This window comes from Caballeronia ptereochthonis (assembly GCF_001545075.1).
GTDB lineage: Bacteria > Pseudomonadota > Gammaproteobacteria > Burkholderiales > Burkholderiaceae > Caballeronia > Caballeronia ptereochthonis.
Genome location: NZ_FCOB02000009.1, coordinates 115343 through 171686, shown reverse-complemented (window position 1 = coordinate 171686; position 56344 = coordinate 115343). Strand labels below are relative to the sequence as shown.

General features: G+C 62.2%; 49 protein-coding genes and 5 pseudogenes. 31 read left to right on the top strand and 23 right to left on the bottom strand.

Translation table 11 applies throughout. The annotated features are described in order from the left end of the window. Nucleotides 1-588 precede the first annotated feature (588 nt). From AWB83_RS11905 to AWB83_RS11895, 3 genes are all read left to right on the top strand, one after another. Complete coding sequence (locus AWB83_RS11905; RefSeq protein ID WP_087045455.1) at nt 589-2097, top strand: ATPase domain-containing protein; 1509 nt, start codon at nt 589-591, stop codon at nt 2095-2097. Then, nucleotides 2094-2450 (top strand): response regulator, encoded by a 357-nt coding sequence (locus tag AWB83_RS11900; RefSeq protein ID WP_087045453.1) that lies wholly within the window; start codon nt 2094-2096, stop codon nt 2448-2450. The genes AWB83_RS11905 and AWB83_RS11900 overlap by 4 nt, the downstream gene beginning before the upstream one ends. A 98-nt stretch (nt 2451-2548) precedes the next feature. Next, nucleotides 2549-2803, top strand: a complete 255-nt coding sequence (locus tag AWB83_RS11895) for a CsbD family protein (protein ID WP_087045451.1) — start codon at nt 2549-2551, stop codon at nt 2801-2803. 70 nt (nt 2804-2873) lie between these two features. Here the strand turns inward: AWB83_RS11895 and AWB83_RS11890 are convergent, their stop codons facing one another. The 5 genes from AWB83_RS11890 to AWB83_RS11870 all read right to left on the bottom strand — a co-directional run bounded on the left by AWB83_RS11890 (nt 2874) and on the right by AWB83_RS11870 (nt 9845). Next, nucleotides 2874-3581 (bottom strand): hypothetical protein, encoded by a 708-nt coding sequence (locus AWB83_RS11890; protein WP_087045449.1) that lies wholly within the window; start codon nt 3579-3581, stop codon nt 2874-2876. A gap of 11 nt (nt 3582-3592) precedes the next feature. Further along, nucleotides 3593-4381, bottom strand: coding sequence for a fumarylacetoacetate hydrolase family protein (locus AWB83_RS11885; RefSeq protein ID WP_087045447.1), 789 nt, complete (start codon nt 4379-4381; stop codon nt 3593-3595). 77 nt (nt 4382-4458) lie between these two features. After that, on the bottom strand, nt 4459-6666 hold the full coding sequence (locus AWB83_RS11880; protein ID WP_244197681.1) for an acetate--CoA ligase family protein: 2208 nt from the start codon (nt 6664-6666) through the stop codon (nt 4459-4461). Nucleotides 6667-6769: 103 nt separating this feature from the next. Further along, nucleotides 6770-8038 carry a formyl-CoA transferase gene (gene frc / locus AWB83_RS11875; protein WP_087045445.1) on the bottom strand — a complete coding sequence of 423 codons (1269 nt, stop codon included), beginning with the start codon at nt 8036-8038 and terminating at the stop codon, nt 6770-6772. A gap of 40 nt (nt 8039-8078) precedes the next feature. After that, a complete protein-coding gene (locus AWB83_RS11870) occupies nt 8079-9845 on the bottom strand; it encodes a thiamine pyrophosphate-binding protein (RefSeq protein WP_087045443.1) in 1767 nt (588 codons plus the stop codon). 367 nt (nt 9846-10212) lie between these two features. Here AWB83_RS11870 and sucC point away from each other — a divergent pair, with 367 nt between their 5' ends. The 3 genes from sucC to AWB83_RS11855 all read left to right on the top strand — a co-directional run bounded on the left by sucC (nt 10213) and on the right by AWB83_RS11855 (nt 12806). Continuing rightward, nucleotides 10213-11412, top strand: coding sequence for an ADP-forming succinate--CoA ligase subunit beta (sucC, locus tag AWB83_RS11865; RefSeq protein ID WP_087045441.1), 1200 nt, complete (start codon nt 10213-10215; stop codon nt 11410-11412). Nucleotides 11413-11425: 13 nt separating this feature from the next. Beyond that, nucleotides 11426-12298, top strand: coding sequence for a succinate--CoA ligase subunit alpha (gene sucD, locus AWB83_RS11860; RefSeq protein ID WP_087045439.1), 873 nt, complete (start codon nt 11426-11428; stop codon nt 12296-12298). 115 nt (nt 12299-12413) lie between these two features. Then, on the top strand, nt 12414-12806 hold the full coding sequence (locus AWB83_RS11855; protein ID WP_087045437.1) for a hypothetical protein: 393 nt from the start codon (nt 12414-12416) through the stop codon (nt 12804-12806). 69 nt (nt 12807-12875) lie between these two features. On the opposite strand, the gene AWB83_RS11850 is transcribed toward AWB83_RS11855, so the two are convergent. From AWB83_RS11850 to oxlT (AWB83_RS11835), 5 genes are all read right to left on the bottom strand, one after another. Next, complete coding sequence (locus AWB83_RS11850; RefSeq protein WP_087045435.1) at nt 12876-13619, bottom strand: GntR family transcriptional regulator; 744 nt, start codon at nt 13617-13619, stop codon at nt 12876-12878. Continuing rightward, nucleotides 13609-13830, bottom strand: a complete 222-nt coding sequence (locus AWB83_RS36065; RefSeq protein WP_143750040.1) for a hypothetical protein — start codon at nt 13828-13830, stop codon at nt 13609-13611. The genes AWB83_RS11850 and AWB83_RS36065 overlap by 11 nt, the downstream gene beginning before the upstream one ends. 111 nt (nt 13831-13941) lie before the next feature. Then, on the bottom strand, nt 13942-14955 hold the full coding sequence (locus tag AWB83_RS11845; protein ID WP_087045433.1) for a 2-dehydropantoate 2-reductase: 1014 nt from the start codon (nt 14953-14955) through the stop codon (nt 13942-13944). Between the two features lie 159 nt (nt 14956-15114). Next, nucleotides 15115-16071: a LysR family transcriptional regulator gene (locus tag AWB83_RS11840; RefSeq protein WP_087045431.1), complete on the bottom strand. Its 957-nt coding sequence runs from the start codon at nt 16069-16071 to the stop codon at nt 15115-15117. An 11-nt stretch (nt 16072-16082) separates the two neighbouring features. Then, nucleotides 16083-17432, bottom strand: a complete 1350-nt coding sequence (gene oxlT, locus AWB83_RS11835) for an oxalate/formate MFS antiporter (protein WP_087045429.1) — start codon at nt 17430-17432, stop codon at nt 16083-16085. A 472-nt stretch (nt 17433-17904) separates the two neighbouring features. Between oxlT (AWB83_RS11835) and AWB83_RS11830 the strand changes: the two genes are divergently transcribed. Continuing rightward, entirely contained in the window at nt 17905-18849 is a 945-nt protein-coding gene (locus AWB83_RS11830) for a LysR family transcriptional regulator (protein ID WP_087045570.1), read from the top strand. Nucleotides 18850-18946: 97 nt separating this feature from the next. Continuing rightward, entirely contained in the window at nt 18947-19285 is a 339-nt protein-coding gene (locus AWB83_RS11825; protein ID WP_087045427.1) for a hypothetical protein, read from the top strand. 115 nt (nt 19286-19400) lie between these two features. On the opposite strand, the gene AWB83_RS11820 is transcribed toward AWB83_RS11825, so the two are convergent. Next, nucleotides 19401-20852 carry an aldehyde dehydrogenase family protein gene (locus tag AWB83_RS11820; protein WP_087045425.1) on the bottom strand — a complete coding sequence of 484 codons (1452 nt, stop codon included), beginning with the start codon at nt 20850-20852 and terminating at the stop codon, nt 19401-19403. 294 nt (nt 20853-21146) lie between these two features. Between AWB83_RS11820 and AWB83_RS11815 the strand changes: the two genes are divergently transcribed. From AWB83_RS11815 to AWB83_RS11805, 3 genes are all read left to right on the top strand, one after another. Beyond that, on the top strand, nt 21147-21920 hold the full coding sequence (locus AWB83_RS11815; RefSeq protein ID WP_087045423.1) for an SDR family oxidoreductase: 774 nt from the start codon (nt 21147-21149) through the stop codon (nt 21918-21920). 321 nt (nt 21921-22241) lie between these two features. Beyond that, on the top strand, nt 22242-23162 hold the full coding sequence (locus tag AWB83_RS11810) for a LysR family transcriptional regulator (protein ID WP_087045421.1): 921 nt from the start codon (nt 22242-22244) through the stop codon (nt 23160-23162). A gap of 335 nt (nt 23163-23497) precedes the next feature. Then, on the top strand, nt 23498-24445 hold the full coding sequence (locus AWB83_RS11805; RefSeq protein WP_244197686.1) for a Vgb family protein: 948 nt from the start codon (nt 23498-23500) through the stop codon (nt 24443-24445). A gap of 460 nt (nt 24446-24905) precedes the next feature. On the opposite strand, the pseudogene AWB83_RS11795 reads toward AWB83_RS11805, so the two are convergent. Further along, nucleotides 24906-25142 (bottom strand): annotated as a pseudogene (locus AWB83_RS11795) (transposase); the annotation flags it as partial. A gap of 311 nt (nt 25143-25453) precedes the next feature. On the opposite strand from AWB83_RS11795, the gene AWB83_RS36460 reads away from it, so the two are divergent. Then, complete coding sequence (locus AWB83_RS36460; RefSeq protein WP_159463037.1) at nt 25454-25591, top strand: hypothetical protein; 138 nt, start codon at nt 25454-25456, stop codon at nt 25589-25591. 277 nt (nt 25592-25868) lie between these two features. Here AWB83_RS36460 and AWB83_RS11790 read toward each other — a convergent pair whose 3' ends face one another. The 3 genes from AWB83_RS11790 to AWB83_RS11780 form a co-directional block, all read right to left on the bottom strand. Then, nucleotides 25869-27617, bottom strand: coding sequence for a hybrid sensor histidine kinase/response regulator (locus AWB83_RS11790; protein WP_087045417.1), 1749 nt, complete (start codon nt 27615-27617; stop codon nt 25869-25871). A 139-nt stretch (nt 27618-27756) separates the two neighbouring features. Beyond that, the gene (locus tag AWB83_RS11785; protein WP_087045415.1) at nt 27757-28164 is read right to left on the bottom strand and encodes an Hsp20/alpha crystallin family protein; all 408 of its coding nucleotides are present in this window, start codon (nt 28162-28164) and stop codon (nt 27757-27759) included. Nucleotides 28165-28175: 11 nt separating this feature from the next. Next, entirely contained in the window at nt 28176-28616 is a 441-nt protein-coding gene (locus tag AWB83_RS11780; RefSeq protein ID WP_087045413.1) for an Hsp20/alpha crystallin family protein, read from the bottom strand. A 257-nt stretch (nt 28617-28873) separates the two neighbouring features. Here AWB83_RS11780 and AWB83_RS11775 point away from each other — a divergent pair, with 257 nt between their 5' ends. The 7 genes and pseudogenes from AWB83_RS11775 (at nt 28874) to AWB83_RS11745 (ending at nt 37827) form a co-directional block, all read left to right on the top strand. Next, on the top strand, nt 28874-29272 hold the full coding sequence (locus tag AWB83_RS11775) for a response regulator (protein ID WP_159463036.1): 399 nt from the start codon (nt 28874-28876) through the stop codon (nt 29270-29272). 216 nt (nt 29273-29488) lie between these two features. Next, nucleotides 29489-29947, top strand: coding sequence for a PRC-barrel domain-containing protein (locus AWB83_RS11770; RefSeq protein ID WP_087045566.1), 459 nt, complete (start codon nt 29489-29491; stop codon nt 29945-29947). 453 nt (nt 29948-30400) lie between these two features. Next, entirely contained in the window at nt 30401-30889 is a 489-nt protein-coding gene (locus AWB83_RS11765) for a hypothetical protein (RefSeq protein WP_087045409.1), read from the top strand. A gap of 197 nt (nt 30890-31086) precedes the next feature. Next, nucleotides 31087-31517 (top strand): annotated as a pseudogene (locus AWB83_RS11760) (YetF domain-containing protein); the annotation flags it as partial. Between the two features lie 729 nt (nt 31518-32246). Then, nucleotides 32247-34194 (top strand): annotated as a pseudogene (locus tag AWB83_RS11755) (hybrid sensor histidine kinase/response regulator); the annotation flags it as partial. Nucleotides 34195-34619: 425 nt separating this feature from the next. Beyond that, nucleotides 34620-36137 (top strand): ATPase domain-containing protein, encoded by a 1518-nt coding sequence (locus tag AWB83_RS11750; protein ID WP_087045407.1) that lies wholly within the window; start codon nt 34620-34622, stop codon nt 36135-36137. After that, nucleotides 36127-37827 (top strand): ATP-binding protein, encoded by a 1701-nt coding sequence (locus AWB83_RS11745; protein WP_087045405.1) that lies wholly within the window; start codon nt 36127-36129, stop codon nt 37825-37827. Before AWB83_RS11750 ends, AWB83_RS11745 begins: the two co-directional genes overlap by 11 nt. 206 nt (nt 37828-38033) lie before the next feature. Here the strand turns inward: AWB83_RS11745 and AWB83_RS37185 are convergent, their stop codons facing one another. The 4 genes and pseudogenes from AWB83_RS37185 to AWB83_RS11725 form a co-directional block, all read right to left on the bottom strand. Next, nucleotides 38034-38339 carry a GNAT family N-acetyltransferase gene (locus tag AWB83_RS37185; protein ID WP_244197680.1) on the bottom strand — a complete coding sequence of 102 codons (306 nt, stop codon included), beginning with the start codon at nt 38337-38339 and terminating at the stop codon, nt 38034-38036. A gap of 311 nt (nt 38340-38650) precedes the next feature. Continuing rightward, a pseudogene (locus AWB83_RS37180) lies at nt 38651-38888 on the bottom strand ((2Fe-2S)-binding protein); the annotation flags it as partial. 75 nt (nt 38889-38963) lie between these two features. Then, nucleotides 38964-39245 (bottom strand): annotated as a pseudogene (locus tag AWB83_RS11730) (high-potential iron-sulfur protein). 26 nt (nt 39246-39271) lie between these two features. Further along, complete coding sequence (locus AWB83_RS11725) at nt 39272-40270, bottom strand: aldo/keto reductase (RefSeq protein WP_279629085.1); 999 nt, start codon at nt 40268-40270, stop codon at nt 39272-39274. Between the two features lie 198 nt (nt 40271-40468). On the opposite strand from AWB83_RS11725, the gene AWB83_RS11720 reads away from it, so the two are divergent. Beyond that, complete coding sequence (locus AWB83_RS11720) at nt 40469-41686, top strand: MFS transporter (protein ID WP_087045403.1); 1218 nt, start codon at nt 40469-40471, stop codon at nt 41684-41686. Between the two features lie 36 nt (nt 41687-41722). On the opposite strand, the gene AWB83_RS11715 is transcribed toward AWB83_RS11720, so the two are convergent. Further along, nucleotides 41723-42433, bottom strand: coding sequence for a TetR/AcrR family transcriptional regulator (locus AWB83_RS11715; RefSeq protein WP_087045401.1), 711 nt, complete (start codon nt 42431-42433; stop codon nt 41723-41725). A gap of 253 nt (nt 42434-42686) precedes the next feature. On the opposite strand from AWB83_RS11715, the gene AWB83_RS11710 reads away from it, so the two are divergent. Both AWB83_RS11710 and AWB83_RS11705 read left to right on the top strand, forming a co-directional pair. Continuing rightward, on the top strand, nt 42687-44021 hold the full coding sequence (locus tag AWB83_RS11710) for an MFS transporter (protein ID WP_087045399.1): 1335 nt from the start codon (nt 42687-42689) through the stop codon (nt 44019-44021). An 81-nt stretch (nt 44022-44102) separates the two neighbouring features. Then, nucleotides 44103-45053 (top strand): LysR substrate-binding domain-containing protein, encoded by a 951-nt coding sequence (locus AWB83_RS11705; protein WP_087045397.1) that lies wholly within the window; start codon nt 44103-44105, stop codon nt 45051-45053. A gap of 26 nt (nt 45054-45079) precedes the next feature. Here AWB83_RS11705 and AWB83_RS11700 read toward each other — a convergent pair whose 3' ends face one another. Then, nucleotides 45080-45883 carry a class II aldolase/adducin family protein gene (locus tag AWB83_RS11700; protein WP_087045564.1) on the bottom strand — a complete coding sequence of 268 codons (804 nt, stop codon included), beginning with the start codon at nt 45881-45883 and terminating at the stop codon, nt 45080-45082. An 86-nt stretch (nt 45884-45969) separates the two neighbouring features. On the opposite strand from AWB83_RS11700, the gene AWB83_RS11695 reads away from it, so the two are divergent. Both AWB83_RS11695 and AWB83_RS11690 read left to right on the top strand, forming a co-directional pair. Beyond that, a complete protein-coding gene (locus AWB83_RS11695; RefSeq protein ID WP_244197679.1) occupies nt 45970-46524 on the top strand; it encodes a winged helix-turn-helix transcriptional regulator in 555 nt (184 codons plus the stop codon). Nucleotides 46525-46618: 94 nt separating this feature from the next. Continuing rightward, nucleotides 46619-47392 (top strand): MBL fold metallo-hydrolase, encoded by a 774-nt coding sequence (locus AWB83_RS11690; protein WP_244197678.1) that lies wholly within the window; start codon nt 46619-46621, stop codon nt 47390-47392. Between the two features lie 57 nt (nt 47393-47449). Here the strand turns inward: AWB83_RS11690 and AWB83_RS11685 are convergent, their stop codons facing one another. Beyond that, nucleotides 47450-47935 (bottom strand): MarR family winged helix-turn-helix transcriptional regulator, encoded by a 486-nt coding sequence (locus tag AWB83_RS11685; RefSeq protein ID WP_087045391.1) that lies wholly within the window; start codon nt 47933-47935, stop codon nt 47450-47452. A 405-nt stretch (nt 47936-48340) separates the two neighbouring features. Between AWB83_RS11685 and AWB83_RS11680 the strand changes: the two genes are divergently transcribed. The 5 genes from AWB83_RS11680 to AWB83_RS11665 all read left to right on the top strand — a co-directional run bounded on the left by AWB83_RS11680 (nt 48341) and on the right by AWB83_RS11665 (nt 53117). Beyond that, on the top strand, nt 48341-49960 hold the full coding sequence (locus AWB83_RS11680) for a gamma-glutamyltransferase family protein (RefSeq protein WP_087045389.1): 1620 nt from the start codon (nt 48341-48343) through the stop codon (nt 49958-49960). A 133-nt stretch (nt 49961-50093) separates the two neighbouring features. Beyond that, the gene (oxlT, locus tag AWB83_RS11675; protein WP_244197677.1) at nt 50094-51407 is read left to right on the top strand and encodes an oxalate/formate MFS antiporter; all 1314 of its coding nucleotides are present in this window, start codon (nt 50094-50096) and stop codon (nt 51405-51407) included. After that, entirely contained in the window at nt 51404-51598 is a 195-nt protein-coding gene (locus AWB83_RS36060; RefSeq protein ID WP_143750039.1) for a hypothetical protein, read from the top strand. The genes oxlT (AWB83_RS11675) and AWB83_RS36060 overlap by 4 nt, the downstream gene beginning before the upstream one ends. Continuing rightward, nucleotides 51595-52278, top strand: coding sequence for an MFS transporter (locus AWB83_RS11670; RefSeq protein ID WP_087045385.1), 684 nt, complete (start codon nt 51595-51597; stop codon nt 52276-52278). The genes AWB83_RS36060 and AWB83_RS11670 overlap by 4 nt, the downstream gene beginning before the upstream one ends. Continuing rightward, complete coding sequence (locus AWB83_RS11665) at nt 52266-53117, top strand: SDR family NAD(P)-dependent oxidoreductase (protein WP_244197676.1); 852 nt, start codon at nt 52266-52268, stop codon at nt 53115-53117. Before AWB83_RS11670 ends, AWB83_RS11665 begins: the two co-directional genes overlap by 13 nt. A 309-nt stretch (nt 53118-53426) precedes the next feature. Here the strand turns inward: AWB83_RS11665 and AWB83_RS11660 are convergent, their stop codons facing one another. After that, nucleotides 53427-54101 (bottom strand): c-type cytochrome, encoded by a 675-nt coding sequence (locus AWB83_RS11660; protein ID WP_244197675.1) that lies wholly within the window; start codon nt 54099-54101, stop codon nt 53427-53429. A 452-nt stretch (nt 54102-54553) separates the two neighbouring features. Between AWB83_RS11660 and AWB83_RS11655 the strand changes: the two genes are divergently transcribed. Next, nucleotides 54554-54751 (top strand): tautomerase family protein, encoded by a 198-nt coding sequence (locus tag AWB83_RS11655; protein ID WP_087045380.1) that lies wholly within the window; start codon nt 54554-54556, stop codon nt 54749-54751. A 100-nt stretch (nt 54752-54851) separates the two neighbouring features. After that, nucleotides 54852-55907, top strand: coding sequence for an aldo/keto reductase (locus AWB83_RS11650; RefSeq protein ID WP_087045379.1), 1056 nt, complete (start codon nt 54852-54854; stop codon nt 55905-55907). Nucleotides 55908-56344 lie beyond the last annotated feature (437 nt).

Sequence of the window (56344 nt, the reverse complement as noted above, 5' to 3'; positions counted from 1 at the left end):
TGGTGTCCGACGTATCGCCGGGCATGCGCGAAAAAATCCCGCTGTCGGCCTGAAATACGAATGGCGCCGCCGAAAGAATGCGCGCATCGGGCAGCGGCTCGCTTGCATGAACCGAAGCGGAAGATGCGGCGAAAAAGGCCAAAAGGCAGGCAGCGAGCGCGAGAGCGCCCGGAATCGAGTGCGAACGGTACATGGCAAAGAGAAGGCAAAGAACGGCGCGGTCAGCGCCAGGATGGAGCAGCCGGAAAACGCGCGGCGCCCGTGTACGACATGGTTCGCTATTTCAACAGTTGTCGGGCCGGCTGACCATGAGAGGGTTCTCAATTGCGTCTGATGCGCGCTGATTAACGAAAGCCGCCGAACGAGCGGCGCGCCGGGCGGGCGTGAAAAATGCAAACGAGAGGTACTCGCCTGGTTATCCGGACACGGCGGAGGCGCACCCCAATGGAGCGTCCGGACGAGCCGAGAAGCACGGACGAACGCGCGCGCCGCGGGTATGACGGGATGGCCAGCGAACACAGCTTGACCAGAAACAGCCATAATTCGCCTTCGCCAGAAGCCGGTCCGCCAAGTAAAAACGAAAATGCCATGATTCAAGACGACAACCTATCGACCGATCCCGCCAGGCAACCCGTCGACAACGGCAACGTGACGACCGGCGTCGCAGGCCTCGACGACATTCTGGGCGGCGGCCTCGTCGAAGGCGGCCTGTATCTGATCGAAGGGATGGCGGGCGCGGGAAAGACGATCCTCTCCTCGCAGATCGGCTTCCACCGCGTGAATCAGGGCGACATGGTGCTGTACATCACGCTGATCGCGGAGTCGCACACCAAGCTCCTGTCGCATCTGAAGGGGCTGTCGTTCTACAACGCCGACGCCATTTCGGACCGCATGCTCTTCGTCTCGGGCTATCACGAGCTGATGCGCGACGGCCTCTCCGGCTTTCTCGCGCTGATCGCCTCGACGATCAAGACGAACCGCCCGCGCTTCATGGTCATCGACGGATTTCGCAGCGCCCGCGAGTTCAGCTCGACCGAGCTCGAGCTCTCGCAGTTCATCCATGAGCTCTCCGCGTTCGTGAGCGCCGCGCGCTGCACGACGCTGATCCTCGCACCGCTCTCGGGCAACGAGCCGCATCCGGAGCACACGCTCGTCGATGGGCTCATCGAACTGAACCGCTACAACACCGGCATGCGGCGCGCGCGCGAAATCGAGGTTCACAAGCTGCGCGCCCGCGATCACCTGCTCGGCAAGCACTTCTTCAAGATCACCGAGGAAGGTCTGGTGACCTTTCCGCGCATCGAGTCGTCGGCGGCCAACGAGCAGGACATGCCGGACTTCAAGAGCCGGCTCGGCTTCGCGTTTCCCGATTTCGACCAGATGCTGGGCGGCGGCGTCGTGCGCGGCTCGACGACCACGCTCATCGGGCCGTCGGGCGTCGGCAAGACGCTCCTGTCGCTCAAGTTTCTGCAGGCGGGCGTCGACCGGGGCGAACGCTGCGTCTATTTCGGTTTCTACGAGTCGCCGGAGCGGCTCATCGCCAAGGCGCAGTCGATTGGCATCGATCTCGCGCCGGCCCTGCAGGACGGACGGCTCACGGTCCACTGGCATCCCGCCGTCGAACTGGCCATCGACGAGCTCGCCGTGGAGCTGATCGGCGCGGTGCGGCGCGCCAAAGCGTCGCGGCTCGTGGTCGACGGCGTCGACGGATTCCGTCAGTCCGCGAACCGCACGGAGCGCTTCGGGCTCTTCTTGAACGCGCTTTCGCACCGTCTGCGCGAGGCCGGCGTCACGACCGTCCTCACGGAAGAACTGCCGCTCTACGGCGATTCGGGGCCGCCCATCACGCTGCGCGCCTCCGCGATGACGGAGAACATCGTGCTGATGCGCTATGTCGAGGCGAACTCCGCGCTCTATCGCATGGTGTCGATCGTGAAGCAGCGCGAGGGCTCGCACGATTCGACGATCCGCCGGCTCACCATCGACTCGCGCGGCCTGCATATCAGCGAAGGCTTTATCGGCCCGACGGGTCTGCTGTCCGGACACCCCTCGCTGCCGCCCGCGCTTTCCGTGTCGGACCCCGGCGCGCGCGCATGAAAAAGATCCTGGTCGTCGACGACGAATTCGACATTCTGACCACGTGGCGGCTCGTGCTCGAAATGGAGGGCTACGAGGTCGCGACCGCGTCCAACGGGCGCGCCGCGCTCGACTCCGCGCGCTCCGATCCGCCCGCGCTGGTCATCACCGACTGGATGATGCCGCACATGGACGGCGTCGCGCTGATCCACGCGCTCGCCGCGAGCGATGGCCTCGGCCACGTGCCCGTGATTCTCATGAGCGCGGCACCGAATGCGCCGGTGCTCGAGCATCCCCATGCGCAGTTCCGCAGGAAGCCCCTTTCGATCGACGATCTCATCGACGCCGTCAAACGCCTGATCGGCCCGCCTTGAACGAAGCTGGGCACGCGGCGTGCTGCTCAGGTGCGCGCCGGCGTGGCCGGACTGACGAAGGACTTCAGAGAAACCGCTCAAACGAAACGGGAGGCACCATGGTGCAGGATCAGGTGGAAGGCGCGGCGCAACAGGTCGCCGGCAAGGTGCAGGACGCGGTCGGCGCGCTGACGGGCGATGAACAGATGCAGGCGGAAGGCAAGGTGCGCCAGGCCTTCGGCAATCTGCAGCAGAGCTACGGACAGACGGTCGACAACGTGCGCACGGCCGTCGTGAGTCAGCCGATTCAGGGCGTGCTGATCGCTGCGGCGGTCGGCTTCGTGCTCGGCGCGTTATGGAACCGCGATCGTTGACGCGGCTCGCGCTGCGCGCGCGAGGTATCGATGACGAAGCCGGCGCGGGATCGCGCCGGCTTCGTTGTTTTCAGGGCGTCTCGCGCGCAAGGCTCACGAACGACGAGGATTGCGCGCATCCGATGGCGAGCGCCACGGCGGCGACGACGAGCGCGCCGTTCGTGCCGCCGTGCGCCGCTGCGATCGCCAGTCCGGATGCGGCAGCGCCGCTCATGAGGCTCGCGGCCGGCGCAGCCGCACCGCCGCCGATTGCGAGCGACAAATGCGCGCCGATGAGCGCGACCATCGCGACGACTGCCACCACAGCCAACGCACCCGGCTGAGCGCCCAATGCATATGCGAGCGCCGCGCACGCGCCGGCGGCCGCGAGATGCAGCGGCGCGCGGCAGACGCTTTCCCGCCGCCGCGACGAATTTGGAGTTCGTTGCAATGCCAGGCAGCCGAGCGCGGTGATCGCGCCGCCCGTGAGCACGGCAAGCGCGCCGTTCAGGCGCAGCGCGTCCGGTAGCAGCCACGCGACGAAAGCGAGCGTGACCAGCGAAGCCTGCGTCGAAGCGGGCAAGATGAACGCGACTCGCCCGGATCGAAACGACACGAGGCCCGCGAGAGCCGCCAACACAAAAGCGGCGACGATCGGCGCGATCGCGCTCGGCCCGCCGTTCACGAGGCAGGCCACGACGACAGCCGCACCGGCCAGCCACGACATACGCGAGCGCGGCAACGGTCCCGCCGACATCGTCGCGAGCACGCACAGCGCGCCGGCCAGAGCATCGGACATGCGTCGCTCCTTCAGGCGGCCAGCACGTTCGACAGCGTGCCGATGCCCGTGATCGACACATCCACGCGCGCGCCGTCCTTGATCGAGCCCACGCCGATCGACGTGCCGCACGCGATCACGTCGCCGGGCACGAGCGTCATGTCGTGGGAAAGCAGGCTCACCTGCTCGGCGGGCGAGAAGATCATGTCGTCGAGCGGATAGTTCTGGCGCTCCACGCCGTCGAGCGTCGTCACCACGCTGGCGCTGCGCCAGTCGAAGCCGTTGCCCGGCGTGACGATCGCGGGACCGAGACACGTGAACGTGTCGAAGCCCTTCGAGCGGCACCATTGCGCGAAGTTGGGATCTTCCTGCAGAAGCTCGATCGCCGTGACGTCGTTCACGCAGGTGTAGCCGAAGATCGCGGCTTGCGCTTCCTCGACCGACGCGCCGCTCACCGTCTTGCCGATCACGATGCCCAGTTCGCCCTCGTACGCGATCTTGCCGTGATAGCTCTTCGGCCGGCGAATCGACTCGTTCGGCCCGATCACCGACATCGGCGGCTTGATGAGAAAGAGCGGATGCTGCGGCGGCGCCTTGTCGAGCTTCTGCGACAGCGCGTAGTAGTTGTTCCACAGCGCGACGACTTTGCTCGGCTCGCACGGCGCGAGCAGCGTGAGATCGTCGGCGGCGAAGGAGATGTCGGTCGGGCGCGGGCGGTCGAACATCGCGCCGTCGTGCTGCACGACGCGGCCCGAGTGCTGATCGAGCGTGCCGAAGCCGATGCTGCCGTCGGCGTCGCGAAAACGGATCCAGGTGGTCACTTTTCAGCTTCCTTCGAGTGTCGTTGTGAAGGGCGCGGACATGCGTGGCCCGCGCCCCTGTCCCCTCCTCCTTGCTCTTAGATCTGCCCTGCGCCGCGCGCCCACTTGTACTTCGCGCCGAGCACCGCGACGGGCAACTCGGTCGAGTACGCGTAAGCGGGCACGCCATGCTCGTAAAGATACTCCGCCGCCTCTTCCACCTGAACGTCGCCCGCGAGCGACGCCACGATCGGTTTTTCGATGCCGAGCGCCTTCATCTCCTCCTTCACCTCGATCACGAGCTTCGCGAAGACCATCGGCGGCGTGATGATCGTGTGCCAGTAGCCGAGGATGATCGAATGGATGCGATCGTCCTTCAGGCCGAGCCGGATCGTGTTCTTGTACGTCGTCGGCGGCTCGCCGCCCGTGATGTCGACCGGATTGCCCGCCGCGCCGAACGGCGGGATGAACTTGCGGAACGCGGCGTCGAGATCGTCGGGCATCGTCATCAGCGAGAGACCGTTGTCGACGCACGCATCCGACAGCAGCACGCCCGAGCCGCCCGCGCCGGTGATGATGACGACGTTCTCGCCTTTCGGCGTCGGCAGCTTCGGAATGCCGCGCGCGAATTCGAGCAGATCGCGCAGCGAGCGCGCGCGGATCACGCCGCATTGCTGGAATACGTCTTCATAGATCTTGTCGTTGCCCGCGAGCGCGCCGGTGTGCGAGCTCGCCGCGCGCGCGCCGAGGCTCGTGCGCCCCGCCTTGAGAACCACGACCGGTTTCTTCTTCGACACGCGCTTCGCGGCTTCGGCGAACGACCGTCCGTCCTTCAGGTCCTCGCAGTGCTGCGCGATGATCTCGGTGTTGTCATCCTGCTCGAAGAAGGTGAGGAGATCGTCTTCATCGATGTCCGACTTGTTGCCGAGACCCACGATCGCCGACACGCCCATCTTGGCCGAGCGAGAAAACCCGATGATCGCCATGCCGATGCCGCCCGACTGCGACGACAGCGCGGCCTTGCCCTTCACGTCGTATGGCGTGCAGAACGTGGCGCAGAGATTCTTCGGCGTGTAATAGAAGCCGTAGATGTTCGGACCCATCATGCGGATGTCGTACTTCCGCGCGATCTGCACGATCTCTTCCTGGCCTTCGTGATTGCCCGTCTCCGCGAAACCCGACGGAATCAGCACGGCGCCGGGAATCTGCTTCTCGCCGACTTCGACGAGCGCCTGAGCCACGAACTTCGCCGGAATCGCGAACACGGCGACGTCGATTGTGCCGGGCACGTCCTTCACGCTCTTGTACGCCTTGCGGCCCATGATCTCGTCGGCTTTCGGATGGATCGGATAGATCGCGCCCTGATAGCCGCCGTTGATGAGGTTCTTCATCACCGAGTTGCCGATCTTGCCGTCCTCGTTCGACGCGCCGATCACCGCGACCGCATCCGGCTTCATGATGCGGTTCATCTGCCTGACGATCTGCTCCTGCGTCGGCCGATAGCGCGGCGCGGCCGGCTCGAAGTCCATCACGATGCGCACGTCCGCGGCGACCGCGCCGTTCGGGCTCGCGAAGACCGGGTTCAGGTCCATCTCGGAGATCTGCGGGAAATCGTCGACGAGACGCGACACGCGCTCGATCAGCGTGATGAGCGCCTCGCGATGCACCGGCTCCGAGCCGCGCACGCCGCGCAGCACTTCCGCGGCCTGGATGCCGTCGAGCATCGATGCGGCTTCCTCGCGCGTGACGGGCGCGAGCCGGAACGTCACGTCCTTCAGCACTTCGACCAGCACGCCGCCGAGACCGAATGCGATCAGCTTGCCGAACGACGGATCGGTCACCGCGCCGATGATCACTTCCTGACCCGCGCCGACCATCTGCTGGACCTGCACGCCGACGAGCGTCGCGTTCGGGTCGTACTTCTTCGCGTTCGCGATGATCGTGTCGAAGCCCGTGCGCACGTCGGCTTCATTCTTCACGCCGACGAGCACGCCGCCCGCCTCGGTCTTATGGAGGATTTCCGGCGAGACGATCTTCAGCACTACCGGAAAGCCGATGAACGATGCGAGCTTCGCGGCATCCTCCGCCGACTTCGCGACGCCTTCCTGCGGCACCGCGATGCCGTACGCATCGCAGACGAGCTTGCCTTCCGGCGCGGTGAGCGACGTGCGGCCTTCGGCCTTCACGCGGTCGAACACTTCCGCGACGCGCCGCCTGGCGTCGGGTGCGTGCAGCGGTACGACCGGCGCCGCGTGGGTGGAAGAGTTGGCGGCTTCGCTGCGTTCCTGGACAACCGTGCTGTTCATTTGGCGTGTCTCCGTTATCAGGTGTCGGTCTTTTCTGGACGTGACGATCCGCGCCGCCTCTCGTCGAGGCGGCGGGCATGCGTGTCTGCGTTTCAGGCGGGTCTCAGATCGCGCCGAGGCTTCTCAGCGTGGCGATCTGGTCAGGCGAGTAGCCGAGTTCCGCCATGACTTCATCCGTGTGTTCGCCAAGGAGCGGCGAGCGCACGACTTCGGTCGGGCTGTCGGACAGCTTGATCGGGTTGCCGACCGTGAGGTACTTGCCGCGCACCGGATGATCCACTTCGACGACCGTCCCGGTCTTGCGCAGCGACGGCTCCTCGGCGATTTCCTTCATCGACAGGATCGGGCCGCACGGGATGTCGTGCTTGTTGAGGATTTCCATCGCCTGGAACTTGGTCTTCGACATGGTCCAGCGCTCGATCTCGTCGAAGATCTGCTTCAGATGCGGCAGGCGCGCGTTCGGCGTCTTGTAGTCCGGATGATCGATCCACTCCTCCCTGCCGATCACCTTGCAGATCTCGCCCCAGACCGGCGCCTGCGTGATGAAGTAGATGTACGCGTTCGGATCGGTTTCCCAGCCCTTGCACTTCAGGATCCAGCCCGGCTGGCCGCCGCCCGATGCGTTGCCCGCGCGCGGCACCGCTTCGCCGAACGTGCCGTTCGGGTATTGCGGATACTCCTTCATCACGCCGGTGCGCTCGAGCCGCTGCTGATCGCGCAGCTTCACGCGGCAGAGATTGAGCACGCCGTCCTGCATCGCGGCGAGCACCCTCTGGCCGCGCCCGCTCGTGTTGCGCTGATACAGCGCCGTGACGATGCCGAGCGCGAGATGCAGGCCCGTGCCCGAATCGCCGATCTGCGCGCCGGTGACCGTCGGCGGGCCGTCGTCGAAACCGGTCGTCGAGGCCGCGCCGCCCGCGCATTGCGCGACGTTTTCGTAGACCTTGCAGTCTTCATACGGCCCGGGCCCGAAACCCTTAACGGACGCTACGATCATCCGCGGGTTCAGCTCCTGGATGCGCTCCCACGTGAAGCCCATGCGATCGAGCGCGCCCGGCGCGAAGTTCTCGACGAGCACGTCGCACTTCTTCACGAGCGTCTCGAGCACCTTCTTGCCCTCGGGATTCTTCGTATCGATGGTGATCGAGCGCTTGTTGTGGTTGAGCATCGTGAAGTAGAGGCTGTCGGCGTCGGGAATGTCGCGCAACTGCTCCCGCGTGATGTCGCCCGCGCCCGCGCGCTCCACCTTGATGACGTCCGCGCCGAACCACGCGAGCAACTGCGTGCAGGTCGGTCCCGACTGAACGTGCGTGAAATCCAGGATGCGCACGCCGTCCAGTGCCTTGCCTGAAGTGTTCACCTTCACCGTCATGGCTGTCTCCCAAGTCTTGCGATCGTTTATAGGTTCACATTTATTTGTACATCGTCTGCGCCATCGTGCCCGGCGCGTAGACGGTCGGATCGACCCAGATGTTGATGACCGCGCTCTTGCCCGTCTTCGCGACCGACTCGCGCGCCCGTTGCAGCGCGCCCGCGATCTTCGACGCCTCGCGCACTTCCTCGCCGTAGCCGCCGAGCATTTCGGCGAAGCGGCCGTAAGGCACGTCCGACAAAAGGTTGCCCACGTTGCCGCGTTCCTCGCCGTACTTCGCGAGCTGGCCGTAGCGGATCTGGTTCATCGCGGAGTTGTTGCCGATCACCGCGATATACGGCACGCCGAAGCGGTTCGCGGTTTCCATGTCGAAGGAGGTCATGGAGAACGCGCCGTCGCCGTAATAGCAGAGTACTTCTTTCTCCGGATTGGCAAGACCCGCCGCGATCGCGAAGCCCGTGCCGACACCCAGCGATCCGAGGGCGCCCGGATCCATCCACTGGCCCGGACGGCGCGGACGCACGGCCTGCGCGGAAATCGTCACGACATCGCCGCCGTCGCCGATGTAGATCGTGTCGTCGGAGAGGAACTGGTTGATTTCGTGCGCGACGCGGTACGGATGGATCGGGCTCGCATCCGACGTGAAGAGCGGCATCAGCTTCGCGGTCGCGGTTTCCTCCAGCGCCGCGAGCTCGCGCATCCACGCCTGGCGCGCCTGACGCTTGTCGTTCTTGAGACGGCCGGTCGACGCCTGCAGCACCGCGCCGAGAATCGCGCCCGGATCGCCGACGAGGCCGAGATCGATATCGCGGTTCTTGCCGACCGTGCGGTAATCCATGTCGATCTGCACGAGCTTCAGATCGCGGCTGATGCGCTTGCCGTAGCCCATGCGGAAGTCGAACGGCGTGCCGACGATCACGATCAGATCCGCCTTCGCGAAAGCCTGCGAGCGCGTGCGGTCGAAGTGATGCGGGTCGCCCGGCGGCAGCAGGCCGCGGCTCGCGCCGTTGAAGTAGCCGGGAACGTCGAGGCCGCGCAGGAGCGCGATCGCTTCTTCGTGGCCGCGCGCGGTCCACACCTGCTGGCCGAACAGAATCGCCGGGTGCTCCGAGTTCACGAGCAGATCGGCCAGTTGCTCGATCGACTGCGGATCGCCGACCGATTTCGTCGATGCGCGATAGCGGCCCGGCTGCGGAATCACGGCCTTCGTCATGTCGATTTCACGGTCGAGCACGTCGCGCGGAATCTCCAGATACGCAGGTCCCGGCGCGCCGTTGAAGGCTTCGCGCGCGGCCATCGAGATCATGTCGGCGACGCGCTCCGTGCTCGGCACGGTCGCGGCGAACTTGGTGATCGGCGCCATCATGTCGACGTGTGGCAGATCCTGCAGCGAGCCCATCTTGTGCTGCGTGAGCGCGCCCTGCCCGCCGATATGGATGATCGGGCTTTCCGAGCGGAACGCCGTGGCGACGCCCGTCACCGCGTTCGTGCAGCCGGGGCCGGCCGTCGTCACGACGCAGCCGAGCTTGCCGGTCTGGCGCGCGTAGCCGTCGGCCGCATGCGCGGCGACCTGCTCGTGACGCACGTCGATGATGCGGATGCCCTCGTCGACGCAGCCGTCATAGATATCGATGATGTGACCGCCGCACAGCGTAAAGATCGTGTCGACGCCTTCGTTCTTCAAAGCGCGAGCGACCAGATGGCCGCCCGAGATGACTCCCGCGCCGCGCGTCTTCGCTTTTAGCGTGTCTTCGGCGGTGGTGGTGGCTGGAGCGACTTCGGGGCGGCTGCTGACGACTTCGGACATTGTTGTCTCCTCCTCGATGGGGTGGTGTGTGAGGCTCCCGTGACGTCGCGCTGCGTCCGGTTGCTGTGATATACAATATTCCACACACAGTATTAGTCAACTGTAGTCCGATCGATGAAAACCCTGTGATGCGTCGCATCATCCGATGAAAGGCTTTCTAATACTAGCTTCCGGACTTCTCCACGCTGCAATGCAACAAGCGCTGTATCCCTCTCTTCTCCGTTAAACATCCATTTAACGTCTTGAAAGCTGCGCGCCGAAAGTTTTTTGCACGCCGTGAAATCTGATATACAGTATTTCAGCGCGCCACTTCGTGACGTTTTTTTGTGGCTCGCACTCATTCCCATCAGAGGATTCAGGAGACGCAATGAACATCCACGAATATCAGGCGAAGGCGCTGCTGCGTAAGTACGGCGTCGCGGTTCCGGAGGGCCGCGTCGCCTTTTCCGCGCAGGAAGCCGCCGACGCGGCGAACGCGCTGGGCGGACCGGTCTGGGTCTTGAAGTCGCAGATTCATGCCGGCGGCCGCGGCGCGGGGCGCTTCTCGAACGACCCGGACGGCAAGGGCGGCGTGCGCGTCGTGAAGTCGGTCGACGACGTGCGCGAGAACGCGCGGAAGATGCTGTCGTCGGTGCTCGTGACGAAGCAGACCGGACCGGCGGGCAAGGAAGTGAAGCGTCTGTATGTCGAGGAAGGCTGCGACATCGCGCGCGAGCTGTATCTCGGGATGCTGGTCGATCGCGCCACGTCGCGCATCACGATCATGGCGTCGACCGAAGGCGGGATGGAGATCGAGGAAGTCGCGCATCGCACGCCGGAGAAGATTCTCAAGGTCGCGATCGATCCGGCGACCGGCCTGCAGCCCTTTCACACGCGTCAGATCGCGTTCGGGCTCGGCTTGAGCGGCAAGCAGGTCGGCGCGGCATCGAAGTTCATCACGGCGCTGTATCAGGCGTTCGTCGATCTGGATGCGTCCATCGTCGAAGTGAATCCGCTCGTCGTGACCGGCTCCGGCGACGTGATCGCCCTCGACGCCAAGCTCAACTTCGACGACAACGCGCTCTATCGCCACCCCGACATCGAAGCATTGCGCGATGAAGACGAAGAGGATCCCGCCGAAATCGAGGCGGCGAAGCACGGCCTAAACTACGTGAAGCTCGACGGCAACATCGGCTGCATGGTGAACGGCGCGGGCCTCGCGATGGCCACGATGGACATCATCAAGCTCTACGGGGGCGAGCCCGCGAACTTTCTCGATGTCGGCGGCGGCGCGACCCAGGAGCGCGTCGCGACCGCGTTCAAGCTGATCCTGCGCGACCCGAAGGTCCAGGGAATTCTCGTCAACATCTTTGGCGGCATCATGCGCTGCGACGTGATCGCGCAAGGCGTCGTGGCCGCCGCGCGCGAGGTCGACCTGCGCGTGCCGCTCGTCGTGCGCCTCGCCGGCACGAACGTCGATGCGGGCCGCGAAATTCTGCGCACCTCCGGCCTCACCATCATCCCCGCCGAAAATCTCGCGGATGCCGCCGACAAGATCGTCAGCGCCGTCGCCGCCGCACGACACTAAAGAGGAAGCCAACATGAGCGTTCTGATCGACAGCAACACGAAGGTCATCTGCCAGGGCTTCACGGGCGCGCAGGGCACGTTCCACTCGGAACAGGCGATCGCCTATGGCACGCGCATGGTCGGGGGCGTGACGCCCGGCAAGGGCGGCACGACGCATCTGGACCTGCCGGTGTTCGACACCGTCGCCGACGCGGTCGCGAAAACCGGCGCGGATGCCTCGGTGATCTATGTGCCGCCGCCCTTCGCCGCCGATGCGATTCTCGAAGCCATCGACGCCGAAGTGCCGTTCATCGTCTGCATCACGGAAGGCATTCCGGTGCTCGACATGCTGCGCGTGAAGCGCGCGCTGTCCGGCTCGAAAAGCCGGCTCGTCGGGCCGAACTGTCCGGGCGTCATCACGCCGGGACAATGCAAGATCGGCATCATGCCGGGTCATATCCATCAGCCGGGGAAGATCGGCGTCGTGTCGCGCTCCGGCACGCTGACGTATGAGGCCGTCGCGCAGACGACCGCCGCCGGACTCGGCCAGACGACGTGCATCGGCATCGGCGGCGATCCGGTGAACGGGACGAACTTCATCGACTGCCTCGCGCTCTTTCTGGAGGACGACGCGACCGAAGGCATCATCATGATCGGCGAGATCGGCGGGTCCGCGGAGGAGGAAGCGGCGCAGTTCCTGAAGGACGCGCAGACGAAGAAGCCGGTAGTCGGCTTCATCGCCGGCACGACCGCGCCGCCCGGACGCCGCATGGGGCACGCGGGCGCGATCATCTCCCGCGGCTCGGGAACGGCGAGCGCGAAGATCGACGCGATGAAATCGGCGGGCATCCATGTCGCGGACTCGCCCGCCGCGCTCGGCGAGACGATGGTGCGTGCGATGCGCTAGGCGTCGGGCCGCAAGGCAACGCCGTTCCGTTGCCTTGCGGCACACTTTTTGTCATTCGTCCGGTGGCTGCGCCTTAGACTTCGGCTTCCTTCCGAACCGAGCTTCACGTGCTCCGATGATCCGTCTGTTTTACGTCGCCGCCGCAGTTCTGTTGATTTCCGCCTGCATCGAACAAGCCCTGGCACAAGCCGTGTCGCTCTCGCCGGGCATCGCCGAAGCGGCCTCGTCACCGCGTTATTCCAGTTCGCTCAGCGCCAATGTCAATCGCGCGTCGGGGCCGACGGTCACGCAACAGCAACTGCAAAGCGAACGCTGCGCTTCGCTGAAAGCTTCGATCGATTGGGTGCAGAGTCGCCCGACCGAGCCGCACGATCCCGGCAATTCGAACTACCGGAACTTCGTGAGCAACTCGTGGGGAGGCGCCGACAACCAGCGTTCCCCGGACCGGCCGAACGAACTGGAGCGACAAGCCACGATGCTGGGCTGCCCGAAGGACACGTCGAAATAGCACACGGACAGAAAAAAGCCGCGTGGCAAAAACCACGCGGCTTCTCATTACTGATACTTCGGCAGGAAATCAATCCAGAAAGTCGCAATTCGCCTCGACGAACGCCGCCAGATCGAGCGAGTGCTGCTTGACGAGCCGCTCGACCAGCTCCGTGTCGCGCTTCTCCAAGGCCTCGATGATGCGCATGTGATCGACGATCGAGCGCGACGCCCGGTCGCTCTGCGAGATCGTCATCTTACGAATCGCGCGCACGTGCACGAAGATGTTCTTGATCGTGTCGAAGATGATTTCCGACTTCGACAGCCGCACGATCGCGGAATGGAAGGCGATGTTCGCTTCCGAATACTCGTCGATATGCTCGGCGGGCGTGGAATCGCGGAAGTTGTCGAACATGTGGCGCAACTGGGCGATTTCCTCGTCCGTCGCGCGCTGCGTCGCGAGCCGCGCCGCCATGCTTTCCAGCGCCGCCCACATGTGGATCATCTCGACGATCTCGCGCTTGGTCTTGCGCAGGATATAGACGCCGCGGCGCGGCACCGTGCGCAGAAAGCCTTCCTGCTCGAGCAGCGTCATGGCCTCGCGGATCGGCGTGCGCGAGACGCCGAGCGCTTCGGTCAGCTCTTTCTCGTCGAGACGGATTTCTTCCCGCGAGCGGTAGATGTCCGCCTCGGCAATCGCCTGCCGCAGTTTCGCGTACGCCTGGTCGCGCAGCGAAACCGTGGCATTGATCGGTTCCAGCGAAAGCGTCAGCCCTGAAGTACGTACATCGGGGCGAACTTCCGGCCTGTCTACGGATTGAGTATCAGATGGCATTGATGGCTTGATTTCCCAAGTGCGGACGGCCAGCGTCGACACGCTTGCCCGAACCGCCGTTCTGGTCATCCGCCGCGAGACCGGCGAAGCGACCGTGATCCTGTGCGCGCTGCAGCATGCTCTGCGGCACCGCCGACGCAATCATAAACGTAACACCCACACCCACGACAACCAGCGCGAATCCGACGACAACCAACAGGGCGATGCTCATTTCAGGCTCCGGTTAAATCACAAGAGCCCTCAGTATATGCTGCAATGCAGCAGCACGCAACATATTTTGCATCTTGTATATCAGAAACAACGCTGGCGCCTTGTCTGCAGTTTAGGCGGCTTTTTGCGATTGCGGGAGAGGAAGCGGCTTCGCCGTGCCCTGATTCACGCCCTCGCGCAGCTTGATCAATGCGAGAACGGCATCGAGCATCGGCGTCTCGACGTGCACCAGACGGCCGATTTCCTGCACGACGGTCATCAGCGGATCGATTTCCATCGGGCGTCCGGCTTCGCAGTCCATCAGCATCGAGGTCTTGTGCGCGCCCACCGCACCCGCGCCGTTGATGCGCCGCTCCACGTCGACGCGGAAGTTCACGCCGATCTTGTCGCCGATGGCCTTCGCCTCCAGCATCATCGCCTTCGAGAGCGCGCGCGTGCCGGGATCGCTCGTCAGGACGTCGAGCGTCGCGCCGGTCAGCGCGCTGATCGGGTTGAAGCACAGATTGCCCCACAGCTTGAGCCAGATCTCGTCGCGGATGTTGTCGCGCATCGGCGCTTCCATGTCCGCCTTCGCCATGATGTCGTGCAGCGCCTGGAGACGCGGCGTGATTTCGCCGCCCGGTTCGCCGATCGGGAATTTCTTGCCGTAGTGATGTTCGATGACGCCCGGCTCCGCGATCTCCGCCGCGGGCAGCAGCACGCAGCCAATCGCGCGCTCCGGCCCGAAAACGTCCCACTGCCGCCCGCCAGGATCGACGCTCTGCAGCTTCGTGCCCTCAAGCTCGCCGCCGTGCTTGTAGAAGTACCAGTAAGGCAGGCCGTTGACCGCGGTGACGATCGCCGTTTCCGGGCCGAGCAGCGGAGGAATCAGATCGACGACGCCGGGTATCGAGTGCGCCTTCAGCGCGATGATCACGAAATCCTGCGGGCCGAGCTCGGCGGGATCGTTCGTGCAGCGCACCTTGATGACGTGCTCTTCCCCATCGATCCGAAGCCGCACGCCGTTTGCCTGCATGGCCGCGAGATGCGGCCCGCGCGCGACGAAACTGACATCGGCACCGGCGCGCGCCAGTTGCGCTCCCATATAGCCGCCGATCGCGCCGGCGCCGTACACGCAGATTTTCATGGTTCGTCTCCTGAGGGTTGTAGCCTTATAACCTCTGATATACAAGATACTACATTCCGTATTGGGTAAGAACAAGGCGAATCGTGCGCTCGCGGCCGAGCGAAAACCCGCATGCGCCGGGTGCGCCGCGGGTCGCTATGCGGATCGGAAATGCGACGATCAGGCCTCGACGGCCTGGCCCGTGCTGAGAGTATGCGACGAGGACTCGATGAAGTGTGACCAGACGTTGGCCGCGCTCGCGCGCAACGCGCGGCTTCTGCGCCGCACGAGCATGATCGTGCGCGAGGCCTCGGGGACGAGCGGGATGAAGCGGATTTGAGCGCTGTCGCACGCGCTGCCGGCGTGCATCGGCAGGATGCCGACGCCGAGACCGGCCGCGGCCATGCGCGCGACCGCCGCGGGTTGCGTGAGCCGCTGACGCACGGCGCCGCTCACGCCGTGCAGCGCGAGCGCGGCTTCGATGGCGGCGAGGCTGCCGGTGTCGTCGTCGAGAAGGAGGAGCGGCGTGCCGCGCAGTTGCTGCCAGTCGAGCGGCGCGGCTGCACTCGACCGATGCGACGCGCCGACGACGGCCGCGAGTCCATCGGAGAAAAGGGGCTCGGCCGCGAGTTCGTCGAGATTCTCCGGCGCAATGACGACGCCCAGTTCCGCCTCGCCCGAGCGCACGAGCTGCAGCACGGCGTTCTGCGGTCGATCCATCACGACGACCGTGATGTCCGGCAGACGCTCGCGGCACGTTGCGAGCATCGCGGGCAGCACGCTCGCCGTCAAACCGCAGCTGCTCGCGAGATTCACGACGCCCGGCTCGCTTCCCTCGTGCGCGCGCGGCCGCAATGTCGCCTCCAGTTCCTCGACGAGCGGAGCGATGCGCCCGAGCAGCTTGCGACCGGCCTCGGTGAGGGCGACCTGGCGCGTGGTGCGATCGAAGAGCCGCAGCGAGATTTCCTCTTCGAGTTCGCGGATGCCGCGGCTGACCGCCGATTGCGTGATGCCGAATTCATCGCCCGCGCGCGTGAAGCTGCGATGGCGCGCAAGCGTGACGAACAACCTCAGTTGATGCAGCGAAACGCTGAGCGATGGTGCGGCATGCGCATTCCTGTCGGGTTGATCGCGCATGCCGTGCTTCCTTACTGAACCGACGTATTGCCCGACGCATCCCAGCCTGCCTGGAACGACGCGTTGACCGACGATTCGCCCGACGTCTCGGTGACCGTGTTGTCGATCCAGCGCCTGCGCATCGGCGCGAGGACGAACTTCGCGCACAGGCCGGCCGCGATCGATGTCACGGCCGCCGTGATGAACACCGCGTTCCACGAGCCGATCGAGGCGAGCACCGAGGCGAGCGGCACCAGCATCGACGCCGTGCCCTTCGCCGTGTACAGCGTGCCGGCGTTGGCGGCGGCGTACTTGCTGCCGAAGGTGTCGGCGCAGGTCGCCGGGAAGATCGAGAAGATTTCGCCCCAGCAGAGGAAGGTCATCGCCGCGAACAGCATGAAGAGATACGGGTTGTGCCCGAACTCCATCAGACCGAGCAGCGCGAGGCCTTCACCCAGGAAGATGATGAACATCGTGTTCTCACGGCCGATCCTGTCCGAGATGAAACCGCACAGTGGACGCGTGAAGCCGTTGCACAGATTGTCGATGGAGAGCGTCATCGCGAGCAGCGGCAGCGTGACGCCGAGGAGGTTGACCGGCATCTTCGCGAAGCCGTACTCCTTCGCGATCGGCCCGAACTGCGCGGTCGCGATCACGCCGCCCGCCGCGACGAACACGAACATCAGATAGAGCACCCAGAAGAGCGGCGCGCGCACCATCTGCCCTGTCGTGTAGTCGATCTTGGTCGAGACGATGCGCTTCGCCGGCACGACGTTCGTGGGCGGACTCGGACGCACCAGCATCAACGCGAGCAGGAAGATGCACGCGCCCTGGAAGATGCCGAAGAACATGAACGCGTGCTCGTAGCCGGAACTCTGGATCATGTTGGAGATCGGGATCACGGTGACGGCCGCGCCCGCGCCGAAGCCCGCCGCGGTCAGCCCCGCCGCGAGACCGCGCTTGTCCGGGAACCACTTGAGCGCGGTGCCGACGCAGGTGCCGTACACGCAGCCCGCGCCCACGCCCGCGACGACCGCGGCGATGTAGAGATGAACGAGGCTCGTCGCGTGCGCGTCGATGATCCATCCGAGCGCCGCGCAGATCGATCCGCCGATGACCACCGGCCGCGGCCCGAACTTGTCGACGAGCCAGCCTTCGACGGGCACGAGCCAGGTTTCCGTGACGATGAAGATGGTGAAGGCTGTTTGGATCGCCGCCTGACCCCAATGATGCTTTGCATCCATCGGTACGACGAATAGTGTCCAGGCGTACTGCAGGTTGGCGACGAGCCCCATGCATATGATGCCGACCACCAGCTGGACCCACCTGTTGTGATGACGCCCGTGCGATTGCCCGGACACAACCGTGTCTGCGCTTGCCATGTCTGTCTCCGTTATGTGTCTCAGCGCTCGTACGGCGCTTGATGTGCTGCGAGAACACCGGCGCGGTGCGTCGGCGGCGAGCGGTCGGTCAGGGGAAATGCTCGGTCCAGGCGGCGTGGGCATGCGGCCGCTTGTCACGCTTGTCGAACTTGTCGTTCAGGGCGATTGATTCGCACATCTGGCAAACATCCGCGTCAGGCGATCGAAGAATCATTTTCAAGCGATTCCCAATAGAGTCCGGATGGTCGATGCAGCCCTTGCGGGCTTCGTGTGCTGCGCGCTGCTGCGTTGCCGATGCCGCGCGGTAAGCGGGCGAGCCCAGGATCGAGCATGGCCGTGCGTGCTATCCGCGACTGTCCGCCTTACAACTCATGGGGACGTGAAAGCATCGTGGGGGAGAAAAACGATTAAGGAAAGTTAGAAAAAATTATTGTATAAATTAGCTATCGTTAATGGATGAGGGATCGCCGTGCTGCGTAACGCCACTCTGCGTCAGTTGAAGATCTTCGAAACCGTCGCACGCCGGCTGAGTTTTTCTCGCGCCGCGGAGGAACTCTACCTCACGCAGCCGGCGGTCTCGACGCAGGTCAAGCAACTGGAGGAGCACGCCGGCTTGCCGCTTTTCGAGCAACTCGGCAAAAAAATCTATCTCACGCCAGCCGGCAATGAAATGCTCCATTACAGCCGCGCCATCCTGGAACAGTTTCGCGAAGCCGACGACGCGATGGCCCGCCTCAAGGGCATCTCGGGCGGCACGCTCAATGTCGCGGTCATCAGCGCCGGCGACTACTTCTTTCCCCGTCTCCTTGCAGCCTTCACGCGGCGTAATACAGATGTAAGGCTCAACCTCGCCGTGCACAACCGCGAGGAGTTGCTGCATCAGCTCTCAGACAACCTCACCGACCTCGCCGTGATGGTCCGCCCGCCGCGCGACATGGACACCGTCAACGTGTCGTTCGCGCCGCATCCGTACGTGATCGTCGCGCCGCCCGACCATCCGCTCGTCGGGCGCAGGAACATTCCGCTCGAAGCGCTGGCCGACGAGCCGTTCATCGTCCGCGAGCGCGGCTCGGATACCTGGAACTCGATGGAGGAAGGGTTCGCGGGACGGCTCTCGAACCTGAACATCGCGATGGAGATCACGAGCACGGAGACCATCAAGCAGGCCGTGATCGCGGGCATGGGGCTCAGCTTCCTCTCCGCGCATACGATCAGCATGGAGTTACAGGTCGGCAAGCTCGCGGTGCTCGACATCGAGGACTTTCCGGTGATGCTCAACTGGTTCGTCGTGCACCGGCACAACAAGCGCTTGCCGCCGGTCGCGCTTGCGTTCAAGCAGTTCCTGATCGAGGAAGGCGCAGCACAGATCGAGGCGATCACGCAGATCGTCGCGACGACGGGCAAGCCGAATGCATAAGTAAAAATGAATAGTTATTCGAAAAAAGTTTAACTGTTGTATATGGATCGGTTTTTCTATCCTGCAGTGAAGCCCCACGGCCATACAGGAGACGATCATGATCCACGCAACGTACGGCGATGACCGCGAAGTCCAGGCGCAAGTCTGCGCATTCAACACCGCTTTCGAAGAGCTCGACCTGATGTTCCGCTGGGACGCGCAAACCTATCGCTCGCTGGCGTCGGCGGATAGCGACTACGGGAAGATCGCGCAGTACATCGAGACGCATTGTCCGCATCTGCTGAAGGCGTACAGCGCCGAGTTTCTCTGCCAGGCGATCGTCGAGCGCAAGAATTCGACGATCGAAGCGTGCCGGCAGAACACCGTTCAGTACGAAGACAGCGCGCAGCGCGCGCGGCTCTGGCGGGCGCGCAACGAGGAAACGGCGCGCGTTTGACGGTTCTCTTTTATCGATATGGGCGGTCCGGGAAATCCGGACCGCCTTTTTGCGCTTGTGCGCGTTTATACGCGTTGGTGCGATTCGCCGCGGTTGCCCGCGGCGACTGCGCGACTCAAGGCGTCAATGCAACCCACACCGCCTTCGGCTCGGTGAAGTTCTCGATGGCGACATCGCCATGTTCGCGGCCGAAGCCCGAATCGCCCCCGCCGCCCCACGGCAGACGCACATCCGTGTAGCCGTAAGTGTTCACCCAGACCGTGCCCGCCTTGAGCTCCGACGCCATGCGATGCACCCGGCCGATATCCGCGCTCCACACGCCCGCGGCGAGGCTGTACGCCGTACCGTTGGCGATGCGCAGCGCATCGGCCTCGTCGTCGAAGGGAATCACGCTCGCGACCGGCCCGAAGATCTCTTCCTGCGAGATGCGCATTTCGTGCTCGACGCCGGCGAACACCGTCGGCTCGACGAAATAGCCGCGCTCGCCCACGCGCCGGCCGCCCGTCACGAGCGAGGCGCCCTCGCCCTTGCCGATGTCCACGTAGTCCAGCACGCTCTTCATCTGCTTGGCGGAGATGAGCGGGCCCATGTTGGTTTCGCGCTTCGATGGATCGCCGAGCTTGATCGTCCGCGCGCGCTCGGCGAGGCGCTCGACCACGTCGTCGTAGACCGCCCGCTGCGCGAGCACGCGCGAGCCGGCCGAGCAGACCTGTCCCGCGTTGAAGAAAATGCCGGAGGCCGCCGCGCGCACGGCGCTGTCGAGGTTCGCATCCGCGAAGATCACGTTCGCCGACTTCCCGCCCAGCTCCAGCGTGATGCGCTTGAAGTTGCCCGCCGCGCCCTGGAGGATGCCGCGCCCGACCGAAGGCGAACCGGTGAACGTCACCTTGTCGACGCCCGGATGCGCGACGAGCGAATCTCCGACGACCGAGCCCTTGCCCGTCACGATATTGAGCACGCCCGGCGGCACGCCCGCTTCCAGCGCGAGCCGTCCGACCATCAGCGCGGAGAGCGGCGTGATCTCGGCGGGCTTCACGATCAGCGTGCAGCCGCACGCGAGCGCGGGCGCGATCTTCCACATGCCGATCATCAGCGGGAAATTCCACGGGACGATCGCCGCGACGACCCCGACCGGTTCGCGCACGGTGTAGGTCAGCGCATCGGGGCGCGCGGGCACGACCTGGCCGTTGATCTTGTCGCACCAGCCGGCGTAGTAGGAGAGCGTGTCGATGGCGGCGGGCACGTCCTGACGCTGGACGCCGGCGATCGGCTTGCCCGCGTCGAGACTTTCCAGCGCCGCGAGTTCTTCCTGATTCTCGCGCAGCAGGTCGGCGAGCTTCATCAGGATGCGACCGCGTTCGGCGGCGCGGATCGCGTTCCACGGCTTCAGCGCGGCGCGCGCCGCCTGCACCGCGCGATCGACATCGGCGGATGTGCCTTGCGCCACGCGGGCAATCGGGTTTTCGGTCGCCGGGTCGAGGTTCGTCGAGTATTCGCCGCCGCTCGGCGGGACGAATTCGCCGTTGATCAGCAATTCGTAACGCTTCAGATCCGCAGTGCTGTCCATGTCTCGCTCCAATGTGCTTTTCAGAATCACTTCATGTTGGGCCAGAAAAACCATCCACGAAAGCAAAACATTTTTATTGTTTATATAGCGCGGGATGTATGGACGGATATAGCGGACGCGCGACTGCGTCAGGCGAGCGTCTGCTGTTCTCTCCGCGTGTCCGCGTTGATGTCCGGCCTGCGAGCCTCATTGGATCGCTTTTCTGGACAATCCATCCAGCCGGGACAGGGTTATCGAATCGCAAGGCGCGCGTAGACTCGACGTTCCCGCAGTCCTACGAGCAAGGAGATTCTCATGGCAGACCATTCCATCAAAGGGAAAGTCGTCCTGATCGCCGGCGGCGCCAAGAACCTGGGTGGGCTGATCGCCCGTGACCTCGCCAGGCAAGGCGCCAAGGCGGTGGCCATTCATTACAACAGCGCATCGAGCAAGGCGGCCGCCGACGAAACCGTGGCCGCCATCGAGGCTGCCGGCACGCAGGCCGCGGCCTTCCAGGGCGATCTCACCACGGCCGGCGCTGTGGAGAAGCTGTTTGCGGACACCGTCGCGGCCGTCGGCAAGCCCGACATCGCCATCAACACCGTCGGCAAAGTGCTCAAGAAGCCGTTCGTGGAGATCACCGAAGCCGAGTATGACGAGATGAGCGCGGTCAATTCCAAGTCGGCCTTTTTCTTCCTCAAGGAAGCGGGCAAGCATGTCAACGACCACGGCAAGATCGTCACGCTCGTGACCTCGCTGCTCGGTGCGTTCACGCCGTTCTACGCCGCCTACGAGGGCACCAAGGCGCCGGTCGAGCATTTCACTCGCGCGGCCTCGAAGGAGTTCGGTGCGCGCGGCATCTCGGTCAACGCGATCGGCCCGGGCCCGATGGACACGCCGTTCTTCTACCCGGCGGAAGGCGCCGATGCCGTGGCCTACCACAAGAGCGCGGCCGCACTCTCGTCCTTCTCCAGGACGGGCCTCACCGACATCGAGGACGTGGTGCCGTTCATCCGCCATCTGGTCAGCGATGGCTGGTGGATCACCGGCCAGACCATCCTGATCAACGGCGGCTATACCACCAAGTAGGCATTGTCCCCGCGGCCGTCGGCCAGCCCGGCGGCCACGCCTGGACGCATGGAGCCAGGGCCGACGCATGCCAGTCCATCTTGCATTCGGCTTCGCGAAACACGATCCATTGAAGTCGTTATCGGATTTCGCGCGGGCGTGATCGGCGCGTTCATCCATCGATGACCGATCCGGCGGATTTGCAAAGCCGCACGCTGCGTTGATGACCAATGCAAAATCGAAACATTGGTCTGGCGGAGTACGCTGGTCGGATCTGCGCGAAGGGGCATCTTCCCTGTTCACGGTCGTCACCACGCCAAAACGAAATGGCAGACAAGGCCCATGGACAAACTTCAGCAATTTCGCATCTTCGTTCAGATCGCCGAGATGGGCAGCTTCATCAAGGCGGCCCATGCACTGGAACTGCCACGAGCATCCGTGTCCGCCGCGGTCCAGGAGCTGGAATCGGACTTGGGCTCTCGGCTCCTGCATCGCACCACGCGGCGCGTGCAGCTGACGACAGACGGCGCCCAACTGCTCGAGCGCGTGCGCCTGTTGCTCGCCGATGCCGAGGATATCGACTCATTGTTCCAGACCGGGCAGCGGCAGGTATCGGGTCGACTGAACGTGGACGCGCCGAGCCGCATCGCACGCCGGCTGATCGCCCCGGCGTTGCCCGGGCTCCTGCGGCGCTATCCGCGTCTGCAACTCGGCCTGAGTTCCACCGACCGCGCCATCGATCTGGCACAGGAAGGAGTGGACTGCACGGTCCGCGTGGGCAGCCTGCACGACAGCAGCCTGGTGGTGCATCCGCTGGGGCAGATCGCGTTGATCAATTGCGCGAGCCTCGACTACCTGCGCAAGCGAGGCACGCCCATGCAACCGGAGGAGTTGACACAAGGTCACGCAATGATCGGTTACGCGTCACCCACCAACGGACGGGAACAGCCCTGGGAGTACGTCTGCGCCGACAAGCTACACAGCGCCCCCGTTCCGAGCCAGGTCATCGTCAACAACGCCGAAAGCTATATCGCCTGCTGCCTGGCCGGCCTGGGGCTGATCCAGATTCCGCGTTTCGACGTGCAACACCTGATCGACCGGGGCGACCTGGTGGAAGTGCACCCCGAATTTCGTGCCGCGTCGATGCCAGTGTCGCTGCTGTATCTGCACCGACGCCAGCGTTCGCGGCGGCTCGATGCCTTCATCGAATGGTTCGAAAGCCTGATGCGGCCGCATCTGGAAACCGGGGAAACAAGTCGCTGAATCGTATGTGGAACCTCGCATGGAATCGTCCGGGCAATGATCCGCAAGCTTGCCGTCTGCCCGTTTTGAGGGCGTCCGGACATCGCGTCGGTCCTGAGCGCGGCAGGTAACCGCTCGTGACCCACTGAACGGCTCGCCTGTCGTCGTCCATGCATCGGCCCTCGATGCTCCATTCCCAAGCAAGTGCCACAATAAGCTGTTGGCACAAGCGCAAGCCAATTCTGGTCAGGGAGGCGGACGTGATTCACATCGCAAATGCAGCGGCTCCAGCGACGGTGAACGGAATTCTGGCATCCCGGTTCTTCCGGTATCTCGCGCCGGTTCTTGTCGGCGCCATGGTCGCAATTGGTTCGGCGCAGGCCCAGTCCCCATCGTTGGACTCATTCGCCGTGCCCTCCGGCAGCGCACCGCACGATGTCGCACCATCGCCTGACGGCACCGTCTGGTACACCGCACAGGCACAAGGCGCGGTCGGACGGTTGGACCCGCGTAGCGGCAAGGCCGACCGGGTCCAGCTGGGCAACGGGTCGGCGCCGCACGGCGTGATCATCGGTCCGGATCGGGCGGCATGGATCACGGACGGCGGGCTGAACGCCATCGTGCGCGTCGACCCCGGGACACTCGCCGTCACGCGGTTCTCATTGCCCGAGGACCGACAGAACGCCAATCTGAACACGGCAGTCTTCGACAAGCGAGGCCATCTCTGGTTTACCGGGCAAAGCGGCATCTATGGCGAGCTTGACCCGGCGAGCGCCCGCATGCGCGTGTTTGACGCACCGCGTGGACCCGGGGCTTATGGAATCTGTGTCACTCCCGACGGCAGCCTGTACTTCGCTTCCCTGGCTGGCAGCTATCTCGGACGCATCGATCCAGTGAGCGGCGCGGCGCAGGTCATCGAGCCGCCAACGCCGGACCAGGGAGCGCGCCGAGTGTGGTCCGATTCCAAAGGACGCGTTTGGATCAGCGAGTGGAACGCAGGAAAGGTCGGCATGTTTGACCCGGCGACGCATCAATGGCGGGAGTGGCGGCTGCCGGGCTCGAATCCGCATGCGTATGCGATATTCGTCGACGACAAGGACATCGTCTGGCTCAGTGAGTGGAGCGCCAACGCGTTAGTGCGCTTCGACCCGCGATCCGAGCGATTCGACACGTTTGCGCTGCCGCGGCCGCACGCGAACGTACGCCAGATGATGGGGCGTCCGGGAGAAGTCTGGTTGTCCGAATCCGGCACGGATCATCTGCTGCGCTACCGGTCTCGCGTTACGAATGCGGGCAGCAACTGACGGCGCCTCAGCCGTGACGCGCGCATCCGGGCGTTGCGCAGAATTTTCTTCGAAACGCGCACTTACCATTACCCCACCAGGCGACTCCAATGACAGACAAGCCCGATAGCGATCCAGAGTCCGATCCCGACAAGCTGAAGGGCCCTGGTGGCATGACGTTTCGGCAGATCCACGAACAGGTGCAGAAGTCCGTCCAGCGAGACCGTGAGGCGCAGGCTGCGCACGACTCGCCCGCATCGAAAGGCCGATGGCAGCGGTGGGTGCGATATGTTTGGGGCCGCAGCGGGCGGCGCTAGCCGCTGTTGTAGAGGCGGCGTGTGCCGTTAGATAAATGGCGACCGTCGAATAAAGCATAAGGTGACCGTCCAATGGGTTCGCATGGTCGTTTTGAGACACGGCAAAAAGCATAACTCGGCCGAACGGACAGGAATAAAGCATGAGCTGTCTTTTCTAACATCTCCTAGTCCGTTGAACTGGATGAATTGCACCGGATTCGCCGCGATGGATCGGAGTACTTCCATTTCAGTGGAAGCGCCTGCTTGTTGTATTGACGTATATAGCGCATGAGCTTTTTGTCGAGATCCTTGGTGCTGGTAAATACGCCACGTGCAATGACGTCGCGCTGGATGCGAGCAAACCAGTTCTCGACCTGATTCAGCCATGACGAATACGTGGGGGTGTAATGTATCGAGACCTTCGACCCCGATTCGGCTGCATTGCAACAGGTCGAGGACGCATTTTCGTACGCCCGGAGACCGTCGCGCTCTCCGCGATGACGGTCATGTCTGCCCGATCGCCCGCGACGATGCGGCGCACAAGACGCGCCAGGTCCGAATGAATCTTCTCACGCTTGATCAGAGCATTGCGGGCGGCGAAATTGCCATTGCCGTCTCGTATCCCAAACATCAAACACGTTACTTTGGGAAGTGAGCAGCCCGGATGATATGAAACAAGGCATACGGGTTGCCTTAAAGAGGACGAGACACTAGCTGGACGGGGAAGAACGAAATGACCTACACCGCGGAGCAACCTTTTTTTTACGTGATGCAGTGGAAAAACAGCTCGGTTCCAAATCTTCAGTTTCGACAGGCGTTGTCCCGTATGGTCGGACGTTCGTTTCTCGGCGGCATGGACGCGCGTGCGTAAAACGCACATTTGCTGAGTGGAACCGGATTTCTCGTTTCCGCTAGGTCCGTGGTTATCCTGATCCGCGTCTTGCAGTGTTTCCGGCGTACTTCATTCGCTTCTTTTTCGGGCTTCGAAAGGCGCGTTGCGCATCCCGATGCGGTTATGCGCCCATTCGCCGTGGGCGCCCCAGATGCGCCTTTGGCTAAACGATTCTCGGTTGTGCACTCTCCGACGCCGCACCGGAGACAACGACAAAGAAAATGAAAAAGTATTGGCGAGGCTCTGGCCGCTGCGCCTAGCGCTGCAGGGCGTCCGCGAGGGCCTCCAGGGACGGCGGCTTGACGAGATAACCGTCGAATCCACCGTCAACAGCTCTTGCGTCGGTCGACACGGCGTAACCGGTAAGGGCCACCAGCCGAGTGGACACACATTGTTCGTGCTGTCTTAGCCGTCGTGCAAGTTCGTGACCAGTCATACCCGGCATATTGATATCAATCAACGCGACGTCTGGCGTAAAGGACTCGATAACCGCTAGCGCTTCCTGACCACCGTATGCGCGCTTCACCTCGTGGCCATCCAACGCAAGCAGCAAAGCCAGGGCTTCGGTCGCGTCCTCGCTATCGTCGACCAAGAGGATACGAGCAGGCGGAATTCCATGGCTAGTAGCAGCGGAGTGTTCAACAGTACTGCGACGTACGATGGGCAGCCGCACAACGACTTCGGTCCCTTGCCCTTCGCCCTCGCTCGAGATTGACACCTCTCCCTGATGCGCCTCGACTAGATATTTGACAACCGGCAATCCCAAGCCAAGTCCTCCCTCGCCCACATCCCTTGCACACTGCGACTGCGAGAAAAGGTCGAAGACTCGCGGCAAAAGGTCGCGCGGAACGCCAATGCCGTTGTCACGCACGATGATGACCACATCTCGCGGCGTGAGGTCATGCTCGGGAATCGCACTTGGGTCCGGCGCGTCCACCTGCAATGTGATTTCACCGCCGGGAAGGCTGTACTTGACGGCGTTCCCGAGGACATTTGAGATGACCTGCGTGAGCCGCGCCGCGTCAGCGAACACTGTCACAGGGAACACCGGTAGATATACGTGAAGCTGCTGATGGCGTCGCTCGACCTCGTGGCTCACTGCGCCGATTGCATCCTTCACTATGTCGCCAAGCAGAGCGGGGGCCAAACGAACCGATAGCTTGCCATGGCGGCCCCGTGCTGCGTCAAGCAGGTCGCTCACGATGCGCTTCAACTGCTGCACCTGGCGATTGGCGACAGCCAAAGCGGAGAGCACTGCCGGACTCTCGGCTGCCAGCTTCTGTGCGGCCTGCAGCGCGCTATCGATCGGCGCAAGCGGGCCACGCAGTTCGTGACCGAGTGTCGCAATGAAGTTGTCCTTCGCCTCTTCTGCTTTGGATAATGCGTGACGAGCTTTCTCCGCTTCCCTCGCACGTGCCTCTGCATCCGCCTTAGCTTCGCCGATGGTAAGCGCAGCACGGGTGAAAGTAGCTAAGCTCGTGAGAATGAGGCAATGTTCGCTATCGAAGCGATGGTCGTCGTGGGACATTACCCACAGAGCGCCAAGAGGCTCAGGATTGCCGGGAATCGGCACGACGAGTTCTTCGTTCACTTGCGGAGCGACGTTCGCCAGGCAATCGAAGTGTCGGTGCGGAAAAGAAAATAGCTGTGCCGAGTCCAATTCGACGGCGACGCCCGCTGGGCTGTCGTCAATTGGAATGACGCGGTCTACCAGGTCCGCACAACGGCCCGCAACTGCAACCCACCGATAAGCAGGCCGACCCGCCGTGTATTCGCGCAAGCTGATGCCCGCGCTACCGGCACCACACAGCGCTAGCGCGGTGTTAACCAGTTTCTGAAGCATCGCCGTATCGGACGTGGACAAAGCTTCAGCCAACGCATGAAGTGCCTCATTCTCTGCGGCATAGTCTGGAGCGCGAGCCGAACGGGCGTCGAGCGCGGCAGTGACAAGGGCCCCCGCCCGCTGAACGCGGATTGCCGGAGGCAAAGTGGACGACCCAGACATGTTCGCCGCTCCATTGACGTTCTCGGGCGCAGGAACGAAAGGTTCTTGTCAATTATAGGTTCCAGACATGAATGCACCGTCTCCACGAAGCCAACAAGGCACCGGCTCCATAGATTCCTGGATTTTGTTCAAGCCGTTCTCAGCCTAGTCCGACCTCGATTCTGCGGGGCCTCGCCTCTTCGCGGCGAGGTAGGGTCAGCTTCAGCACGCCGTCCTTCAAGACTGCATCAATCTTCGATGTGTCGAAGTCTTCGCTAACGGTAAAGCTTCGCGAAAAGAACGGCGCACGCAATTCGGCATGCGAAAGGCGAAGATTCGGCGGCACTGGCACGACGGATTCCGCCTCGATAGTCAGTCGTCCGTCATGAACCTTGATTTCCAGTCTCTCCCTCGAGACGCCAGGCAGGTGCGCCCACAACGTTACTGCGTGCGGGTCTTCAAAAATATCGACCGCAGGCGTCCACGTAGCACGACGCCGGACCCCATCCGCTTGCTCAAGTGTCACTGCACCCTGGTCACGCTGAGCCACTTGTCTGTTGTCGCTCATGATTCATCTCCTTACTGAACGGCAATTGCCCGCGGTTTGGATGCTTCGCGCTTGCCCACCGAAATCAGCAGGCACCCGTCAACATAACGGGCTTGGACCTTGTCAGGGTTGGCTTGCTGCGGCAGTTCAACCATGCGCCGGAAGGAGCCACTGAAGCGCTCCCTTGCATTTTGTCGCGTCCCTTCCGACGATTGTTCCCGCTGAGTCGTCCGCTCACCGGAAATCGAAAGCAGGCCCTTATCGATGGAGATATCAAGCTTTGCAGGGTCGACGCCGGGAGCGAACGCGACGATTTCTATCGCGTCATCGGTCGTGCCAATATTGATATAGGGGAACGTCCCGAGCTGACTCGAACGCAAGCTCGAAGGGAGGCCACCAAACAAGCCGGACATTCGACGCTGCAGCCGGTCCAGTTCGCTGAAGAGGTCAGTCCCGAGGGTGTAGTCACTCATGGTCGCTCTCTCCTCAAGCGGCGAGGAGCCGGACCCGCAAACGCGCTTCAGTCCGATTGTCCCGGGCCGCGGACGAACAAGGTTGAAACACGCAGAGTTCGCAGTCGAACTGACCGCGAACAACCTGCCTCAGCGATGCTGCAAATATGTCCATGGATCCGAATTTCAAGGGCTCGCCGACAAATTTTTCAACCCGGCGCCCCGGTACAGTCGTTGCGGAATGCTAGCAAAGACCCATGGCTTTTCGGACGACCGACATGCATTCCGTCCTGCTCGTCGACGACGACATCGACTCTCTGGTGGCGCTTCGATTCGTGTTTGAGGTCCACGGCTTTCACGTATTCCTCGCCGAGCATGGCGGGGCGGCACTCGCACAGGTAGCTAAGCACTTACCGGACTTAATCGTCACGGACATGGAGATGCCTGAGCTTGATGGCATCGAGCTGTGCAAACGGCTGAAGTGTTACCCGACGCTCGCCGCTGTACCGGTCATCCTCATGTCGGGCGGCCTGCCGCCGCCGAACGCGCCGATAATCTGGGATGCTTTCTTATCCAAGCCAGTCGATTTTTACCAGCTCCTTACCGTCATTGAACAACTCCCCGTTTTTCGGCTTGGCAAGGAGCGAACGGAGGCGCCGACCCGCGCGCCGAGATAATGCTAAGACGGCGCTCCAACCTGGAGAGCGGACGCCGTCGAAGACTGGGGCAGCACTGCGGATATCCCATAGCTACATTTCCGATTGTATTGACGTGATGGGTAGAAACAGTGAATTCAATGTTCAAGGAACAGAAAGCCATCGCGCGCGGTACGCTATTTGCGCGAGCCCAAACAAGCCGAGAGCAACCTTCGGCTCTTTTGGGAGAAACACATCATGTCAGTCGATTCAAACCAGATGAACATTGTCGGCAAAGGCGCTGCGACCGCGGATGGTCCGGGACCGGACGTAATGGCCGCGAGCACGTTGGATGGGAACAACGTATTGAGTTCGGACGGAGACGACGTCGGCAAGATCAAAGAGATCATGCTCGACGTCGCTTCCGGTCGCATCGCCTATGCCGTTCTCTCGAGCGGCGGCTTCCTCGGAATCGGAGACAAGTTGCTGGCGGTTCCGTGGAGCGCTTTAACGCTCGATACCGACAACAAATGCTTCCGGATTTCGGCAAGCACCGAACAGGTAAGGAATGCACCGGGCTTCGACAAGGACGCGTGGCCGGCGATGGCAGACCGCTCGTGGGCAGATTCGATCCACCGCTACTATAGCCGACCGCCATATTGGCAGCGCTTCGAGCGGGACGAAGCAACCTATCGTGACGTTCCGCCAGCGCTCTAAACCGCAAATTTCCATGATCGGCGACGCCTTCGGCGTCGCCGGATCGAAGCGTGCCCTTTCAGATTCTTTCGCTAGGCGGAGTCAGCGATAATCGCTTCCTTAACGCGCGCCGTTTCGGTGGCGCAGATCCTTTTGCACTTTCAAACCTGCTAGACACGTTATGCTCTCATCCGGACTCCTGAGCAAGTGGGCGAACAAGCATGTCTGCGGAACACTTTTTGCGCACCCAATGTCGGCAACGAACTTCGACGTGCCCTCATTCTCAACACCGCGCCTTCGCTCGAAGTATGGGGCGCTCGATCACGAAAAAACCGAGGGCGCGAAACTCAAGTTGCGAGGGGAGCGCGTGCCGCTGCTCCGCCGCCATTTTGCTTGCCTCGTGGGTTTTGAAGTCACAATGCCAAAAATGACGCAAGTTTGCCTTTAAAAAAGGTATGCAAGGAGATTTCGATCATGAAAAAGTTCGTAGCTGTCATCGCATCGGCATTGCTCGCCACCACCGTGTTTGAACAGACGGCGGCGGCTGCAGACGCAAGCGACGCGCAAAAAGCGCAGCTGAAGGCAAACAGCGAGAAGTTGGAAGCGCAGGCTACAGCTAACAAGAAGAAGGCGGAAGCACAGAGCGATGCCGAGAAGGCGCAAGCCTCGGCCAACGAAGACAAAGCTTCTGCTCAGGCTGACGCCGACAAGAAGGCCGCGAAGAGCGTTAAGGCGACTACACCGGCGGAAGCATCTGGAGCTCGAAGCAATGCGGCGAAGGCGCAAACTAGGGCGAATCAAAAAATGCAACAGGCCCAAACGAAGGCCGACAGGAAGAAACAGGATGCTGCAAACGACGCCAACGTTGCGCAGGCGAAGGCCGATGAAAAAAAGGTCGAAGCTCAGAACGACGCAAACAAGAAGGCAGCGGAAGCTAGGGTCGACGCCGCAAAGAAGCAGTAGGCAGGGCAAGGCATTCGCCTCGCTGGGAGAGTGTGGCCGACCACACTTCGAAGTCGCTCGCCGGTCTGTCCTCACAACTGCCCGACGAACCGGACGGTAGGTGACGGCTGCGCAGGTCCTGCGCAGCCGTCACAGACGCTCTTGGGTACTGTCGCGATAAGGTTTTCAGCGCGAACACGGGTCGATACTCCTTGCAGATGGCCGCACGCGCCGTCGCGGTGGTCTTCGGTGCGCTGGCGTTCATACGCATCGCGGGCCGACGCTCGTTCGGTCAACGCTCGCCATTCGCTTACGTCGTTGCAGTCTTGCTGGTCGCAGCGCTGAGTCGTGTCATCGTGGGCGCTTCGCGCGCCATACCTACCGCCATAGCGTCACTGGCGATCGTGTTGATCCATCGGGTTCTTGTGTGGGCATGTGTGCGTTTGCCTGCGCTCGAACGAATCGTCGTCGGCTCGGAAAGGGAAATCTACAAGGACGGGAAGTTCGATGAACAACATATGTCGGCCGCTCCCATTACAAGGACCGATGTGTCCGAAACCGCCACGCAGGAACTGCATACCACGACACTCGGCGAGTATGGGCAGCCATCCTCGAACGTAACGGCCTGATGAGTTTTATACGCAAGCGTCGATCGTTCAACAGATTGCATACAATCGCATTCGGCTTTTGTGCGGCAATGACGATGCCAATGAAAAGTGTCGGACTTATCCTTCGGACCGATTCTTGCAACCACCACGGTGCGCCTTGCGCGTCGGCGACGCTCTTCGACTTCACCGCTTTCGTCGATGCCTTTGCTTGCGCCGCGCCCGATAAGCGTCTGCACCCTATTCGAGCTTGCTCGCCTGTTCGGCACTGTACCGGTCGACGAACGTCTTGGCTGACGCTCGTCTTCGATCGCAGCCTCTCGAAAGACGTCTTCCATCGCTTGGCAGCCTGGCCTTGCCGCCTTCGGCGCCCCGGTTGATACCGCCAAACAGCAAGTAGAAGCGGCAGTCGCCTCGGCAGCATCGAACGGCTTCAGGGTCAGCAGGCCGAGCAAACGGCGTGTCAGACGGCGGATACAGCTGCCTGCGGCGTTGCGCGGGCGAACTGGTTCTCCTTTGCCGATCTTGTCGTGGGCGCAATCATCGCCAGGGTGACTCACGCACCGAGAACAGCACTTCTGGATACCGTCGGTACGCCGTCTGGCGACTGCAGCCCGAGGACTTCGGCCGACAGCAGTTGGCCGGTAGATATGATTCAGTCCGCCAAAACTCTACAGCAGGGCCGAGAAAGGTCGGCACCAGGTCCATTTATTGCAGAAGTGCCTAACTCTTCTTCACCAGGCTCGACCCGGAAGCTTCCGCAAGCCCGACAAATGAGCGACATTGACCTTTCATCGGCTGCTTTCAGTTCTGTATGGCTCCAACTCTGGGCAAAATCCACCCAGGACTACTCCATCTTCGCCGTTTCGCCCGAGGGCACTGTCTTGACTTGGAAGCCCGGCGGCGAGCGCATCCACGGGTACCGGCCCGACGAAATTATCGGGCAGCCAGATTCTGTTTTCTTCCAAGAGACTGAGCGCGCCGCGGCTGCACCGGAGGCGGCCCTGCGGGCCGCGGCCGGACCGGGCGCTCCGTCATGGAAGGCTGGCGTTTGCGTAAGGATGGCACCCCCTTCTGGGCAAACGTGGTCACGACTGCACTGCGCGATGGCGGGGGCCATCTCAAGGGTTTTGGCACCATGGTCGCCGACGTGAGTGACAAGAAAGCAGCCCACGACGCGGTGCTCAAAAGTGAACGGAGCTTCCGCCTGCTGGTTCAGGGTGTCACCGACTATGCCATTTTCATGCTTTCGCCGGATGGCCACGTCACGAGCTGGAACTCGGGCGCGCGGCGGATCAAGGGGTACACCGACGGCGAGATCATCGGTTCGCACTTTTCCCGGTTTTACACCCCCGACGATGTCGCAGCGGGTGTCCCTTTCCGGGGACTGGAGACAGCCAGACGCGAGGGACGTTTTGAGGCCGAAGGCTGGCGCGTGCGGCGCGATGGTAGCCGATTTTTCGCTCACGTCATCATCGACGCCATCCACGAGGATGGCCAAGTGGTCGGGTTTGCGAAAGTCACGCGCGATATCACCGAGCGACGGCGAGCAGCCGAGCTACTTGAGCAAACGCAAAACGAACTGTTCCAGGCACAGAAGATGGAAGCGCTGGGCAAACTGACGGGCGGTGTGGCGCACGACTTTAACAATGTTCTGCAGGTGCTGCGTGGCAATCTCGAATTGCTCGAAAGTAGGCATGGCCGCGACCACTGGAGCGCCGAGCGACTCGGTAATGCGATCGACGCCGTCAACCGCGGCGCCAAGCTTGCATCACAGCTGCTTGCCTTCGGTCGCCAGCAACCCCTCGCTCCGGTCGTTACTAATCCTGCGCGTCAGCTCCGGTCGCTCGACGATCTGCTGCGGCGGGCTCTGGGCGAGTCCATTGAGATCGAGTCCGTGGTGGCGGGTGGCTGTGGAATACGATCGTCGATCCGCATCAGCTCGAAAACGTGATTCTCAATCTTGCGATCAATGCTCGCGATGCAATGCCCGATGGCGGCAAGCTCACTCTTGAGCTATCGAATGCGACGCTCGACGACGAATACGTGTCGTCCGTTCATGACGTCGCCGCCGGCCAGTATGTGATGCTGGGCGTCACCGACACCGGAACCGGCATGAGCCAGGAAGTGATGGCCCGCGCTTTTGATCCATTCTTTAGCACGAAGCCTGAGGGTCGAGGTACGGGGCTTGGCCTGAGCATGGTCTACGGCTTCGTCAAGCAGAGCGGTGGGCATATCCGCCTGTACAGCGAGATCGGCGAAGGAACGACCGTCAGGATCTATCTGCCACGCTCCACCGACGCGGCAGTTGAAACCAGAGCGGCCACGCCTGGTAGCCTGAAGCACGGCAACGAGACAATTCTCGTCGTAAAGGACGATCTGAGGGTTCAGTCGACCGTTGTCGAACTTCTCTCTGGCCTCGGCTATGCAGTGCTCAAGGCCAACGACGCCGAGCAGGCGTTGGCCGTGGTCGCAAGCGGCGTGCACATCGATCTGTTGTTCACAGACGTGGTGATGCCCGGCCTGCTGCGCAGTCCCGAAATGGCTCGTAGGGCAGTCCAGATGCTGCCGGGGTTAAAGGTTCTTTTCACCTCGGGCTACACGCAATACGCCATCGTGCATGGCGGCCGACTCGACCCGGGTGTCGAACTGCTGAGCAAGCGATACAGCCGCCAGCAGTTCGCCGACAAGGTGCGGCAGGTGCTCGGCGGCGCCAGCGATGTAGAAGCGAGCGAAGCCGGTGCGGCCGGCACGCGTGCACGTGCAGGTCGAGGGTCGCCATGAAGTGATCGAGCGAGCAAGGCAAAGCTCTGCCAACGTTGATTCAGCGATGGCCGTCGACGTTGCGCGCAGTCTCGAGGTCTATCACCTTGCGCTTCAGGCCGTCGTGGATGGCATGCAGGATCCTTCTGTCGCGCTGCTCACACCCTAACTCCGCAGCAAAGCTCTCTTCGGTCGCTCGACCATCGCCGGATATATCAGCGGTATGCCGTCGGCTGAAAAAAGCGCAGGGTATCCCGCTCGCGGTGAGCAACGCGCAGGGTTGACGCCGCCGACGGTGCTGCGTCTCTGGCCCACTTATTGCTCATTCTCGCAGCCGGCAACAAGAGACCAGCGAAAATTTGAGCAACCGTATTTAAGTGACCATGTCAGCCATGACCAATCAGCCGCAGCCGAATCGCATCTTATCGGGCGTCGCCGGTCTGGACGATATCCTGGGCGGCGGATTGACGCCAGATCGCATGTATTTGATCGAGGGCGCACCGGGCGCAGGCAAAACGACTCTGGCGATGCAATTCTTACTCAAGGGCGCTGAGCTCGGAGAGCCGGGCCTGTACATAACCCTGTCTGAGACAAAGGCGGAACTCGTTGCGGTTGCCGAGAGCCACGGATGGGACACGGCACACATCACGATTATCGAACTGCTGTCGGATGAAGGCCTAGATCCCCGCTTTGAACAAACCGTATTGCATCCAGCGGAAGTCGAGTTAGGAGAAACGGTGCGTGACGTGATCGCAAAGGTCGATGAGCTCAAACCGGTACGTCTCGTCTTCGACAGTCTGTCTGAACTTCGAATGTTGTCGCAAAACCCGCTGCGATATCGCCGCCAGATACTCGCGTTAAAGCGCTATTTCGCGACCCGCGCCTGTACAGTGATGCTGCTTGATGACAACACGTCTGAACCCGGCGATCTACAACTGCATAGTATCGCACATGGCGTGATCAGCCTCGACAACGTGGTCCACGATTATGGCGGCGAGCGGCGGCGCTTGCGGATCGCCAAGATGCGCGGCATTAAATTCCGCGAGGGTTACCACGACATGACGCTTGATACCGGCGGAATCAAGATCTACCCCCGCCTTGTAGCCGCAGAGCATCACATCGAATATTCGTCGAGCGCTCTTAGCACAGGCACCAAGGAGCTGGATGCACTGTTGGGCGGCGGCCTTTTCCCGGGGACAAACACGCTGATAGTCGGCCCGTCGGGCGTCGGGAAGACGACCACGGTTGCGTCGTGTCTGTTGGCAGCACTGGAGCGTGGAGAGGCGTGCGTCTACTATCTCTTCGACGAGACACGAGCCACGCTGTTAAGACGATCGACCAATCTTGGCATCGATCTCGGGCGGCACCTTGAGAGTGGACTACTGACCTTGCGCCAGATCGATCCCGCCGAAATCTCACCCGGCGAGTTCGCTAGCGACGTGCGTCGCAGCGTCGAAGACGATAACGCGCGCTTTGTCGCGATCGACAGCCTGAATGCGTTTCTGCAGGCCATGCCGGGAGAACGCTATTTGCTGTTGCAGATGCACGAACTGCTCACCTATCTCAATCAACGCGGCGTAATCACCATGCTTGTGCTGGGACAGCACGGTGTGATTGGGGAGATCCAGAGCGACATCGATATTAGCTATCTGAGCGATGTGGTCGTGCTTTTCCGCTACTTTGAGCGCCGCGGTGAGGTGCTCACCGCCGTTACTGCGGTCAAGAGTCGGACGGGTGACCACGAGCGCTCGATCCGGCAGTTCCAGCTCGACAGCGGCGGGCTAACTGTAGGCGAAGCGCTGCGCGATTTTGAAGGCATTCTGGGGGGGGTGCCCAGATATCAAGGGGAAACTGCAATGCTTCCCTCTCCGAACGGCAAACAGAAGCCGTATGCTGACTAAGGCCGAGGAATTTCGTGTTCTCATCATGGCGCCCTTCGGCCGCGACGCCGACGTCATCGCCGACGTTCTCGTGACCGATAAGCGAAGCTGCGTCGCGTGTCCGGATTCGGGATGCCTATTGGAGGAACTCAAGCGCGGAGCCGCGGTTGCGATCATCACGGAGGAATCGGTTCGTAACGACAGCGCCCGTGCACTTGGAGACTGGTTCGAGCATCAAGCGGCCTGGTCCGACTTCCCCGTGATTCTGCTCTCGGGGCGTACCGCCGAGCGTCGTTCCGCTGCGAGCGTCGACATGCTTGAACGGCTTGGGAACGTATTGGTCCTGGAGCGGCCGTTAAATTCAGAGACATTGCGTCGTGCGGTAACATCTTCCCTGCGCGCCCGTGCCCGCCAGTACGAGTCGCGCAGCCATCTCGCGGAATCACAGCAGCATCTGATCGAACGCGTCAAAGCACAAGAAGCGCTGGAACAGCTTAACGAATCACTCGAAAGCCGTATCAGCGAACGCACGCGTGAGCTTGCAACGGCGAACGACCGGCTCATGAAAGAGATCCACGAACGGGCAAAGGTGCAGGCAGTGCTCGTGCAGTCCCAGAAGATGGAAGCGTTGGGGCAACTGACCGGCGGAATTGCGCACGACTTCAACAATTTGCTGAACGTCATCATGGCCAATGCGGAACTGCTTGTGCGCTTGAGCGATGACGAGCGTGTGCGCAAAATGGCCGCGACTATTAAACGCGCTACTGAGCGTGGCGGCAAACTCACCGCGCAACTGCTCACCTTCTCACGCACGAGCAACCTCGACCTGAAGGCCGTAAATGTCGCTTCGCTGCTCCAGGGCATGCGCGACATCATTTCAATCTCGCTGGGATCCGCCATCGCGTTCTCGACCCATACGGATTCGGAAGATCTCTGGACGCGGGCAGACGCGAACCAGCTTGAACTCGCCGTGCTCAATCTTGCCATTAATGCGCGTGACGCGATGCCGGACGGCGGACGCCTTTCAATCCGCGCAGACGAACGTCCTGCGCCAGACGAGACGCTTGCCACAGGACGCTATGTTGTCGTCAGTGTGAGCGATTCGGGCACGGGCATCGAGCCTGGGGTCCTCTCTCGGGTGTTCGACCCGTTCTTTACGACGAAGCCCGTAGGCAAGGGAACCGGACTGGGACTGAGTCAAGTCTATGGAATCGCGCGACAGGCAGGCGGCATAGCACGTGTCGAGAGCGAGCCGGGCAAAGGGACGACCGTGGAGATGTGGTTGCCGCTCGCAGCGAAGGAAGCGCCCGACGCCGTCGCTGGACTCGTCTCGGATAACAGCGCGCTGGAGGCACGCCGAGTCCTCGTGATCGAGGATGACGAGGACGTCCGACGCATGCTCGTCGAATGCCTTCAGGCCTTCGGCTACGAAGTTACAGACGCCCGTGACGGCCCGAGCGGACTCGAGCGCCTTCGCGTCGATCACCCTGACCTGCTGATGGTCGACTACGCGATGCCCGGCATGAATGGATTGCAAGTAATCGAAAAAGCACGCGAATTGCGCGAGAATTTACCGGTGGTCTTGGCAACAGGTTACGCGGATGTCGATCTCTCGACGATCACTGACAAGCGCTTCACGGTGCTGCGTAAGCCATTCCAACTTGACGAGCTTACACGCGTGGTCCGCTCGGCATTGACGTCGCCCGCATAGGACATCCCAGGATAGCGCGGCTCGCGGAGGAGTTTTCGAATCCTCATAGACCGAGTGCGCCGCAGGCACAACCCGACGGTGCTCGGACCATAGTGCGACCTCAACGAGAGGCGCCGATTACTGGCGTTTGCTCGACACTCAACCAAAGCTTCCCGCGCGAGCGTCGCGCACTTGCTTCCAGAAATCCTCCAGGTAAACCAAGGTGCTTAAATGCTTAACGACGAGCGGGTACTCGGACTTAAGCGGCGGTGTCGGACGTTGAAGTGCTCGCCGGGGAGGAAAAGGCCATCCGAAAGTCTCTCGACGGCCCGGCGGACACCAGAGCCACTGCGCCACCAGTCAGCAAATACCTCAATCAGATTGTCGGCCTCCCCTATGTCGGTCATTGGATCGGTACCGAACCAGCGCATGCCTTCCGCGTCGCCATGCACAGCAAACAGCGAAGGTGCGTCGCAGGGCAAAAGCTCCCGCAATGACAGCCGCGAAGTTGTCAGGGTTGGAAACGTGGTCATTAGACTCAGATTGGAATCGGGGAGCTCACAATCGCAGGTCATAAAACAGAGAATGTGCCGTGTTGGACCCTACCGCGCAACGGGCTCGCTTTTTGCGCGCCTGCGACCGATTGCGGACGCCGCTCAAATTCGACTGTCAACGAGCTGGATGTCGCCGTCGATTGACCGAAACCGATCGGCATGCCGCCACTGCCAGACTTTCGCTCGCCTATCGGTAACAAGTCCGAGTGGCGTCAGCCAGGCAGTTCTGATACGCCTCCTGGCAGTCCTGCGCGCATCTCCTCTGTCGGTCCGCCACGTTATCAGGTTCGCCGCCTTCCCAGGCCTTCGATCGTCGTCACGGACTTGCCCTGCGCATCCGCCAGCGACGTGACGCACGAGCGCGCCGCCGCGCCCTCCAGATGGACGGTGCAAGCGCCACATGCGCCCACGCCGCACCCGAACCTGGTGCCGTGCAGTCCCAACAGATCCCGCGGCCCAGAGCAGCGGCATGTTCGCGTCGGCGTCGGCGTCGACGTTGTGATGCGCGCCATTCACAATCAGTTCCATCCGTTCACTCCTTGTTGTCGACGCACGCCACGGCTGCCTGCGCTAGCTGATCATCGGCTCAGCTGCATCCGCCGCTCATGCTCTTGCCTGATAGGCCTTGCACCATCCGGCACCGCTCACCTGCCTGGCGCCGAACAGCGCACAGAGCGCACTGGCGTCGGCTGGCTTACCCTGCTAGAACTGGCAGTTCGAGCAGCGCTGGTTGTGGCTGAAATGCGGGTACTTCGACGGATCGACGCGGCTTGCATCGGCCGTATACCCGAGCGCCTGTGCAGCGGGATCGCTCTCCTGAAGCGACGCGGCCCACACGGGGCGCCCCGCGAGCGCCAGCGCTGCCGCGCCGATCGACTGGATCATGAAGGTGCGTCGAAGGTTTGTCATGTTCACGGTCTCCTGTTACGCCACGAGCACGCGTTGCGGCGGCGCCATGAACTCCGGCCCCACAGGGTCTTTGACGAAGCTCGCGACAATCGCGTCGATCTGCCTGAATGCCTTCTCGTCGAGGCGCCAGCCGAACACGTCGTCGATGCCGTCCAGCTGCGCGGGACGACGCGCGCCCCATAGCGCGATCGTCGGGCCGCGACATATTGCTCGCGACGCGGCTCGCGAAACTTCGGATCGCGCTGGCGCAGATCGTCACCCTCGAAGCGCGTCTCGACGCCGATGCGCCCCGCCAGCAATCCGCGGCATAGCGCTCCATAGGCAAGCGCGACCAGCCCATGCCGTTGCGCGTACGGCAGCACGTCACGGTCGATATCGCGCTCGAACAGGTTGTACGGTGGCTGCGTGGTCGACAGCGGCGCCACGCGCCGGAAGGCATCCATTTGCGTGGGCGAGAAATTGCTGACGCCCAGCGCCCGCACCTTGCCTTCCTTGCGCAGATCGTCGAGCACCCTTGCGGTCTCTTCGATCGGCACGAGCGGGTCGGGCCAGTGGACCTGATACAGATCGATGTAGTCCGTGCGCAAGCGCCTCAGCGTGTCCTCTACTTCCTGGCGGATGCGCGCCGCTGACGAATTGCGAAACACCGCGCCGTCGTGCCATTCCAGCGCTACCTTGGTGGCGATAACGGCCTTGTGCCGATAGCCGTCAGCCAGGGCCTTGCCGACGATCTCCTCCGAGGCGCCAAAGCCGTACACGGGCGCTGTATCGATCAGATTGACCCCGCTGTCGAGCGCGCGGCGGATCACCGCGATCGAGTCCTTCTCGTCGGTGCCACCCCACATCGATCCGCCAATGGCCCACGTGCCAAGGCCGATACGCGAGACAGGGGTCGTTAAACCTGCAATTGCGACTGTTTCAATAGTCATCTGAAGTTCAAAATCAAAAGCGCTATGTCGAGCACCGCATCCGGGTTGAAACGATCCGAGAAATGGCGACATGCCCATCGGACGGGCAGGCGTGCCGATTATTTCAGCGGCATCCGGCGATCACAAGAAGGCACCTGAAGGTTTCATACTTTCCCGGCGGAAACTAATTGCTGCGACGGGGCGTAGCCGGCACTACGACCTGCATTCAGCAGAGCCGCGAAAAATTGCCCATAATTGCGCGCAGTCGTTGAGCAACCGTTGGGACATCTGATGAAAGCAGTTTCCGCTGCACCGCAATCCCCGCTCGCATTTCTGGCTGTAGCGTTGGCCTTCGCAATCAATATGATGGGTACGACGCTGCCGACGGCCATCTATCGGTATTACCAACAGCAGTATGGTTTTACACCGACCGTCATCACCGTGATCTACGCGTCATATGCAATCGGGGTGCTCGGTGCGTTGCTCCTGATCGGCAACTGGTCCGATCAGTTAGGCCGTCGTCGTATGCTGCTCGCGGGCTTGTGTGTCTCGGCGGCGTCGGCGCTCACGTTCGTGTTCAGCGACGGGTTGGCGCTTCTGATGCTAGGCCGCCTGCTGTCGGGGATTTCCGCCGGCATCTTTACGGGAACCGCCACCGTCGCGGTGATCGAACTCGCGCCGCCTGCATGGCGCGGCAAAGCCACGTTCGCGGCTACCGCCTCCAACATGCTGGGGCTGGGTTTCGGTCCTTTGCTGAGCGGGATACTGGTCGAACTGTTTCCCCGGCCGATGCAGTTTCCCTATATGGTCCATTTGGCGCTGATCGTCATCGCCGCGATCGCCGTCTTCCGGGTGCCGGAAACCGCTGCGATTCCCGCGCGGGTCAAACTCGGTGTCCAGAAACTTTCGCTTCCCGCCGAGGTCCGCGCGGCGTTCATCCTTGCCGCGCTGGCGGGGTTTGCCGGTTTCGTCGTGGTGGGCTTCTTTGCGGCGGTCGCGCCTCAACTGATGCGGGTCGTTCTCGGCCTTCACAGCGGCATCGTCATCGGCTCGATCGTGTTCCTGCTGTTCGCGTGCTCCGCGCTCGGGCAGATCGTGCAGACGCTCATTGCTGCGCGATGGCGACAAGCGACAGGCTGCATCGGACTCGTGTTGGGACTGGTCTGGGTCGGCCTGTGCGTGCCCGAACGCTCACTCGGCGCGCTTTTGCTCGGCACCGTCGTGGCAGGAATCGGGCAAGGCATCAGCTTCCGCGCCGGGTTGGGCGAGATCGCGTCGGCAGCGCCGGCGCACCGGCGAGCGGAAGTCACGTCGAGCTTCTTCGTCGTGCTGTATGTGGCGATCTCCCTACCCGTGATCGGACTGGGCATCGCCGTGCAGTTCGCCGGCATCGAGCGCGCGACGCTGCTCTTCGCCGGCTTGACAATAGCCCTGGTGCTGATCGCGCTGCTTTTGCTGATGCTCGGGCAAATGAACCGGAAGCCTGGCGCCGCGCCGATCGGTGACTGAGAACACCGAGCCCCGCTCGACCAGGCCTTCAGCGCGTCACGCCCGGGAGCCTCCCAGCGCGGGAAGCAGCGCCGGCGCGCTCGTGAGGAAGGCGCGCACCTGCATCGCGATGACCGCGTCGGCCGGAGTGGTGTTGTCGTTCGAATAGATACGGCGTCGAATTGCCAGGTGAGAAACCGCTCCATGCAGCAGCCAGCCGACCTCGGTCAGATGCGCCGGATCGGCGGGTACGCCGCATCCCAGTTCGTGCGCCGTCTCGGTGACGATGATTTCGAGCGCATGCGTCACGACCGCATTCGTGTACGCCGGCGCCAGTCGCAGATCTTCAAGCGACGAATAGAGAAACAGACGCAGCCACTGCCGAGTCAGCAGGGTCTCATAGTACTCGCGGTAAAAAGTATTGAGCCTGCTTTCAAGAGGCACACTGCGATCTTTCAATTGAACAAACCAGATCGCCTTGAAGGTCCCCACGATTTCGCGCTTGTAAACCTCGTCGATCAGCGCGGCCTTGCTGGGAAACAGGCTATACAGCAAACGTTGCGACACTCCGCAGGCTTCAGCGATCGCACGAGTCTGCGCGTTCAACCCGTGTTCGGCGAAATATTCGGCGGCCTTCTCCAGCACGCGTGCCTGCCGCTCGGCGCGTGGCAGACGCTGCGGTGCTTTTTTCATCGGCCGCTTGATCGGTGCGCGACCCTTCGTGGTCTTGCTTCCGGGCTCCGCGTGATCTTTGGGTTTGGCCTTCATGACGCTCCTGTGTCCATCGCTTCCTTAAAATAAGTCTTCACATGACGACTTATGCTTTGATAGAGTATATCGTCAGGGTACGCGAAAGAATTTCTCCGTCCCCCGGGCACAGCGCCGCATTATCTCAGGCGGCCGTCCCCACCTGTGACGTTTGCTCACAAAGTCAATATTTTTCGTGCATTGTCGTACCCTCGGCCTTGGCGCCTAATCATTCTCGAGAGGATTCCGCAACGCGTAAATCTGGAGGGAAGCCATGGATTTCAGGCCGCGCAAACCCGCGATTTCCGATCGGTTGATGAAACGGATCGCCTGGCGGCTCGCGCCGCTGATGATCGTGATGTACATCGCGAACCAGCTCGATCGCGCGAACATCGGCTATGCGGCGCTGACCATGAACGCCGAACTCCACATGACCACGGCGCAATACGGCTTCGCGGCAAGTCTGTTTTTTCTCGGTTACATCCTGTTCGAAGTACCGAGCAATCTGTGCATGCATCGGTTTGGGGCGCGGCTATGGATGACACGCATTCTGCTGAGCTGGGGCCTGCTCTCCTCGCTCACGGGCTTCGTGCCCGACTCGCGCTGGCTTTATGTCGCCCGCTTCTTTCTCGGTGCGTTCGAAGCCGGCCTGTTTCCGGGCATGGTGTATTACCTCACGCTGTGGATGCCCGCGCGCAATCGCGTATGGGTGATGTCCCTGTTCGTGACGGCGATCCCGCTGACCGGCATGCTCGGGGCACCGGTATCCACCTGGCTGATGGCACACGCGAACGTGTTCGGCGTCACCGGCTGGCGCGCCATGATTCTGCTGGAGGGAATCCCCGCGATCATCCTGGCGGGCATCGTCTACTTCCGGCTGGCGGACGATCCATCCCGCTCCCCCTGGCTCTCCAACGAGGAAAAGAGTGAAATCGCCGCGGCGCTGGCGGCCGAACGGGCCGAGGCGGCGGCCGCCACCACGCCGTCGAGCGCCGTGCGAGCGCTCACCAATCCGAAAGTCTGGGCGCTCGGTCTCGTCTACTTCGGTACCAACGCCGGCATCATCGGCCTGCTCTACTTCCTGCCGCAGGTCGTCAAAACGTTCGAACGCACTTTTGGTGTGAACTACAGCCTCGTGGACATCGGGCTGATCACGGCGATTCCGTTCGGCGTCGCGCTGGTTGCGACGCTGATCTGGGGCCGTGTGGTCAGCCGCCACCAGGTCAGCGCCTGGCATGTGGCAGGACCCCAGCTGGTTTGCGCTGCCGCGCTCTCGGTGGCCCTCCTGCTGAAATCTCCGTACCAGTCGATCATCGCCCTCTCGATCGGCTCCGCGGCCTGCTTCTGCAGCATCACGACCTTCTGGCAGTTGCCTAGCCGCATCCTCACCGATCGCGCCGCGGCGGCCGGCATCGCGCTGATCACGAGCATAGGCGTGTCGTCGGGATTTTTGTTGCCGTACTTTATCGGTTGGATAAAGGATGCGACCGGCACATTTGTTCTCGCCTTCGTCGGCATTGCCGTGGCGCTGGTGCTCGCTTCGATCACGGTCATGTTGCTCGAGGCCCGTTGGCGCGACGTCGGCCAGCCACAGCTGGCCAGCGAGTAAGCGTGGCGAGCGCGTCGCCGTTCCTTGGGACTATCATCGAATAACCCATTGCCCAGTTCTTTTCGCCAGCAAGGATTCTCGATGCGTCGCGGTGTCCCCAGTCTCAGTGCGCTGCAAGCTTTTGAAGCGGCGGCGCGCCATGAAAGTTTTTCGAAGGCTGCCGTCGAGCTGTCGCAAACGCACGGCGCCGTCTGCAAGAAGGTCAACGAGCTCGAAGCGCATCTGGGCATCGCGCTGTTCGAGCGGGTGCGTCAGCGTCTGGTGCTGTCGGCGGCGGGCGCCGAGTACGCGCGGCGAATTCGCGTCCATCTCGACCAGATTCGGCGCGATACGCTCGAATTGATTCGCCAGCAAGGTGAAGTCAAGATTCAGTTGGCGGTCGGTGTCACGTTTGCGTCTCAATGGCTGATTCCGCGTCTCAACGACTTCTACGAGCAGAACCCGGACCTGCGGCTTCATATCATGGGGCGCGACCAGCCGACCTTCTTCGAGAATTCAAGCTTCGACGCCGCAATTTATTTCTCTCAGAGCTTGTGGCCCGCCATGCCAGGCCAACCGCTCGTGAGCGACGACAGGATTCTGGCCGTCTGCGCGCCCACGCTGATCGGCAAACGCGATGGCTTGAGCAGCGAACACATCGGCGCGCTGCCCTGGATTCACACCCGCGATCTTCCGCGCGCGTGGCTTGCATGGTCCGAAAGCGCGTCCACGCAGATCACCGAACATAGCGCGGCGAACCAGCACTACGACATGTTCATCATGGCGATCAACGCCGCGATTTCAGGGCTCGGTGTGGCCTTGCTTCCGCAGATCCTGATTGAACGTGAGTTGCGCGGCGGCGCACTGATCCAGGTACATCCTCATTCGATCGCGAATCCGGAAACCATCTACTATTCGTTTCCCGAACAGAAGCGTGACTGGGAACCGCTCAAGCGCTTCGATCAATGGCTCAAAGCGGCGGTGCGCGATTATCGCGAAGGCTGCCAGCGCGATCGCACGGCAGCCTTCGAAACGACGCTTGCGCCCAACTGAGGACGGCCGCGTGGGGACGTCCGAATTCAGGTGAGTTCGCGCAAGTCGGGACTGTCGCGCAGGAGTTGCTGATAAAGTCCCTGAAAGTTGAGCCACGCTACATAGTCGGACCCCAGTTGCGCGCGTGTTGCCCGCGCGTCCTCGTCCGACAGCGGTTCGATGGGACCCGCCGCCTCGGCCAGCAACTGCACCTGGCAACAACGCTCCATTGCAATGAAGCGGTACGCCGCGGCGTCGACCGACGACCCGACAGTCAGCAGGCCATGATTGAGCAGAACGGCCGCACGCCTGGTGCCCATCGCCCGCGCGATCCGCCGACCTTCTTCGGTGGCGAGCACGACTACGTCACCGCGAAAGAGCACGTGGTCCTCATAGAACAGACAGGCTTCCTGATTGAGCGGCGCAAGAAGCCGGGCCCGCGCTGAAAATGCGCGGCCGGCCGTCGTATGGGTATGGGCCGCCGCAACGACATCGGGATTCGCGCCATGGATGCCACAGTGAATCGCCGCCGCAGCGGCGTTGACGGGTCCGGTGCCATGATAGACATTGGCCTCCTCGTCGATGCAAACGAGGTCGTCCGGATGGATTGACGAAAAATGCTGCGCATACGGATTGACCCAGAAACGGTCGTGAAACTCCGGATCGCGGACCGTGATATGCCCGGCGATGCCTTCGGCCAGCCCGAATCGCGCGAAGATGCGAAACGCCGCGGCGAGTTTGAGCTTGTGATGTTGGCGCTCATCGTCGAGGCTGGCGAATACGGGCGGCTGCGGCAAACGGCCGCCAATCGGTTGGGGAATCTGCAACTCGCGGACTTCCGCGTGGCCCATGACATGCTCCTTCATGCTGGTCGGAATGCTGATTTTCGTCCGCGCAGAACACGCAGTCCATCGACGATTTGTCACAAGATCGCTTCTTGCGCTCACAACGCGGGGCAGACGTCCTTCAATCGCAGCGTTTCGAGAGTCATGCGATACTCGCTGTTCGACAAACGCCACTGGTGTCGTGCTCCACACTTTCTGCCATGGAAACTATTTACGACGATGCGCTTTGCGCCGACGACAATGCGCAAAAGAAGACCGATGATCTTGCACGCGACATCATCGAGCAGATCGCCGACAGATGGAGCATCCTCGTGATCGATGCGCTTGGGACGCGTGGCGAGATGCGTTTTTCGCGCCTGCGCGAACAGATCGGCGGTGTCAGTCAGAAGATGCTCACGAAGACGTTGCGTCAACTCGAGCGCGACGGCCTGGTGTCGCGGCACGTGCATCCTGTCATCCCACCGCGGGTCGACTATCGGCTGACGCCGCTCGGCAAGAGCCTTCTGGAAAAAATCTGCGGGATCTGGGAGTGGGCCGAAACTCACATGACCGAAATGGAAGCGGCGCGCCTGCAATTCGATCGAAAGGAGAGCGGGCCGATACAGCAAGGTCACGCGATGAGGCAACCCGTTGGACGATTCGGTTAAAGCTTCGCGGCACGAACAGCGATCCCTCACAGTCCGCTCTGGATCGGCGCAGCAGACTGTGTCAGAGTAGCATCTCGATTGCTACCGAAGTCCAATGACTATGCTGCCGATTGCCGACCGATGGTTCGAGTTGAAACGTATCAGTGACGACATTACCCTGCTGTGGGAGCCGCATGTCGTGCCGCTGATGCGCTGCAATATCTGGCACGTGCGCGGTCGCGACCGCGACCTGGTGATAGATACCGGAATGGGCATCGCCAGTTTGCGCAATGCAGCCCAGCATCTTTTGCAAAACAACGTGACAGCCGTGGCGACGCATACCCATTCGGATCATATCGGCGGGCATCATGAGTTCGCCCACACGCTGGTCCACGAACTGGAGGCCGATAATCTGCGTTCGCCGCGCGAGCGCGGCACGCTGCTGGCATCGGTACTAGGCGAGAAGGCCATACGCCGCTACCGCGAGGCGGGCTATCCGTTCGACGGCGATCTGATCACGGCCCTGCCCAGCGCGGAATACGTGATGTCCGACTATGCGATACGCGCGGCAACAGTCAGTGAGATCGTCAAGGAAGGGAATATCGTCGACCTTGGCGACCGGCATTTCGAGGTACTGCATCTACCTGGCCACTCACCGGGCAGTATCGGTCTATGGGAGGCTGCAACCGGCACGCTGTTTTCCGGCGATGCCATCTACGACGGCCCGCTTCTGGATGAGATCGGTGGCGCCGACATCCCAACCTATGTGCGCACGATGAAGCGCTTGCGCGAATTGCCCGTGCAGGTTGTGCACGCGGGACACGATGCCAGCTTCGGGCGAGAACGGCTCGTCGAATTGGTGGATGCCTATCTGGCGAGGCGCGCCTGAGCCTGGTTGGCAACATGCACGACTGCGGAGTCGCGCGCAACTGGCAATAAAAACGGATCAGGCCGTGCGCTTGCGTCGGGTCGGCGGGAGCGTCCATTCCCCGCCCTCCTCGACGTGCTCCGTCAACTTCTCCACGCAATGAAAAAGCACCCGCTTTTCCTCCGCGGACAGAACGGACATCAGTTGCTCGTCGAACATCTTGCCGATCCGCTCGCACTTGCGAACAATTGCCTCGCCTTTCCTCGTCAGATGCAGGTGGATGACACGTGCGTCGGTCGAGCCGGTGGAGCGCGTCAGCAAGCCGCGATTAGCTAGCGCGGTGACGAGCTTGGAAACCAGTGTCCTTTCAAGATACGTCAGCTCGATCAGCGGACCGAGGGAGATACCCGGCTGCATACCGACGAAACGCAGCACGCGCAGGTCGCGCAGAGTGACATCGCATTCGGCTTCGTAGAGACCAGACGCCACGCCCTTGGCCAGTTCGCTCAATACGTCGAGGCGAAAGTTCAAATGCTCCAGTCTTGGATACGGCGCCTTCGCCATCCTGTTCTCCCATTCAGCGGCTCTTATTTATTTGCACGCGACAACATCTGGATTTTAAGGTTTCGTGCACAAAACATACCATCCGCCCGTAACTCTCCCACCGAATCCCTCATCGTGAATGTCTTGCGTTGGCTCTTCGCTGGCCAACCTCAGCGCTTCGCGCAGGGGCAGCGCGCGCTCCATTCAGTGTGCCCGTTGCACCTTCCTTGCGCGAGTCTGCACACTTTCAGGACATGGCAGTGCGCACACTGCCCGCGGGAATCACTCGATTCGCCCACGTATAGAGGGTGTTCACGCGATGGCACATTTCGTGCACAGCCGATAACGTGCAAATTGCACATATTTCTGTTTGCACGCAAAAGCGGCCCAGCGCGAAACGATGGTCGATTTGATTTTCGAGGAAACATGTCAGCACAAACCTTAAATCCCGTGCGGGGCACCCGCGGGATGGCAGTCACACCTCACGCGCTGGCGTCGCAAAGCGCACTCGCGATCCTGCGCGAAGGCGGCAACGCCGTCGAGGCGATGATCGCCGCCGCGGCCACCATCGCAGTGGTGTATCCCCATATGAACAGCATCGGTGGCGACGGCTTCTGGTTGATTTCGCGGCCGGGCGAAGAACCTGTCGGCATCGAGGCGTGCGGAGCCGCGGCAGCGACGGCGACGATCGACGCCTACCGCGCCCGCGAACTGCAGTCCATCCCGTTTCGCGGCCCGTTGGCGGCGAATACGGTGGCCGGAACAGTGTCGGGCTGGTCGCTCGCGCATCGCTGGTCGATTGACGCGCTCGGCGGCAAGCTGCCGGTCGCGCGCCTGCTCGAGGACGCAATCGCCTACGCGCGAGACGGTATCCCGGTCACGCGAAGCCAGTCCGAATGCATCGCGCTCAAGCGGCAGGAACTCGAATCGGTCGCCGGGTTCGCCGAGACGTTTCTGACGAGCGACAACCCCACTGGTGTGCCGGACATCGGCGAGCGCTTCATGCAGCCACGCCTCGCCGCGACGCTCGAACATCTCGCCCACGCCGGTCTCGACGACTTTTACCGGGGCGACCTCGCACGCGCCATCGCAGCGGATCTGCATACTCTAGAAAGTCCACTGTCGCTCGCGGACCTTGAACAGCATCGCGCACGCCTTTGCAAGCCGCTCGCACTCGTGCACTCGCTCGGCACCGTCTACAACATGCCGCCGCCCACGCAAGGGCTCGTATCGCTGCAGATTCTCGGCGTGCTCGACCGTGTCTTGCGCGACGACATGGACCCGCTCGGGCCCGAGTTCGTCCACGCGTGCGTGGAGGCGACCAAAGTGGCGTTCCGCATCCGCGACAAGCACATCACCGATCCGGACTACATGGAGATCGATCCACAGGCGCTGCTTGCGCCCGGCGTGCTCGACTCGATGGCCGAGCGCATCTCGATGTCCGCGGCCGCGCCGTGGGGTCCTGGTCTCGGTCCGGCCGACACCGTATGGCTCGGCGCGATCGACGCCGATGGCGTGGCCGTCAGCTTCATTCAGAGCATCTATCACGAGTTCGGCAGCGGCCTCGTACTACCCGGTTCGGGCATCAACTGGCAAAACCGCGGCTGTAGCTTTTCGCTCCACCCCGCCGCGCGCAATCCGCTTACGCCGGGGCGAAAGCCGTTTCACACGCTCAATCCCGCACTCGCCCGCTTTGCCGACGGACGCACCATGGTGTACGGAAACATGGGCGGCGACGGTCAGCCGCAATCGCAAAGCGCCGTGTTTTCGCGCATCGCGCACTTCAGTTGGAATCCGCAAGCCGCGATCGACGCACCTCGCTGGCTGCTCGGCAGGACCTGGGGGCAGTCCAACGAATCACTGAAGCTCGAGGCGCGGTTTCCCGTCGACACATTCAATGTACTGCGTCGTCTCGGCCATGACGTCGAGCAGATGCGGCCGTACGACGAGGCGATGGGACACGCCGGGGCGATCGTCCGGCACGGCAACGGATGCCTGGAAGCAGGCTACGACCCGCGCAGCGACGGGGCCGCGGCGGGCTGGTAGACAGGCCTGCCAGACGGCCGGCGGCCGCTCCCGCCGCTCCTTATCAAATGACCAGCCGCGAGCATTCATGTCGACGGGAAGGTCGACGCGGCCGCGCATCTGCCGATACTTCAATCCGCAATGGAGAAACACGTTGAATATCCCCACGCAATCACTGAACGCCGCCACCGCGGCCGGCGCGCACACAGCCGCGCATACCCGCTGGGTGCAGCTCGGCCTGGCTCTCGTTTGCATGATGACGATTTCGAGCCCGCAATACGTGTGGACTCTGCTGACGAAGCCGCTGATGGCCACGCTCGGCATCTCACTGCCCGAACTGCAAGTGACATTCTCCCTGCTGGTGCTGCTGCAGGCATTCTTTTCACCTTTCCAGGGCGCACTGATTGATCGGTTCGGACCGCGCACGCTGATCTCGATCGGTACGTTGTTGGCAGGTGCAAGCTGGGTGCTGGCTTCGTACGCGAGCACGCCATCGATGCTGTACCTGACGTATGGCGTCATCGGAGGACTCGGCACCGGCATCGTCTACGTCGGTGTAGTCGGGTTCGTGGTTCGCTGGTTTCCCGATCGCCGCGGCTTCGCCGCAGGTGTAGCAGCCGCGGGCTACGGCATGGGCGCGATAGTTACGACCTTTCCGATCTCCGCATCGCTGGCGACACGCGGCGTCGAATCCACGCTGTGGCTGTTTGGCCTTGTCTTCGCGGTGATCGGCTTCATCGCCTCGCAAGGACTGAAAAAACCGCCCGCGGTGGACAGTATCGGCTCGGCGGCGTCCCCCACAGCGGTGGCGACGCGCGACTCCCGCCCGTTCGAGATGATGAAAACACCGCTGTTCTGGCTCATGTTCGCGATGATGACGATGATGTCGACCTCAGGCCTCATGGTCACGTCGCAGATGGCGAGCTTCGCCGCCGACTTCGGCGTCGGCAAGGTACTGGTCTTCGGCCTTGCCGCCTTGCCGCTCGCCCTGACGATCGACCGCTTCACGAACGGCCTGACCCGTCCGCTGTTCGGCTGGGTATCGGACCATCTGGGGCGCGAAAACACCATGTGTTTCGCGTTCGCGCTGGAGGGTGTGGCGATGGCGCTCTGGCTGATGACACGCGACAACGCGGTGCTGTTCGTACTGCTGTCCGGCGTGGTGTTCTTCGGTTGGGGTGAAATCTTTTCGCTGTTCCCTTCGACCCTGACCGACACGTTCGGCACCGGTCATGCCACTGCGAACTATGGCTGGCTTTACATCTCGTTCGGGATCGGCTCGATCTTCGGCGGCCCGCTGGCCGCGCTGCTGCATCAGCGCACCGGCAGCTGGGTGCCGGTGTTCGGATGCGCGATCGTGCTCGATCTCAGCACTGCGGTACTTGCGATGTTCGTATTGAAGCCGTTGCGCGCGCGCTTTTGCGCAGCGGAGGCGCGTACAGAACCTGCACGACGGCAGCATCCGTGATCAACGATTTCTATCGGCTGCGCGGGCCACTTCCTGTTATCTCCAATCAAATCCGCGCTTTTATACTTGCCTTCAACCAGCATGAAACGGGCGCCTGCGCCGTGGCCGACGACCCGTTCATCCATCGGCCGATGCGCAACGCGCGAGGCGTGTACCAACATCCGAATCGCGAATCAGGAGAGCAGGCATGAGCAGAGCACCAGCAGCGGTCGTGGCGTACGCCCAGCCGAAGACATCGGTCCGCTGGAAGATTTTTCTCATCATGTTGCTGCTGGTGACGGTCAACTATATCGATCGCACCTCGCTGTCCGTCGCGATGCCGATGATCGCGGGCGAGTTCACGCTTACGCCGGTCATGCAGGGCCTCATCATGAGTTCCTTCTTCTGGTCATACACGCTGATGCAGATTCCAGGCGGCATGGCCGTCGACCGCTACAAGCCGCGCCTCGTCCTCGCGCTGTGCACTTTGCTGTGGGCGGCATTCCAGGGTCTTGGCGCCCTGACCACCAACGCGATGTCCCTGCTCGCGACGAGGCTCGGGCTCGGCGTGGTGGAAGCGCCCGTGGCCTCGGCGGGAGGCACGCTCAATGCGATATGGCTCACGCAGCATGAGCGGGTCGGCGGCGCATCTCTGATGGACGGTGGCTCGCCGCTCGGCGCGGCGCTTGGATCGATACTGATCACCTGGCTCATCACGGTCGCCCATTCGTGGCGCGCAGCCTTCGCGATCGCCGGGGTCGGCACGGTCCTGTGCCGCATAGGCGCGTGGCACTACGTGAAGAATCAACCGCGTGATCATGCCGGCGTCACCGTGCGGTGTGTAGCCAAGTTCCCGCGCGATGTCGCGCACACGGCTCTGTGTGGACCATAAACGATATTCCGTCGCAGATCGGCGAACGAGTTCTCGTCACTGGCGCGAACAGCGGCATTGGCTATCACGCCGCATTGACCCTCGCATGCAAAGGCGCACAAGTCATGTTCGCTTGCCGCGACAGGCAACGCGGAGAAGCGACCTTACCCCGTCTGCACGCCGCCGCGCCCGATGCTCGTGCCGAGCTGGCGATTCTCGATCTCGCCTCCCTCGCGGCCGTACGCGAGTTCGCACAGAGCGAGCTCGCCGCGCAACGCCCCATTCACATTCTGATCAACAACGCGGGCATCATGGCGCCACCAAAACGGCTCGAGACTGCCGACGGCTTCGAGCTGCAATTTGGCACCAACGTGCTCGGCCATTTCGCACCGACTGCGCTGCTGATGCCCGCGCTCGAACGAGCCGCGGCCGAATCGCCTGACCGGCCGCGCATCGTCACGATCGCCTCCATCGCGCACAAGAAAGGTCAGATCGATTTCAACGACCTCCAATCGAGCAAGGCGTATGCGCCGATGCGGGCCTACCGGCAGTCGAAGCTCGCCGATCTGTTTCGAACCGCAGATCACTCCGCATTTTCCGGAGCGGTCCGCGCACTCCTTGGCCATATCATCGGCGCTGTGCTGAACACCGATGGCGCAGGCGCGCTACCGACTCTCTACGCTGCTACTTCGCCCAACGTTGTTGATGCAGGCTACTACGGTCCACAGGGTCTTCTGGAGACACGCGGCAGCACGATCGGCGAGGCGTGCATCGCGACTCAGGCAAAAGACGCTGCAACTGCCGCACGATTGTGGCAGGTGTGCGAAGAGCTTACGCAGATACGCTTTCGACCGTCGTGATTGGCGTCACTCCGAACGCGGAAATACGCACAGAGGCGATTTGCCATGCAGGTATTGATTCGCGCAAAGATGACCGGTGTAATCGACCTCGTCATTCGAAGCAAGTGACGAGTTGGCGGCTACCGACGGTATGCGGCCCTGATCCGCGCAACCAGCAAGAGAACTCACGGAGAACATTGCCACAAGAATCTTTAATGTGAATTCGCGCATGTTGCATCAACAGATAAAAGGCTGGGATCTGCCGTCTCGGTTGCAGTCCACATCGGGGTTGCAGTCGCGCTCGGACGGTGTTCAATGCGCCGTCGGCCATCACGGTTTGATTACGGACAGGTAAGCCGCCGCCTCCTTGATTTGCGCCTCGTTCAGCGAAGCCGCGATAGCGGTCATCGTTCCCGGCGCCGGCGTGTTCCCCTTCGCGCGAGCCTGAAGTTCATGGAGCCGAGCAACGACAAACGCCGCCGGTTCTCCTGCGATGCCCGGAAAGCGCGCGCCATTGCCTTTGCCGCCAGCCGCGTGGCAACTGAAACAGGCGGGAACACTGGAACCCGCCGCACCCATCTCGGCAAGCTGTTTTCCGGCTACCACGAGACTTTGCGCCGGCGGCGGCACGCCTTCGGCAAGCGGCGGATTCTGCTTCGAGAAATACAGAGCGAGTTCGTGTATATCGCTATCGGAAAGATCCTTTGCGACTGTCTGCATGACAGCGCTTGCGCGGGTACCCGCTTTGAACATCGACAACGCGTGAGCGAGATAGTCGGGGTCTTTGCCTGCAAGCCGCGGCCCACCGGTCACGGTACCAGCGCCCAGCGCGCCGTGGCACGCAACACAGGTTGCAATGGACGGCGCATTTGCCCCTCCCGCACTAGCGGGCGCATTCATTGCGGATCGCGCGTGACAGACACCTGCGAATGCGATGAGCGCCGCAACCGAAAGCGAATGCAAGCCGATGCGCAGCGCGTTGGTGGAACGTGGACCGATCATCATCGTGTTTCCCATCTCCTTTGAACCAGCGCCCGGTCAACGACGCCATGAAGCGATTCTGTGCGATTGATTCTTACCGGCGAGCGTCAGGTGGATTACCGATTTGTCATCTGAGGCGAGCACCGCGCGGGTTCCAATCGGTTCGTGCTTTCATCTATCAATGGGCACAGTCAATCAGGAAGCGCGAGTTTCTGGGGCAGCCGTTCCGCATCCTTATACCTGCGTATAGGCAAATTACACTAAAGCTGCATTGGCATATCCAATCGTAGAGTGGACTCGCGCTTCAGCAGAATCTACCTTTCTCTGATTTCGACACAACCGGCAAGAGGCATGTCCTCTGTCGCGTCGTCAATGCGTTATCGCTCTCCAGTTGCCATGAGGTCGGCTCGAGCGCGAAGTGTGCTGCGCCGCTATGATTGCAACTGCATCTACTTGCCAACCCACTGGAGCACGTCATGCCAGAAGTCGTCGTTTACGCAGTAGAGGGCCGCTCTGCCAAGCAAAAGAGAGTGCTGATGTCAGGCATTACCCAAGCTGTCGTTGATAGCTTTGGTGTCGCCGCTGAACAGGTTGTCGTGCAGATCGTGGAGTCTTCACCAGACTCCAAGTCGAGAGGCGGCATTCCGTTTAGCGAACGTCAGCGCAAAACCTGAAACCGCCTGAATTCGCGGCGTGAGCTCCAGGTGCGCGGTGACGCCGCCGGCTGGGCCGCGCAAATTATTCGCCCGCAACTTACATGGAGATTGCTTCATCATGGACTACCGTCAACTTGGCCGTTCGGGCCTCAAGGTGTCGACCATCACGTTAGGGACGATGACGATGGGCGGCGAAGGCAAATTCGCGAGAGTCGGAACGGTGAGTCTCGACGAAGCGCGTCGTCAGATCGACATGTGCATCGACGCGGGCGTCAACCTGATTGATACCGCGGACGTCTATTCGAACGGTGCGTCGGAAGAAATCGTCGGCCAGGCTCTCGGTGGCAAGCGCAAAGGCGGCGTGCTGATCGCGACGAAAGCCCGTTTCCCGATGGGCGATGGCCCGAACGACCGGGGCCTGTCCCGGCACCATTTAATCGAAGCTTGCGAGGCCAGCCTGCGCCGCCTCAAAACCGATGTGATCGACCTCTACCAGGTGCACGAATGGGACGGACTCACGCCGCTCGAAGAAACGCTTGAAGCGCTCGACCTCCTCGTGCGGAATGGCAAGGTCCGCTACGTCGGCTGCTCAAACTACGCCGGATGGCACCTGATGAAGGCATTGAACGTGAGCGAACGCGATCGTCTGCCGCGCTTCGTGAGCCAGCAGATCCACTACACGCTCGAAGCACGCGAAGCTGAATATGAACTCGCGCCGATCGCTCTCGATCAAGGCCTCGGCATTCTGGTCTGGAGCCCGCTCGCGGGCGGCCTGCTGTCGGGTAAACATCGACGCGACGCCACGCCCGAGGGCACCCGTCAGCTCGCCGGGTGGACCGAGCCGCCCATTCGCGACGCCGAACGGCTGTGGTCGATTGTCGATACCCTAGTCGAGATTGCCAGCGAGCAGAACGTCTCGGCCGCTCAGGTTGCGCTCGCATGGACGCTCGGACGCCCCGCGGTCACGTCGGTGATCATCGGCGGACGCAACGAGAAGCAGCTGCGCGACAACCTCGGCGCAGCCAATCTAAAACTGAGCGCCGAACACCGCGAGCGGCTCGACAAGGTGAGCGCACCGCCCCTGCTGTATCCGTACTGGCATCAGGTGCAAACTGCACACGACCGTCTTTCAGTTGCCGACCTCTCCCTGCTTGCGCCCCATCTGAAGGCGTAGCGCTTGATGCGGCCGGCACCGACTGCCGGCCGCCCTCGATCATCGCTCGTCCTCTACCGATGAGCAGCGTGCGCCCATTGCGATTTCCGCCTTAAATAAATAAAAGTCCTCATGGTTTCATGCTTTTCGCTCGGAAACCAATTGAACAATTGGTAATAAAAAGACGCTCAAGATCTGGAGTGCGCAGAAAGTGACGATAGTGCGTCTGAGTCCGGCCCCGACGAGCCTCGCGTTTCCTAGCAACGACAAAATATTCAGGGCGAGTGCGCGTAACGCGACATGGTCTCGCCCGACATCCGCGAGCGCCTGACGTTTCATTTGGCCTTCAGCAGAAGTTCAGAGCCTTGTGTACATTCGCGCTGTAGATTCGGCACATCGGCAGGTGTGCGGAGTCAATCATCTTTGTTGCGCATCGCGCACCGCACTAGGCTCAATCA

Excerpts from the sequence above, each read along its gene's own strand:
- AWB83_RS11705 (WP_087045397.1), top strand. The coding sequence starts at position 44,103 with ATGCGTCGCGGTGTCCCCAGTCTCAGTGCGCTGCAAGCTTTTGAAGCG.
- AWB83_RS11710 (WP_087045399.1), top strand. The coding sequence starts at position 42,687 with ATGGATTTCAGGCCGCGCAAACCCGCGATTTCCGATCGGTTGATGAAA.
- AWB83_RS11850 (WP_087045435.1), bottom strand. The coding sequence starts at position 13,619 with ATGCCATCTGATACTCAATCCGTAGACAGGCCGGAAGTTCGCCCCGAT.
- sucC (WP_087045441.1), top strand. The coding sequence starts at position 10,213 with ATGAACATCCACGAATATCAGGCGAAGGCGCTGCTGCGTAAGTACGGC.
- AWB83_RS11825 (WP_087045427.1), top strand. The coding sequence starts at position 18,947 with ATGATCCACGCAACGTACGGCGATGACCGCGAAGTCCAGGCGCAAGTC.
- AWB83_RS11815 (WP_087045423.1), top strand. The coding sequence starts at position 21,147 with ATGGCAGACCATTCCATCAAAGGGAAAGTCGTCCTGATCGCCGGCGGC.
- AWB83_RS11845 (WP_087045433.1), bottom strand. The coding sequence starts at position 14,955 with ATGAAAATCTGCGTGTACGGCGCCGGCGCGATCGGCGGCTATATGGGA.
- AWB83_RS11660 (WP_244197675.1), bottom strand. The coding sequence starts at position 54,101 with ATGATGATCGGTCCACGTTCCACCAACGCGCTGCGCATCGGCTTGCAT.
- AWB83_RS36460 (WP_159463037.1), top strand. The coding sequence starts at position 25,454 with ATGACCTACACCGCGGAGCAACCTTTTTTTTACGTGATGCAGTGGAAA.
- AWB83_RS11810 (WP_087045421.1), top strand. The coding sequence starts at position 22,242 with ATGGACAAACTTCAGCAATTTCGCATCTTCGTTCAGATCGCCGAGATG.
- AWB83_RS11785 (WP_087045415.1), bottom strand. The coding sequence starts at position 28,164 with ATGAGCGACAACAGACAAGTGGCTCAGCGTGACCAGGGTGCAGTGACA.
- AWB83_RS11680 (WP_087045389.1), top strand. The coding sequence starts at position 48,341 with ATGTCAGCACAAACCTTAAATCCCGTGCGGGGCACCCGCGGGATGGCA.
- AWB83_RS11790 (WP_087045417.1), bottom strand. The coding sequence starts at position 27,617 with ATGTCTGGGTCGTCCACTTTGCCTCCGGCAATCCGCGTTCAGCGGGCG.
- AWB83_RS11780 (WP_087045413.1), bottom strand. The coding sequence starts at position 28,616 with ATGAGTGACTACACCCTCGGGACTGACCTCTTCAGCGAACTGGACCGG.
- AWB83_RS11655 (WP_087045380.1), top strand. The coding sequence starts at position 54,554 with ATGCCAGAAGTCGTCGTTTACGCAGTAGAGGGCCGCTCTGCCAAGCAA.
- AWB83_RS11905 (WP_087045455.1), top strand. The coding sequence starts at position 589 with ATGATTCAAGACGACAACCTATCGACCGATCCCGCCAGGCAACCCGTC.
- AWB83_RS11855 (WP_087045437.1), top strand. The coding sequence starts at position 12,414 with ATGATCCGTCTGTTTTACGTCGCCGCCGCAGTTCTGTTGATTTCCGCC.
- AWB83_RS11670 (WP_087045385.1), top strand. The coding sequence starts at position 51,595 with ATGAGCAGAGCACCAGCAGCGGTCGTGGCGTACGCCCAGCCGAAGACA.
- AWB83_RS11750 (WP_087045407.1), top strand. The coding sequence starts at position 34,620 with ATGTCAGCCATGACCAATCAGCCGCAGCCGAATCGCATCTTATCGGGC.
- AWB83_RS11880 (WP_244197681.1), bottom strand. The coding sequence starts at position 6,666 with ATGAACAGCACGGTTGTCCAGGAACGCAGCGAAGCCGCCAACTCTTCC.
- AWB83_RS37185 (WP_244197680.1), bottom strand. The coding sequence starts at position 38,339 with ATGACCACGTTTCCAACCCTGACAACTTCGCGGCTGTCATTGCGGGAG.
- AWB83_RS11870 (WP_087045443.1), bottom strand. The coding sequence starts at position 9,845 with ATGTCCGAAGTCGTCAGCAGCCGCCCCGAAGTCGCTCCAGCCACCACC.
- oxlT (WP_087045429.1), bottom strand. The coding sequence starts at position 17,432 with ATGGCAAGCGCAGACACGGTTGTGTCCGGGCAATCGCACGGGCGTCAT.
- frc (WP_087045445.1), bottom strand. The coding sequence starts at position 8,038 with ATGACGGTGAAGGTGAACACTTCAGGCAAGGCACTGGACGGCGTGCGC.
- AWB83_RS11715 (WP_087045401.1), bottom strand. The coding sequence starts at position 42,433 with ATGAAGGCCAAACCCAAAGATCACGCGGAGCCCGGAAGCAAGACCACG.
- AWB83_RS11720 (WP_087045403.1), top strand. The coding sequence starts at position 40,469 with ATGAAAGCAGTTTCCGCTGCACCGCAATCCCCGCTCGCATTTCTGGCT.
- AWB83_RS11890 (WP_087045449.1), bottom strand. The coding sequence starts at position 3,581 with ATGTCCGATGCTCTGGCCGGCGCGCTGTGCGTGCTCGCGACGATGTCG.
- AWB83_RS11700 (WP_087045564.1), bottom strand. The coding sequence starts at position 45,883 with ATGGGCCACGCGGAAGTCCGCGAGTTGCAGATTCCCCAACCGATTGGC.
- AWB83_RS11690 (WP_244197678.1), top strand. The coding sequence starts at position 46,619 with ATGACTATGCTGCCGATTGCCGACCGATGGTTCGAGTTGAAACGTATC.
- AWB83_RS11820 (WP_087045425.1), bottom strand. The coding sequence starts at position 20,852 with ATGGACAGCACTGCGGATCTGAAGCGTTACGAATTGCTGATCAACGGC.
- AWB83_RS11805 (WP_244197686.1), top strand. The coding sequence starts at position 23,498 with ATGGTCGCAATTGGTTCGGCGCAGGCCCAGTCCCCATCGTTGGACTCA.
- AWB83_RS11900 (WP_087045453.1), top strand. The coding sequence starts at position 2,094 with ATGAAAAAGATCCTGGTCGTCGACGACGAATTCGACATTCTGACCACG.
- AWB83_RS11745 (WP_087045405.1), top strand. The coding sequence starts at position 36,127 with ATGCTGACTAAGGCCGAGGAATTTCGTGTTCTCATCATGGCGCCCTTC.
- AWB83_RS11840 (WP_087045431.1), bottom strand. The coding sequence starts at position 16,071 with ATGCGCGATCAACCCGACAGGAATGCGCATGCCGCACCATCGCTCAGC.
- sucD (WP_087045439.1), top strand. The coding sequence starts at position 11,426 with ATGAGCGTTCTGATCGACAGCAACACGAAGGTCATCTGCCAGGGCTTC.
- AWB83_RS11765 (WP_087045409.1), top strand. The coding sequence starts at position 30,401 with ATGAAAAAGTTCGTAGCTGTCATCGCATCGGCATTGCTCGCCACCACC.
- AWB83_RS11895 (WP_087045451.1), top strand. The coding sequence starts at position 2,549 with ATGGTGCAGGATCAGGTGGAAGGCGCGGCGCAACAGGTCGCCGGCAAG.
- AWB83_RS11685 (WP_087045391.1), bottom strand. The coding sequence starts at position 47,935 with ATGGCGAAGGCGCCGTATCCAAGACTGGAGCATTTGAACTTTCGCCTC.
- AWB83_RS11650 (WP_087045379.1), top strand. The coding sequence starts at position 54,852 with ATGGACTACCGTCAACTTGGCCGTTCGGGCCTCAAGGTGTCGACCATC.
- AWB83_RS11775 (WP_159463036.1), top strand. The coding sequence starts at position 28,874 with ATGCATTCCGTCCTGCTCGTCGACGACGACATCGACTCTCTGGTGGCG.
- AWB83_RS11770 (WP_087045566.1), top strand. The coding sequence starts at position 29,489 with ATGTCAGTCGATTCAAACCAGATGAACATTGTCGGCAAAGGCGCTGCG.
- AWB83_RS11725 (WP_279629085.1), bottom strand. The coding sequence starts at position 40,270 with ATGTCGCCATTTCTCGGATCGTTTCAACCCGGATGCGGTGCTCGACAT.
- AWB83_RS36065 (WP_143750040.1), bottom strand. The coding sequence starts at position 13,830 with ATGAGCATCGCCCTGTTGGTTGTCGTCGGATTCGCGCTGGTTGTCGTG.